Origin of the sequence: Azospirillum brasilense, assembly GCF_022023855.1 — a bacterium.
GTDB lineage: Bacteria > Pseudomonadota > Alphaproteobacteria > Azospirillales > Azospirillaceae > Azospirillum > Azospirillum brasilense_F.
The window spans coordinates 57,672-115,342 of the sequence record NZ_CP059451.1; the positions used below are offsets into that span (position 1 = coordinate 57,672).

41 protein-coding genes and 2 pseudogenes (1 of these 43 only partly in view) are annotated in these 57,671 nt (G+C 69.8%); 27 read left to right on the forward strand and 16 right to left on the reverse strand.

All coding sequences use genetic code 11. The annotated features are described in order from the left end of the window. Positions 1 to 6, forward strand: the 3' end of a protein-coding gene (locus tag H1Q64_RS22980) for a proline racemase family protein (protein ID WP_183179363.1). It extends 1,008 nt beyond the left edge of the window; the window shows 6 of its 1,014 coding nt (coding positions 1,009-1,014); the start codon falls outside the window, past its left edge; it ends in the stop codon at positions 4 to 6. A 142-nt stretch (positions 7 to 148) separates the two neighbouring features. Here H1Q64_RS22980 and H1Q64_RS22985 read toward each other — a convergent pair whose 3' ends face one another. Further along, the gene (locus H1Q64_RS22985; protein ID WP_237906891.1) at positions 149 to 850 is read right to left on the reverse strand and encodes a GntR family transcriptional regulator; all 702 of its coding nucleotides are present in this window, start codon (positions 848 to 850) and stop codon (positions 149 to 151) included. A gap of 161 nt (positions 851 to 1,011) precedes the next feature. Here H1Q64_RS22985 and H1Q64_RS22990 point away from each other — a divergent pair, with 161 nt between their 5' ends. The 8 genes from H1Q64_RS22990 to H1Q64_RS23025 all read left to right on the forward strand — a co-directional run bounded on the left by H1Q64_RS22990 (position 1,012) and on the right by H1Q64_RS23025 (position 8,245). Then, the gene (locus tag H1Q64_RS22990) at positions 1,012 to 1,884 is read left to right on the forward strand and encodes an isocitrate lyase/PEP mutase family protein (RefSeq protein WP_237906892.1); all 873 of its coding nucleotides are present in this window, start codon (positions 1,012 to 1,014) and stop codon (positions 1,882 to 1,884) included. A 14-nt stretch (positions 1,885 to 1,898) separates the two neighbouring features. Beyond that, positions 1,899 to 3,314: a 3-isopropylmalate dehydratase large subunit gene (leuC, locus tag H1Q64_RS22995; RefSeq protein ID WP_237906893.1), complete on the forward strand. Its 1,416-nt coding sequence runs from the start codon at positions 1,899 to 1,901 to the stop codon at positions 3,312 to 3,314. A 1-nt stretch (position 3,315) separates the two neighbouring features. Further along, complete coding sequence (gene leuD, locus H1Q64_RS23000) at positions 3,316 to 3,942, forward strand: 3-isopropylmalate dehydratase small subunit (protein ID WP_237906894.1); 627 nt, start codon at positions 3,316 to 3,318, stop codon at positions 3,940 to 3,942. A gap of 67 nt (positions 3,943 to 4,009) precedes the next feature. Beyond that, positions 4,010 to 4,969, forward strand: coding sequence for an ABC transporter substrate-binding protein (locus H1Q64_RS23005; protein ID WP_237906895.1), 960 nt, complete (start codon positions 4,010 to 4,012; stop codon positions 4,967 to 4,969). Positions 4,970 to 5,008: 39 nt separating this feature from the next. Then, entirely contained in the window at positions 5,009 to 5,869 is an 861-nt protein-coding gene (locus H1Q64_RS23010; RefSeq protein WP_237906896.1) for an ABC transporter ATP-binding protein, read from the forward strand. After that, positions 5,866 to 6,615, forward strand: a complete 750-nt coding sequence (locus tag H1Q64_RS23015; RefSeq protein ID WP_237906897.1) for an ABC transporter permease — start codon at positions 5,866 to 5,868, stop codon at positions 6,613 to 6,615. Before H1Q64_RS23010 ends, H1Q64_RS23015 begins: the two co-directional genes overlap by 4 nt. A 5-nt stretch (positions 6,616 to 6,620) precedes the next feature. Then, positions 6,621 to 7,358: an ABC transporter permease gene (locus H1Q64_RS23020; protein WP_237906898.1), complete on the forward strand. Its 738-nt coding sequence runs from the start codon at positions 6,621 to 6,623 to the stop codon at positions 7,356 to 7,358. A 23-nt stretch (positions 7,359 to 7,381) separates the two neighbouring features. Next, entirely contained in the window at positions 7,382 to 8,245 is an 864-nt protein-coding gene (locus tag H1Q64_RS23025) for an isocitrate lyase/PEP mutase family protein (RefSeq protein WP_237906899.1), read from the forward strand. 12 nt (positions 8,246 to 8,257) lie between these two features. Here the strand turns inward: H1Q64_RS23025 and H1Q64_RS23030 are convergent, their stop codons facing one another. Next, complete coding sequence (locus H1Q64_RS23030; RefSeq protein WP_237906900.1) at positions 8,258 to 14,017, reverse strand: trifunctional serine/threonine-protein kinase/ATP-binding protein/sensor histidine kinase; 5,760 nt, start codon at positions 14,015 to 14,017, stop codon at positions 8,258 to 8,260. 265 nt (positions 14,018 to 14,282) lie between these two features. Between H1Q64_RS23030 and H1Q64_RS23035 the strand changes: the two genes are divergently transcribed. Together H1Q64_RS23035 and H1Q64_RS23040 are read left to right on the forward strand one after the other, a co-directional pair. Beyond that, positions 14,283 to 16,565, forward strand: a complete 2,283-nt coding sequence (locus H1Q64_RS23035; protein WP_237906901.1) for an NAD(P)-binding protein — start codon at positions 14,283 to 14,285, stop codon at positions 16,563 to 16,565. Next, a complete protein-coding gene (locus H1Q64_RS23040; RefSeq protein WP_237906902.1) occupies positions 16,562 to 17,527 on the forward strand; it encodes an acetoacetate decarboxylase family protein in 966 nt (321 codons plus the stop codon). The genes H1Q64_RS23035 and H1Q64_RS23040 overlap by 4 nt, the downstream gene beginning before the upstream one ends. A gap of 59 nt (positions 17,528 to 17,586) precedes the next feature. Here H1Q64_RS23040 and H1Q64_RS23045 read toward each other — a convergent pair whose 3' ends face one another. The 4 genes from H1Q64_RS23045 to H1Q64_RS23060 all read right to left on the reverse strand — a co-directional run bounded on the left by H1Q64_RS23045 (position 17,587) and on the right by H1Q64_RS23060 (position 23,294). After that, on the reverse strand, positions 17,587 to 18,966 hold the full coding sequence (locus H1Q64_RS23045; RefSeq protein WP_237906903.1) for an OmpP1/FadL family transporter: 1,380 nt from the start codon (positions 18,964 to 18,966) through the stop codon (positions 17,587 to 17,589). 13 nt (positions 18,967 to 18,979) lie between these two features. Continuing rightward, positions 18,980 to 20,989, reverse strand: coding sequence for an NAD(P)-binding protein (locus H1Q64_RS23050; RefSeq protein ID WP_237906904.1), 2,010 nt, complete (start codon positions 20,987 to 20,989; stop codon positions 18,980 to 18,982). Between the two features lie 116 nt (positions 20,990 to 21,105). Next, complete coding sequence (gene eutC / locus H1Q64_RS23055) at positions 21,106 to 21,903, reverse strand: ethanolamine ammonia-lyase subunit EutC (RefSeq protein WP_237906905.1); 798 nt, start codon at positions 21,901 to 21,903, stop codon at positions 21,106 to 21,108. Continuing rightward, complete coding sequence (locus H1Q64_RS23060) at positions 21,900 to 23,294, reverse strand: ethanolamine ammonia-lyase subunit EutB (RefSeq protein WP_237906906.1); 1,395 nt, start codon at positions 23,292 to 23,294, stop codon at positions 21,900 to 21,902. Before H1Q64_RS23060 ends, eutC begins: the two co-directional genes overlap by 4 nt. Positions 23,295 to 23,780: 486 nt before the next feature. On the opposite strand from H1Q64_RS23060, the gene H1Q64_RS23065 reads away from it, so the two are divergent. From H1Q64_RS23065 to H1Q64_RS23125, 13 genes are all read left to right on the forward strand, one after another. Continuing rightward, the gene (locus tag H1Q64_RS23065) at positions 23,781 to 25,259 is read left to right on the forward strand and encodes a phage tail tube protein (RefSeq protein ID WP_237906907.1); all 1,479 of its coding nucleotides are present in this window, start codon (positions 23,781 to 23,783) and stop codon (positions 25,257 to 25,259) included. Between the two features lie 135 nt (positions 25,260 to 25,394). Next, the gene (locus H1Q64_RS23070; protein WP_014199165.1) at positions 25,395 to 25,847 is read left to right on the forward strand and encodes a hypothetical protein; all 453 of its coding nucleotides are present in this window, start codon (positions 25,395 to 25,397) and stop codon (positions 25,845 to 25,847) included. Positions 25,848 to 25,909: 62 nt separating this feature from the next. Further along, positions 25,910 to 26,242, forward strand: coding sequence for a hypothetical protein (locus H1Q64_RS23075; RefSeq protein ID WP_237906908.1), 333 nt, complete (start codon positions 25,910 to 25,912; stop codon positions 26,240 to 26,242). A gap of 86 nt (positions 26,243 to 26,328) precedes the next feature. Further along, positions 26,329 to 29,601 (forward strand): phage tail tape measure C-terminal domain-containing protein, encoded by a 3,273-nt coding sequence (locus H1Q64_RS23080; protein WP_237906909.1) that lies wholly within the window; start codon positions 26,329 to 26,331, stop codon positions 29,599 to 29,601. Between the two features lie 41 nt (positions 29,602 to 29,642). Continuing rightward, the gene (locus tag H1Q64_RS23085) at positions 29,643 to 31,325 is read left to right on the forward strand and encodes a hypothetical protein (protein WP_237907169.1); all 1,683 of its coding nucleotides are present in this window, start codon (positions 29,643 to 29,645) and stop codon (positions 31,323 to 31,325) included. A gap of 1 nt (position 31,326) precedes the next feature. Further along, positions 31,327 to 32,106: a hypothetical protein gene (locus tag H1Q64_RS23090; RefSeq protein WP_237906910.1), complete on the forward strand. Its 780-nt coding sequence runs from the start codon at positions 31,327 to 31,329 to the stop codon at positions 32,104 to 32,106. Beyond that, positions 32,106 to 36,926: a phage tail tip fiber protein gene (locus H1Q64_RS23095; RefSeq protein WP_237906911.1), complete on the forward strand. Its 4,821-nt coding sequence runs from the start codon at positions 32,106 to 32,108 to the stop codon at positions 36,924 to 36,926. Before H1Q64_RS23090 ends, H1Q64_RS23095 begins: the two co-directional genes overlap by 1 nt. Further along, the gene (locus tag H1Q64_RS23100; protein WP_237906912.1) at positions 36,923 to 37,366 is read left to right on the forward strand and encodes a hypothetical protein; all 444 of its coding nucleotides are present in this window, start codon (positions 36,923 to 36,925) and stop codon (positions 37,364 to 37,366) included. Before H1Q64_RS23095 ends, H1Q64_RS23100 begins: the two co-directional genes overlap by 4 nt. Next, positions 37,356 to 37,583, forward strand: a complete 228-nt coding sequence (locus H1Q64_RS23105; protein WP_237906913.1) for a tail fiber assembly protein — start codon at positions 37,356 to 37,358, stop codon at positions 37,581 to 37,583. The genes H1Q64_RS23100 and H1Q64_RS23105 overlap by 11 nt, the downstream gene beginning before the upstream one ends. Further along, positions 37,580 to 39,970, forward strand: coding sequence for a tail fiber protein (locus tag H1Q64_RS33885; protein ID WP_269145429.1), 2,391 nt, complete (start codon positions 37,580 to 37,582; stop codon positions 39,968 to 39,970). Before H1Q64_RS23105 ends, H1Q64_RS33885 begins: the two co-directional genes overlap by 4 nt. A gap of 73 nt (positions 39,971 to 40,043) precedes the next feature. Continuing rightward, positions 40,044 to 40,289 carry a hypothetical protein gene (locus H1Q64_RS23115; RefSeq protein WP_237906914.1) on the forward strand — a complete coding sequence of 82 codons (246 nt, stop codon included), beginning with the start codon at positions 40,044 to 40,046 and terminating at the stop codon, positions 40,287 to 40,289. A 2-nt stretch (positions 40,290 to 40,291) separates the two neighbouring features. After that, a complete protein-coding gene (locus tag H1Q64_RS34000; protein ID WP_330874604.1) occupies positions 40,292 to 41,134 on the forward strand; it encodes a lysozyme in 843 nt (280 codons plus the stop codon). Positions 41,135 to 41,498: 364 nt separating this feature from the next. Then, positions 41,499 to 45,569, forward strand: coding sequence for a tetratricopeptide repeat protein (locus H1Q64_RS23125; protein ID WP_237906915.1), 4,071 nt, complete (start codon positions 41,499 to 41,501; stop codon positions 45,567 to 45,569). 27 nt (positions 45,570 to 45,596) lie between these two features. On the opposite strand, the gene H1Q64_RS23130 is transcribed toward H1Q64_RS23125, so the two are convergent. From H1Q64_RS23130 to H1Q64_RS23175, 10 genes and pseudogenes are all read right to left on the reverse strand, one after another. Next, positions 45,597 to 46,367 (reverse strand): short-chain dehydrogenase/reductase, encoded by a 771-nt coding sequence (locus H1Q64_RS23130; protein WP_237906916.1) that lies wholly within the window; start codon positions 46,365 to 46,367, stop codon positions 45,597 to 45,599. 3 nt (positions 46,368 to 46,370) lie between these two features. Next, the gene (locus tag H1Q64_RS23135) at positions 46,371 to 47,261 is read right to left on the reverse strand and encodes a polysaccharide deacetylase family protein (protein ID WP_237906917.1); all 891 of its coding nucleotides are present in this window, start codon (positions 47,259 to 47,261) and stop codon (positions 46,371 to 46,373) included. Then, positions 47,258 to 48,025 (reverse strand): ABC transporter ATP-binding protein, encoded by a 768-nt coding sequence (locus H1Q64_RS23140; protein ID WP_200486404.1) that lies wholly within the window; start codon positions 48,023 to 48,025, stop codon positions 47,258 to 47,260. Before H1Q64_RS23140 ends, H1Q64_RS23135 begins: the two co-directional genes overlap by 4 nt. Positions 48,026 to 48,152: 127 nt before the next feature. Continuing rightward, a complete protein-coding gene (locus tag H1Q64_RS23145) occupies positions 48,153 to 49,034 on the reverse strand; it encodes an ABC transporter permease (protein WP_035681614.1) in 882 nt (293 codons plus the stop codon). A 79-nt stretch (positions 49,035 to 49,113) separates the two neighbouring features. Further along, positions 49,114 to 50,100 carry an ABC transporter substrate-binding protein gene (locus H1Q64_RS23150; RefSeq protein WP_051658660.1) on the reverse strand — a complete coding sequence of 329 codons (987 nt, stop codon included), beginning with the start codon at positions 50,098 to 50,100 and terminating at the stop codon, positions 49,114 to 49,116. 51 nt (positions 50,101 to 50,151) lie between these two features. Continuing rightward, positions 50,152 to 50,961: an enoyl-CoA hydratase gene (locus tag H1Q64_RS23155; protein ID WP_237906918.1), complete on the reverse strand. Its 810-nt coding sequence runs from the start codon at positions 50,959 to 50,961 to the stop codon at positions 50,152 to 50,154. Then, positions 50,961 to 52,154 carry a CaiB/BaiF CoA transferase family protein gene (locus H1Q64_RS23160; RefSeq protein WP_103041278.1) on the reverse strand — a complete coding sequence of 398 codons (1,194 nt, stop codon included), beginning with the start codon at positions 52,152 to 52,154 and terminating at the stop codon, positions 50,961 to 50,963. The genes H1Q64_RS23155 and H1Q64_RS23160 overlap by 1 nt, the downstream gene beginning before the upstream one ends. Further along, positions 52,151 to 53,521: an amidase gene (locus H1Q64_RS23165; protein ID WP_237906919.1), complete on the reverse strand. Its 1,371-nt coding sequence runs from the start codon at positions 53,519 to 53,521 to the stop codon at positions 52,151 to 52,153. Before H1Q64_RS23165 ends, H1Q64_RS23160 begins: the two co-directional genes overlap by 4 nt. A 95-nt stretch (positions 53,522 to 53,616) precedes the next feature. Then, entirely contained in the window at positions 53,617 to 54,519 is a 903-nt protein-coding gene (locus H1Q64_RS23170) for a LysR family transcriptional regulator (protein WP_237906920.1), read from the reverse strand. A gap of 121 nt (positions 54,520 to 54,640) precedes the next feature. Then, positions 54,641 to 54,937 (reverse strand): annotated as a pseudogene (locus tag H1Q64_RS23175) (FCD domain-containing protein); the annotation flags it as partial. Here H1Q64_RS23175 and H1Q64_RS23180 point away from each other — a divergent pair. From H1Q64_RS23180 to H1Q64_RS23190, 3 genes and pseudogenes are all read left to right on the forward strand, one after another. Beyond that, complete coding sequence (locus H1Q64_RS23180) at positions 54,878 to 55,549, forward strand: four-carbon acid sugar kinase family protein (protein WP_237906921.1); 672 nt, start codon at positions 54,878 to 54,880, stop codon at positions 55,547 to 55,549. The pseudogene H1Q64_RS23175 and the gene H1Q64_RS23180 overlap by 60 nt on opposite strands. Then, positions 55,546 to 56,587 (forward strand): annotated as a pseudogene (gene pdxA / locus H1Q64_RS23185) (4-hydroxythreonine-4-phosphate dehydrogenase PdxA). Before H1Q64_RS23180 ends, pdxA begins: the two are co-directional and overlap by 4 nt. Before the next feature lie 52 nt (positions 56,588 to 56,639). After that, positions 56,640 to 57,635: an iron-containing alcohol dehydrogenase gene (locus tag H1Q64_RS23190; RefSeq protein WP_237907171.1), complete on the forward strand. Its 996-nt coding sequence runs from the start codon at positions 56,640 to 56,642 to the stop codon at positions 57,633 to 57,635. Positions 57,636 to 57,671: the final 36 nt, after the last annotated feature.

The window sequence follows — 57,671 nt, forward strand, 5'->3', positions numbered from 1 at the left end:
GCCTGACCGGCCTGTACCAATAGCGTCCTGAAAACTTTGTCCCGGCGTCCTTCAGGGCGCCGGGACCATTGTGCTGCGCGGATGGGCGATCCGTTCGCCCGCATCGGCACGACGTCATTGTATACACCGACGTTGTATACAATGACGCTCACTCGGTTTTCGGCACCGTGAAGACGGCCCGCCCGGCGCGCACATGCGCGCGCATCACCGACGAGGCCCATTCCCCATCACGGGCGGTCAGGGCTTCGACGATCTCGCGATGGTGGTTCATGCTGCGGGCGAGGTCGCGCCGGCTGTAGCGGGCGAAGGTCCGCAGCACCAGCGGCATCTCCACCACCTGCCGGATCATCTGGCCCAGGCGCCGATCCCCGGCGATGTCGATCAGCAGGCCGTGAAAGCGGTCGTTCAGCGGCGTGATGCGCGAAAAATCCACCGCGTGGCCGTCCCCCACCACCGCCTCCATCGCATCGCACAGCGCCCCCAGGTCGACAAGATGGTGCGGCTCCGCGCGACTGGCGGCGAGGCCAGCCACTTGGCTTTCCAGCGTCGCGCGCAGCCCGAAAATCTCGTCGAGGTCCTGAATCGTCCAGGCGTTCACCTTGGCGCCGAGGTTGGGGACGAGCTGCAGCAGCCCGTCGGCGGACAGCCGGCGCAGCGCCTCGCGCACGGGGGTGCGGCTGACCCCGGTCAGTTCGGCCAGCTCCTGCTCGCGCAGATGGGCGCCCGGCGGCCAGCGGCTGGCCAGGATGCCTTCCCGGATGAAGCGGTAAGCGCGGTCGGCGGCGCGGTTCGAGCCGCCACCAAGGCCGTTGTCCCATTGGGGCGCCAGAGCCCCGGCGCTGTCCGCCATGCTGACCTCCCTTGCCCTTCTGCTCCGCAACCCAATTTTTTCGGGTTGCGTTGTATACAATGGCGCATTATGTTCGTAGGCACAACAAATCAAACGCCCGGTTCCGGTGCGCTTTAGCGGAAGCCAACAGCGGAAGCGGCGACAAGGGAGGGATACAACCGGTGACGACACCCGCACAACGCCTGAAAACGTTGCTGGAGGCTCCCGGCCTTCACCTGATGCCCTGCTGCTTCGACGCGCTGTCGGCGCGGCTGATCGAGCAGGCCGGTTTCCGCGTCAGCCTGATGAGCGGCTTCGCCGTCTCGGCCACCCGGCTGGGGATGCCCGACACCGGGCTGATCTCCTTCGCCGAGATGCTGGACCAGCTCCGCAACGTCTGTCAGGCGGCCCCCGGCCTGCTGGTGATCGGCGACGGCGACACCGGCTACGGCAACGCCATGAACGTGCAGCGCACCGTGCGCGACTACGCCCGCGCCGGGGCCGCCGCCGTCCTGATCGAGGATCAGGTGAGCCCCAAGCGCTGCGGCCACACCAAGGGCAAGCAGGTCGTCGGGCGGGCCGAGGCGCGCATGAAGATCCGCGCCGCCGTCGACGCTGCCCGCTCGGGGGCCGACGACATCCTGATCCTGGCGCGGACGGACGCGCGCGCCACGTACGGCTTCGACGCGGCGCTGGAGCGCTGCCGGGATTTCGTGGAGGAGGGCGCCGACATCATCTTCATGGAGGCTCCGCACAACGAGACGGAAATGGCCGCCTTCTGCGCTGGCATCGACCGGCCGGCCATGGCGAACATGGTGCGCGGCGGCCAGACGCCGATCCTGCCGCCGCGGGAACTGGAGGCGCTGGGTTTCAAGCTCGCCGCCTATCCGCTGACCCTGATGTCGGCGGCCATCGACGCCATGCGCGCCGCCCTGGCCGCGGTGGCGGACGGGCAGGAAAGCCGGGTGGCCCAGGCCGATTTCGAAGCGCTGAAGGACCTTGTCGGCTTCCCCGACTACTACGAGCGGGAACAGGCCTACCGGGCCGCCGAATGAGGGGAGGCAACGTCATGACCACGCCGCGTTCCATCATCGACAAGATCTGGGACCAGCACGTCGTCGCCGATCTGGGCGACGGGCGGGTGCTGCTCCACATCGACCGCCACATGCTGCACGAGGTGACCAGCCCGCAGGCCTACGCCGGGCTGGCCGCCGCCGGGCGCCGGCTGCGCCGCCCCGACCTGACCTTCGCGACGGCGGACCACATCGTCTCGACCGAAAACGGCCGCACCGACGACACGGTGCCCGGCGGGCCGGAGATGATCCGCGCCCTGCGCGCCAACGCCGAGGCCACCGGCGTCGCGCTGTTCGATCTGGGCGACGTCCGCCAGGGCATCGTGCATGTGATCGCGCCGGAGCTGGGGATCGCCCTGCCGGGCGCCACGCTCGTCTGCGGCGACAGCCACACCAGCACGGTCGGCGCGCTGGGCGCCATGGCCTGGGGCATCGGCACGTCGGAAGTCGAGCATGTCATGGCGACGCAGACGGCCATCCTGCGCCGCCCGCCGACCATGCGCATCACCTTCAGCGGCACCTGCCCGGCGGGCGTGTCGGCCAAGGACATGGTGCTGAAGCTGATCGCCACCATCGGCACCGCCGGGGCGACGGGCTACGGCGTCGAATACGCCGGTTCGGCCATCCGCGCGCTCTCCATGGAGGAGCGGATGACCGTCTGCAACATGTCGGTGGAGCTTGGCGCGCGCTTCGGCCTGATCGCGCCCGACGCGGTGACCTTCGCCTATCTCCAGGGGCGACCCTTCGCCCCGGCGGGCGACCTGTGGGAGCAGGCGGTTGAGGCGTGGCGCGCCCTGGCGAGCGATCCCGGCGCCCGCTTCGACGCCGAGATCGAACTGGACGTCTCCACTCTCACGCCGCAGGTGTCCTGGGGCACCAGCCCGCAGGACTGCATCGGTGTCGGCGAGACCGTTCCCGATCCGGAGCGCGAGGCCGATCCCAAGCGCCGGCAGGCGATGCGCCGGGCGCTCGACTACATCGGGCTGGAGCCGGGGACGCCGATCCGCGACCTGCCGGTGGACATGGTCTTCATCGGCTCCTGCACCAACAGCCGCATCGAGGATCTGCGGGCCGCCGCCGCCGTTTTGAAGGGCCGTCGTGTTGCCGCCGGCCTGCGCGCGCTGGTCGTGCCGGGCTCCGGCCAAGTGCGCCGGCAGGCCGAGGCGGAGGGGCTGGACCGCGTGTTCACCGCCGCCGGTTTCGAATGGCGGGAACCGGGCTGTTCCATGTGCGCCGGGATGAACGCCGACCGGGTGCCGCCGGGCAAGCGCTGCGTCGCCACCTCGAACCGCAACTTCGAAGGACGCCAGGGGCCGGGTGCGCGCACCCACCTCGCCAGCCCCGCCACCGCGGCCGCGGCGGCCGTGGCCGGGCGCATCGTCGATGTCCGCAGTCTGGAAGGGGGTGTCTGACATGCCGGAACCCATCAACCGCATCACCGGGATCGCCGCACCACTGCCGCAACCCAACGTGGACACCGACGCGATCATCCCCAAGGCGCATCTGCTGACGATCCACCGCAGCGGGTTGGGCGCCGGACTCTTCTCCGAATGGCGGTTTGACGAAGACGGCAAGGAACGGCCGGACTTCGTCCTCAACCAGGCGCCCTGGCGGGAGGCCAAGATCCTGCTGGCCGGCGAGAATTTCGGCTGCGGCTCGTCGCGCGAACACGCGGTGTGGAGCCTGATGGACTTCGGCATCCGCTGCGTGATCGCGCCGAGCTTCGCCAGCATCTTCCATGAGAACTGCCAGAAGAACGGTCTGGCCGCGGTGACTCTGGACGAGGCGGCGCTCGCCCATCTCGTCACCGTCGCCCAGGCGACGCCGTCCGCCGCCATGACGGTGGACATCGAGGCCTGCCGCGTCACCGCGCCGGACGGGCGGGAGTTCGCCTTCACGATGGAGGCGGCGCGGCGGCAGGCGCTTCTGGAGGGGCTGGACGAGATCGGGGCCAGCCTGCGCCACGACGCCGCCATGGCGGCGTTCGAGGCGCGCGACCGGGCGCAGCGCCCATGGATTCACGCCCTGCCCACCGCCTGACGGGTCCGGGTCAACGCGCATGGCCGGAAAGGCCAGCGGCACATTGGGAGGAACAGCGATGTCGTTCATGACCACGATGAAGCGCAAGGCGGTCCTGGGTGCGGCGGCCATGGGAGTGGCGCTCGCCACCCTGGTCCCGGCCGTACCGGCGCAGGCCGAGGAGATCACCGTCACCCACTGGGGCGTTCTGATGTACGGCGCGCCCTACGCCGTCGCCATGGAGAAGGGCTACTACAAGGAGCAGGGGCTGGACATCACCGGCGTCCTGACCTCCAAGGGCGGCGGCACGACCATGCGCAACGTCATGGCCGCGCCGATGCCCTACGGCGAGGTCGCCCTGTCGGCGGCGGTGGCGGCCATCAACCAGGGACTGGACGTGAAGATCATCCACACCGGCGTCCGCACCGCGGGCGAGATCCTGTGGGTGACCAAGCCGGACTCCCCGGTCAAGACCGCCAAGGACCTGGACGGCAAGAAGGTCGCCTTCACCAGCCCGAAGTCGGTTACCGACATGCTGCTGACCATGGTGAAGGACAAGCACGGCATCACGGTGGACGGCGTGTCGGCGGGCGGCATCGGCGGCGGCCTGACCATGCTGGAACAGGGCGCGGTGGCCGCCGCCCCGGTGATGGACCCGATCTGGGCGCGCGTGCAGAACAAGTACCGCATGGTCTTCGCGGTCGAGACCGAGTTGCCGACCATGGTGCAGACCGTGGGCGTCACCACGTCGGAGTTCGCCGCGAAGAACGGCGACAAGCTGAAGAAGCTGATCGAGGCGCGGCGCAAGGGGGTGGACTTCGTCTACGCCAACCCCGAAGAGACAGCCAAGATCATGACCAAATACTACGACATCGACGAGGCGATCGCGCTGCAGGCGCTCAAGAATCTGGCGAGCATCAAATATTGGAGCGCAGGCGACTTCGAGTATGACGGGATGAACAACCTGATCAAGGGGCTGCAGATCATCGGCGAGGTCAAGGGCGAGGTCGACTGGTCGAAGCACGCCGACGCCTCGTTCCTGAAATAATCAGTCTGACGCATCACGATGACCGGGAGGAAGCCCCCGATGAAAGCCAACGTCGCCGCCAAGCGCGACCTGCACGAGGAGGCGGGGGCTTTCCCCGCCCCCGCCGTCCACGCCGAACTGAAGGGGGTCAGCCGCATCTACGGCGTCCCCGGCCACGGCGGGGTGCACGCGCTGGGCCCCGTCGACCTGACCTTGCGGCAGGGGGAGTTCTTCTCCGTCGTCGGGCCGTCGGGTTGCGGCAAGTCCACGCTGCTCGATGTGCTGTCCGGCCTGTCCGTGCCGACCGAGGGGTCGGTGAGCTTCGAAGGCAAGCCGGTGGCCGGCAAGGTCCCGGACGGCGTCGGGGTGGTGTTCCAGGAGGACGCCACCTTCCCCTGGCTGACCGTGTGGGACAACATCGCCTTCGGCCTGCGTCGGGCGGGCGTCGATCCGGCGGAGATCGAACGGCGGGTCACCTACGCCGTCGGCTTCGTGGGGCTGAAGGACTTCGCCAAGGCCTATCCGGTGCAGCTGTCCGGCGGCATGCGCCAGCGCGTTTGCATCGCCCGCACACTGGTGATGCGTCCACGCCTGATCCTGCTGGACGAACCGTTCGGCGCGCTCGATGCCCAGACCCGCCTGATCATGGGCGACGAACTGCTGAAGCTGTGGCGCGAAACCGGTGCCACGGTGATGCTGATCACCCACGCGCTGGACGAGGCGGCCATGCTGTCGGACCGCATCGGCGTCATGTCGTCACGGCCCGGACGGATCATCGAGGAGATCGAGACGGGCTGGTCGCGCGAGCGCGATTCCCGCATCGCCAGCGAGGACGGTTTCGGCCAGATCACCGCCCGTCTGTGGCGCTTGCTGCGCGAGGAGAGCCTGAAGGCGGCGGGCCTCGCCGGGGGTGGGTCGTGAGCTGGGCGGGCTGGCTCCGGCTGATCGTGGTGACCGGCGCTGTCCTGCTGCTGGAGGTGCTGTGCCGGGCCGGCGTCATCGCCAAGACGGTCCTGCCCGCGCCCAGCGTCATGGCCGGCGATCTCTACCGCCTTCTCGCCTCGGGTTCGGCCAGCGCCGACATCGGCGAGACGCTGGGCAACGTCGCGATGGCGGTGATCGCCTCGATCCTGCTCGGCTTCGTCGGCGGCGTGGCGATCCACGCGATGCCGCGGGTGCGCCGGGCGCTCGACCCCTTCCTGGCGACCTACTACGCGGTGCCCTTCTTCGTCTTCTACCCGGTGCTGATCGTCATCTTCGGGCTGGGGGCGGCGCCCATCGTGGTGATCGGCACGCTGTTCGGCGTGGTGGCGATGCTGATCAACACGCTGAACGGGCTGGACCGCATTCCCCGCGTCCTGCTGAAGACGGCGCGCGTCCACGGCATGGACCCGGTGCGCACGGCGCTGATGGTCAAGCTGCCCAGCGCGGCACCCTTCCTGTTCACCGGGGCGAAGCTCGCCATCGCCTACTGCTTCATCGGCGTCATTGCGGCGGAGTTCATCATGTCCTCCTCGGGCATCGGCTACAGCATCGCCTATGCCTTCAACAACTTCGACAACGCGCGGATGTACGCGCTGATGCTGTTCATCATCGTCCTGGTGACGGTGCTCAACGCGGTGCTCTTCACCTGGGAGCGCCGGATCATGCAGCGGCGGAGGCGCTGACGGCCATGCACGGAAAGACCGATACGCTCCTCGTCATCGTCGCGCTGGTGGCCCTGTGGCAGGTCCTGCACTGGATCGTCGGCAGCGTCGCCCTGACCTCGCCCGCCGACACGCTGGCCCGCGCGGTGGAACTGCTGGGCTCCGCCACCTTCTGGCCGCACGTCGCGGAGACCGGCGTGGCGCTGCTCTATTCGCTGCTGCTGGCGGTGTTCGGCGGGCTGACCATCGGCATCGCGCTCGGCATCAACCGGCTGGCCGGGGAGGTGGCGGAGCCGATCCTGGTGTCGCTCTACTCGCTGCCCAAGATCACGCTCTATCCGGTGATCCTGCTCGCCTTCGGGCTGGGCCTGTCGGCCAAGGTGGCCTTCGGGACGATCCACGGCATCATCCCGGTGATCATCTTCACGATGAACGCGGTCCGCACCATCCCGCCGGTGATGCTGCGCAGCGCGCGGGTGATGCGCCTGTCGCCGCCGCAGCTCGTCTCCACCATCATCCTTCCCGCCGCCTTGCCGGAGCTGGTGTCCGGTCTCCGGGTGGGCTTCTCGCTGACCCTGCTGGGCGTGCTGATCGGCGAGATGTTCGCCTCGCAGCGCGGCCTCGGCTACCTCGTCATGAACGCCATCGGCGGGCACGACGTGCGCACCATGATGGCCGTGGTGCTGATCCTCGCCACCACCGCCGTGCTCATCAGCGCCGGCCTGCTGCACATCGACCGGCGCATGCACCGGCGGACCGCCTGAAGACTTCCGGAGATTCCAACGACATGACCATTTCTCTCAAGCAGCGCCTGTCGCAGCCGGGCCTGATCTCGGCCCCCGGCGTGTTCGACATGATCTCGGCCAAGCTGGCGGACGGCATGGGGTTCGACGCGCTGTACATGACCGGCTACGGCACCGTCGCCAGCCATCTCGGCCTGCCGGACGCCGGGCTCGCCACCTTCACCGACATGGTCGGCCGGGTGCGGGCGATCGCGCGCGGCACCGCGACGCCGCTGATCGCCGACGGCGACACCGGCTACGGCGGCCTGCTGAACGTCGATTTCACCATCCGCGGCTACGAGGAGGCCGGGGCCGCCGCCATCCAGCTCGAAGACCAGGAGTTCCCGAAGAAGTGCGGCCACACGCCGGGCCGCCGGGTCATTCCCATGGCCGACATGGTGCGCAAGATCCGCGTCGCCTGCGAGGCGCGCTCGTCGAGCGACTTCCTGATCATCGCCCGCACCGACGCCCGCACGACGCTCGGCCTCGACGAGGCGCTGCGCCGCGCCGACGCCTACGCCGAGGCCGGTGCCGACATCATCTTCGTGGAAAGCCCGGAGAGCGAGGCGGAGATGGAGCGGATCTGCCGGACCATCGGCAAGCCGCTGATCGCCAACATGGTGGAGGGCGGGCGCACGCCGGTGATGACCGGGGCACAGTTGGAGGCGTTGGGGTACCGCATCGCCATCTTCCCGGCCACCGGCTTCCTGGCGATGGCCGCGGCGCTGCGCAGCGCCTACGGCGAAATCCTCGCCAAGGGGTCGAGCGCCGAGTATCGGGGAGAGCTTTATCCCTTCCCCGACTTCACCCGCCTGATGGGCTTTGAGCGCGTCTGGGAATTCGAGAAGCGCCATCCCGAGACGGAGTAACCGTCCGCCGTCTCAGCCCTGCGGCGTTTTCCCGGGGGCACGGCAGGGGAACTCGACGGTGAATCGCGTTCCCTCGCCGGGCCGGCTGTCCAGGTGGATGGTGCCGCCGAGCTGGCCGGTGATCAGGTTGAAGACGATGTGCAGGCCGAGCCCGGTCGAGCCGGTGCCCCGCCGCGTCGTGAAGAAGGGCTCGAACACCTTGCCGTGGTTCTCCGCGGGGATGCCGCAGCCGTCGTCCTGATAGACCAGCCGCACCCCGTCGTTCTCCAGCGTCTGCGCCGTGATGGCAATCCGGCCCTTCTCGCCCTCCCGGTAGGCGTGATTGACCGAGTTGGTGATGAGATTCGTCACGATCTGAGCGATCACGCCGGGATAGCTGTCCAGCTCGATGCCCTTGGGGCACTCCAGATTCACCTCGTGGCCCGGGCGGTGCCAGGTCGGGCGCAGGCTGACCAGAACCTCCTCCAGATAGCCGCCCAGGTCGAAGCGGCGGCGGTCGCTGCGCGTCTGGTCCGAGGCGACCTGCTTGAAGCTCTGCACCAGATCGGCGGCGCGGGTGGCGTTGCTGATCATCAGCGTGGCGGCGTCGCGCGCGGCCTGCATGAAGTCCTGGAAGTCGGCCCGGCGCATCTTGCCGGTGTCGGACAGCGTTTCGAGCGCGCTGATCTTCTCGCCGAGATAGGAGGCGCTGGTCATCACGATGCCGATGGGCGTGTTGATCTCATGCGCCACCCCGGCGACGAGCTGCCCGAGAGAGGCCATCTTCTCCGCCTGGACGAGCTGCTGCTGGGCGGCCTTGAGCTGGGCGTGGGCGGCGTGAAGCTGCTCGTGGGCGTCGCGCAGCTCGCTTTCGCGGCTGCGGTCCACCGTCACGTCGACGTAGACCTGGACCATGCCGCCGTCCGGCATGGGATTGCTGCGGACCTGGATGACCCGGCCGTCGGCGAACTCGATCTCGCTGGGGCTGCTCATCCGGGGCGAGGGCACCAGCGCCGTCAGAAGCTGGCCGGAGGCGTTCACCGCGGCGCTCAGCTCGCGGTACGGAAGGCCGACCCGGCGCAGCGTGTCCGGCAGCTGGAAGAGGGCCATGGCGCGCTCGTTCCAGACGCGCAGCCGTTCCTCGGCGTCGAAGGCCGCCAAGCCGTCGTACATGCTGGCCAGGGTGGCGCGCAGCAGCTGCGACTGCTCGGCAACCTCGCGGGTCCGCTCGGCGACCTGGGCTTCCAGCGTGCGGTTCAGCCGCTCCAGCCCGTCGTAGAGGCGGGCGTTCTCGATGGAGATGGCGATCTGCACGGACAGGAGGTCGAGCAGCTCCAGCCGTTCCGGGCTGAAGATGTCGGCGGCGAGGTTGTTCTCCAGATAGAGGATACCGACCATCTGGTTGCGGTTGCGCAAGGGCAGGCACAGCACGGAGCGCGGCTGCGCCATCCGCGTGTAGGGGTCGTACTGGAAATCGCCGTCGTTCACGGCGTCGGCCAGAACGACCGGCTCGCCGGTCTGGATGACCGCGTCGACGATGCCGCGCACCAGGACCGGCGCCGCGTCGTCGAGGGGGTGGGATTGCAACACCTCCGCGGCGTCGCCCTCGCTCGTGGCGTCGGCCTCGATCCGCCACGCGCCGTCGGTCGGCAGGAGCAGGCAGCCCCGCGTCGCGCCGGCGTTGGTGATGACCAGCTTCATCAGCGTCCACAGCAGGTCGCCCAGGCGGATGTCCTGCGCCAGCGCCCGCGAGGTGCGGATCACCGTCTCCACATCCACCATGTGCGAGCTGGACCCGGAGGAGGAGCGGCGCCGCGACGAGGCGGTGACCGGGCGTTGCGGCGGGAAACCATCGTCGGCCGGGCTTTGGTCCACCGCCGTCTCGCCGAACAGCTCGGCCAGCCGGGCGTCCAGCGCCCTGACCTTCGCCAGCGCGTCCCAGCGCCGGTAGGCGTGGCGGGCCTGGAACAGCATCGCCTTCGCCGTGAAGCGGTCGCCACGCTCCAACGCGGCCTCGCCGGCGCGTTCGCAGGCGAAAGCCTCGTCGTGGGTGAAGCCCTGCTCGCGGGCGCTCTCGGCGGCGGTCTGGTAGTAACGGTGCGCCTTGTCCAGCCGCCCCGTGGCGCGCAGCCGTTCGGCCACCACGAGCGCCAGCAGGTGGCGGAAGTTGGTCGGCGCGTGGCGGACCGCGCCGCGGAGCCGGCGCTCCAGCCCGAGAGCCGCGGCCCGCGCCCGCAGCCGTTCGGCGGGACGGAGGCGCTCCCAGGCGGCGAAGTCGATCAGGGCGGCGACCACCCGCATGCGCAGGTTCATCACCATGCCCATGGAGGCATCGGCGAAGGGACGGCGCTTCGCCATGCAGCGGCGCGCCTCGTCGATCCGGCCGAACAGCAGGTTCAGATAGGCCAGATGGCTGTGCATCGTGTCCAGGGCAAGGCGGTTGCCGCTGGCGGCCAGGGCCGGGACGTCGCTCGCCTCCGCGACGTGGGGGCCGGCGAAGGCGGTGGGGTCTTCGGACTCGCCCAGCAGGTTGGCGATGAGCTGCTGGTGGGGCCGCAGGACACCGGCCGCGGTCTGCTGGTTCAAGCGCGCGATGGCGGCGGCGTGGCCTGCCGCGGTCTGCTGGAGCTGCCGCAGGGGATGGCCGAGAAACAGCCCTTGCGCGACCGCGTTGTTCAGGCAATAGGCGGCGTACTCGATGTCGCCGGTCTCCAGGCCGATCCGGTGGGCGTCGAGAAGTCCGGCCAATGATTTGGCCACCGGCTGGTGCCACACCTCGATGAACAGATGGACGACGAACAGCGTCTGGGCGCGGCCCTGGTTGGCGTTCAGCCGGTCGAGCACGCGCAGCGCCACCCGCCCGTACATGGCGCCCGCCGGAACGTCGCCGAGCATCGCGCAGTGCAGCAGCCCGTAGGTGGCGTAGGTGATGCCGGAAGCCGGCAGGATGCCCTCGGTCGCCGACAGCCGGACCATGCGCAGCAAAAGCACCGTGTAGAGGTTGGTGTCGTACAGATAGGCGCTGGCCAGCACGCGCGACACGATGCGTCCGATCGTCAGCAGACGCGGGTCGGTGAGGGGCGGGCGGTTGACGAGATCCTCCTCTCCCTTGCCGCGCAGCGCCAGCTTGGTCGTGGCGAGTTCCTTGAGCACATGCCGGGTGTCCGCCCGCTCGGGGATCGGGCTGCCGAGTTGGCCCAGGGCGGTGCGGCAGGCGCCGAGCGCCGCCGGCAGGTTCTGCCGCGACACATGCATCTGGATCTGCGTCTCGTAGGCCAGGGCACGGTCGAGGACGGTGCGGGCGTTGGCCTCGATGGCCTCGGCCAGCGGGGTCGCCGCGGAGACGTCGCCGTTCACCGCCGCGATCTCCGCCGCTTCGGCGTGCAGGCTGAGCGCCAGGTCGTACAGGCGCGACCATCCATCCACGGGGAGCAGCCCGACCCCGGTGATGAGATAGTCGAAGGCCGGCCCCAGCGCCGCCGAGGCGCGCGCCGCCTGTCCGGCCATAAGGTTGTAACGGGCCAGCCGCTCCCTCTGCTCCGGCGACAGCAGGGGCAGGGCGCGGTTCAGCTGGTTGGTGATCGCAAACAGCCGATCGGTCGTCCGATCGCCCGCCAAGCCCTGGCTGCGTTCCAGCACGAGGCCGACGGCGAGATGGCACGCCAGGGCGTCGGCGTCCGGCAGCATGCTGTAGGCCGCCTGCTGCACCCGGTCGTGGACGAAACGGTAGGTGGCGCGCGGCGACACGCTGTCCATGTCGGCGTAGCGGTAGGCGTCGCCCACCGGGACCACCAGCCCGCTGCGCAGGGCCGGCCACAGCGCCGCCGCCGTCGCGGCGTAGGTGCGCCGGCTCGCGTCGGCCAAGATGGCGAGATCGAAGGCGCTGCCGATGCAGGCAGCGGTCTGGAGGACGGTCAGCGTCTCGGCGGGCAGCTCGCGGATGCGGCGGACCACGAAGGTGACGACGTCGTCGACCATCCGTTCCATCCGCTGGGACTCGATGGCCTCCAGGTTCCAGTTCCACACCCCGCCGAGGCTGTCATAGGCGATCAGCCCGCTCTGTTCCAGCGACTCCAGGAATTGCCCGAGGAAGAAGGGATTGCCCAGCGTGTTGGCGATCAGCCGTTCGGCCAGAGGGCGCACGTCGTCGGGGGCCGCGTGCAGCGTGTCGGACAGCAGGGCCACCACCGCGTCGGCGTCGAGCCCGCCGAGAGAGACGTCCCGAACGGGAACGCCGCGCTCGCCGAAGGTCTGGATCGTGTGGCGCAGCGGGTGGGTCGCATCGACCTCGGTGTCGCGGCAGGTGCCGACCAGCAGGAAGTGGCCGAGGTCGGGATCGCCCGCCAGCCCCTCCAAGAGCTTCAGCGTGGCGAGGTCGGCCCATTGCAGGTCGTCCAGGAACAGCACCAGCGGGTGCCCCACCCCGGCGAAGACGCGGACAAAATTGCGGAAGACGTAGATGAAGCGCTCGTGCGCCTCCACCGGACCCAGCTCCGGCAGGGGCGGCTGGGGGCCGATCAGCCGCTCGACGTGGGGAATGACGTCGGTGATGACCCGTCCGTTGGGACCGAGCGCGGCGAGAAGGCGCGCGCGCCAGCGCGCCAGCGACTCCGGTCCGGCGGCGAAGGTCTGCCGCACCAGGGTTTTGAAGGCCTCGATCACCGGCGCGTAGGGGATGTCGCGCTTCAGCGGCTCGAACTTGCCGGTGATGAAGAAGCCGTGGCGGGCGATCACCGGCTTGTGCAGTTCCCGGACCAACGCCGATTTGCCCACGCCCGAATAGCCGGAGATCAGCAGCGCTTCGAACCCACCCGCGGCGGCGCGCCCGAAGGCGTCGAGAAGGACGCGGAACTGGGCGGTGCGGCCATAGAGCTTCTGCGGGATGCGCAGCACCGGACGGACGTCCCGGCTGGCCAGCGCGAAGGGCTCGATGCGGCCGTGGCTGCGCCATTCGGTCAGGCAGTGTTCGAGGTCGGCGCGCAGGCCGAAGGCGCTCTGGTAGCGCTCCTCCGGGTTCTTCGCCATCAGCCGGGCCACAATGGCGGCCAGCGGCTCGGGCACCAGCGGGTTGAGCTTGTGCACGGGCACGGGCGTCCGCGCGATGTGGCAATGCACCAGCTCCAGCGGGTCGCCCGACGGGAAGGGGGGCTGGCCGGTCAGGAAGTCATGGAAGGTGGCGCCCAGCGCGTAGAAGTCGGCGCGGTAGTCCACCGACCGGTTCATCCGCCCGGTCTGCTCCGGCGCCATGTAGGCGAGCGTGCCCTCCATGGTGCCGACGTCCGGGTCGCCCGCCTCTTCCCGCGATAATTCCGACGCGATGCCGAAGTCGATCAGGTTGAACTGGCCGGTCGCCGGGTTCCAGATCAGGTTGCCGGGGCTGATGTCCTTGTGGACGACCCCGGCGTCGTGCACGGCGGCCAGCGCGTCGACGGCCTGGAGCGCCATCCGCAGGAAGACCGCGACGTCCTCCGTCCGCACGTCCGGAAGGCTGTCCAGCGCGGCGCCGCCGATGTCGCGGAACACCATCAACAGCCCGTTGCCGTGGGGGATGCAGTCCAGCGCCTCCACGATCCCGGCGTGGCGCAACCGGCGGGTGATGGCGAATTCACGCAGGAACGCCGCCTTGTCCTCGCCGCCGATGTCTATCCCGGACAGCAGCTTGCAGACGACGGGCAGGCCGTCGTCGCGCCGGACGGCGCGCAGCACGGTGGAGCGCGACCCCACATGCAGCGTCTCGACAACGCGGAAGCCCGGTAACGCGGGCAAGGTTGCGGTGGGGATGGCCCCGATCACGACGCAGCATCCTTATGTCGCGTGGTTGCGGTATCCGTTATAGAAGGTCGCGCCACGGTGGAGCAAGCGCAGGGCGTGCCGGCCGGGGTTTTGTACGATTTTTGCTTGGCGATCGCACGGGTCATAGACCCGTAGCATCGGCGAAACGGCGTAATAGTTCAATTGCGGTAAGACAATTTATGCTAATCTCCCCCGCAATTTCCGACGAGTGCCGCGAAATTCCGTGGCGCCGTCGCGGGGATGCCGGATCTGCCGGGGGGAGAGCATGGCGAAGACGAGAGTTGCAATTCTGGGTGGTGGCGTCGGCGCCCTCACCACGGCGCATTTCCTGTCCGACACGGACGAGAAGCGGGCGCGCTACGACGTCACCATCTACCAGATGGGCTGGCGGCTGGGCGGTAAGGGCGCCACCGGGCGCGACCAGTGGAACCGCATCCAGGAGCACGGCCTGCATGTCTGGTTCGGCTTCTACAACAACGCCTTCAAGATGATCCAGGACGTCTTCGACGTCTGGAAGCGCTCGCCGGACAACACCTTCCAGTCCTGGCGCGATGTGTTGAAGCCGCAGCGCTTCACCCCCATCGGCATGGTGCTGGACGGCGGCAAGCCGGCCTATTGGCCGCTGACCTGGCCGGTGCTGGGCGGTGAGCCGGGCTCGGCCAACGTCATGCCGACCCTGCCGCAGGCCATCGCGTCGCTGGTCGGCGTGGTGCGCGACGTGTTCGAGAACTGGGACGAGCTGAGCGGCCTGATCGTCGACGGCAAGCTGGTCCACATCGACGGCCGCACCGTCGCGCCGATCCCCATCCTGCCGCCCGACCGGCAGGTTCTTCCGGCGCCGCTCGCCACCCGCTTCGCCGACGCGATCCGCGGCTGGAAGGACCGCGAGGTCCGCCATCTGGCGCAGGCCGAGGCGCTGGTGAAGGGCGCCGCCGTGACCACCGCCAAGGACGCCGCGGTGGCCGCCCACCGGTTGATCCGGGCGCTGGCGGACGGGCCGCAGTCCAACCCGTCGGCGGCTCCGCCGGTGGAGCATTTCCACGACCTGATGACGCTGTTGCGGCTGATCGAAGCCGCGGCGGCCACCCTGCCCAGCAACCATGTGGCCCGCGACCTGCTGGCCTTCGTGCTTCCCTTCACCGTCGGCATCATCGCCGATTTCGGGATCGAGAAGCGCACCGCCGATTCGCTGGACGAGCTGGAATTCACCGACTGGCTGATCCGTCACGGCGGCGACGCCGAGGCGCTGAAGCAGAGCTGCTCGCTGCGCACCTGCTACGACACCTTCATGCAGTACAAGGACGGCGACTACCGGCAGCCCAACTGGGGCGCCGGCGTCGCGGCGCAGTCCTGCGTGCGCATGTTCGCCACCTGCCGCGAATCAGTGATGTGGAACATGGAAGCGGGCATGGGCGAGGTTATCATCGCGCCCATCTACCAGACCCTGCTGCAGAACGGCGTGAAGGTGAAGTTCTTCCGCCGCGTCGAGGACATCGGCCTGTCCGACGACCGCGCGCTGGTCGAATCCGTGCGCCTCGCCCGGCAGGTCGATCTGGCCGACGGCGGGGACGACTACCAGCCGCTGATCACCGTGCCGCTGGAGGACAAGAAGTTCCTGCTGGCCTGGCCGCTGGAGCCGCTGTGGGACCAGATCAAGGACGCCGACAAGGTCCAGGCAGCGCTCGCCACCAACAACTCCTCGCTGGAATCGCACTGGTGCGCGTGGGAACCGGTCGGGACCGAGACGCTGCAGCGCGGCCGAGACTTCGACGTCGCCGTCCTCGGCATCTCCATGGGCGGCTTCAAGGCGATGAACGACCAGCCGACCCTGGCGGCGGAGCTGCAGGCGGCCTCGCCGGCCTTCAACGCGATGACCAGCAACATCGGCATCATCCCGACGCTGTCCATGCAGCTGTGGTGCGGTCCCGATCTCCAGGGGCTGGGCTGGGAGCCGGGGCAGCCGGCTGCCGTCGCCGGGCCGGAGCCCTGGTCGATCTGGGCGGAGATGGGGCAGACGCTGCCCTACGAGTTCCGCCCCGGCGAGACCGGCGCGCCGAAGTCGGTGCATTACATCTGCGGCGTCTGGCAGACCGGCCTGGTCGCCCGTCCGACCACCGACCTCGCGGTGCCGAAGGAGGCGCTGGACAACGTCACGAACAGCGCGGCGGAGTGGCTGGACGCCTACATGGGCAATTTCTGGCCGAAGGCGACGGTCTCCGGCCAGGGCGGTGTCGGCTTCAACTGGAACGTCCTTTACGATCCGTGGAACGGCACCGGGCGGGAGCGGCTGTCCCACCAGATCATCCGCGCCAACGTCGATCCCACCGAAACGCTGCCGGGCAGCGCCGCCGGCTCCACCAAGTTCCGGCTGCGCACCGACGACAGCGGGTTCTACAACCTGTTCCTGGCCGGCTGCTGGGTCCGCACCGGCTTCAACACCTCCTGCATCGAAGCGACGGTAATGTCCGGCATGCAGGCGGCGCGGGCGATCTCCGGAACGCCGCTGTTCATCTCCGGTGAGAACTTCCTGAACGGGGCGCCGTCGTGACCGCCCCCCGCTACGTCTCCTTCGCCGGGCACGGCGAGGTGTCGATCGCGGCACCCGGCGTATTCACCGACAGCCTCGCCACCGCCTTCGTCGTGCGCAGCAACCCGGTGAACACGCAGGCGCTGGTGGATAAGCTGCTGAACGCGGCCCCCGCCGGGGCGGTGCGCTACACGGTGGCCGGTCCGGTGGCGCTGTGCACCTTCCTGTCGGTCGGGCGCTGCACCAGCCCGACTGAGCCGTTCGGCTGGATTCCCTACCGGGAAGCCTCGCTGTGGCTGCCGCTGATCGAGCATCGGCCCGGCCAGTGGCCGCGGCTGGTGTTGTGGATGCCCTACGTCTTCCCGGACGCGACAATTCCACTGGTCTGCGGGCGCGAGGGCTGGGGCTTCGCCAAGTCGCTGGGCCGTGTCACGCTGCCGCAGGAGGGGGCCGAGGCGCCGCGCTTCGTCTGCGAGACGACGCTGTTCCGCACCCTGTCCTCCGACTGCGAGGGGGTGTTCGCCCCCCTGTTGACGGTGGAGGGCGGGCCGTGGACCCCCGGATCGGCGTGGCAGAGCCTTGAGGATCTCGCCGCCGACCTCGGCGACGCGCTGAAAACCCTGCTGCGCCCCGGCGGGCTGGTCGAGGGGGTGGAGGTCGCCGTCAATGCGGTGGAATCGCTGCTGGCCGGCACGGTGCCGGTCATCAATCTGAAGCAGTTCCGCGGCGCCCCGGACAGCGAGCTGGCCTGTTATCAGGCGCTGATCGACTGCCCGATGCACGTCGACCGCTTCCGCGGCGCCTGGCCGATGCGGGGCGATTGGACGCTGCGGGTGGCCGACTACGCCAGCCATCAGGTCATCTCGGACTTCGGCTTCGCGGCCGGGCCGGATGGCAGCGCCACCGTCCATGTGGATTTCGCCATGCAAATCCACATGGACTTCCGTGCCAACCCCGGCCGGGTGGTCTGGCAGGCGGAGTGAGGAAACGGGCGCCGGCCCTGGGAAAGGGCCGGCGCCCGTTCTTCAGATATGAGAGGCCTTCAGAACGAGGCGCTGAGGCTCAGCGCCACGATGTCGGTGCCGTTGCAGAATTTCCCCGGATTGACCGCTGAGCCGTTGGGCGGCGTGCCGTTGCTCACGCACTCCTGGAAGCCGTGGGAAAAGGCGCCGTCCAGCCGCAACGTCTCGGAGAAGGCGTAGCCGACGCCGAAGCTGGCGTGCTTGGTGATGACCACCGGGATAACCGAGACGATGTCCTGCGCCGGGGCCGACTTGTCGGCCCAGCGGAAGCCGGCGCGCAGGGTCAGCGCGTCGGTCACCCGATAGGCGCCGCCGATGGCGAAGATGTTGATGTCGCGGTAGCGCTGCGGCAGCGTCTCCCACACCGTGCCCAGGCCTGGCACGTCGACGCGGATGTTGTACTGGCGCAGCGCCTGTGCCCAGAAGGCGCGCCGGTAGTCGAAGGCCAGGGTCAGGTCGGGCCGCAGCCGGTGGCTGACGCCGATGCCGAACTCGGCGGGGAGCTGGAAACTCCCCAGCGTGTATTTCGCGGGCTGGGTCAGCCGTGAGCCGTCGGGCGCCAGCACGATCACCGAGCCGTCGCCGGTCAGGTTGTTGAGCGCCGTGCGGAATTGATAGAAGCTGCCAATGGTGGTGTCGGCCTGCGGTTTCCAGGTCAGGCCGAGCCGGCCGCTCACCCCGTCGCCCCCCACGCCGGCGCGGGCGATCGACGGGTCGAAGATGTCGAAATAGACGCCGCCACCCATCCCGACCATGGTGCTGGCCGCGCCCAGCATCGGCCCCTGTCCGGTCAGCCGCCCGGTGGCGGCCAGCGCGCCGAGCTGATCGGCCCCTTGAAGAACGCGGAAGCCGAGCCCCGCCCGCACATAGTCGATGGCGCCCGCCACCGTGACCTTCGGCGTCACGTCCCAGGCGGCGGCCAGCGGGACGCGCATGAACATCGCCTCGCTGCTGGTGCGCAGCCCGCTGTCGACGCCGGACGGCAGGCGGGCCATGAAGCTGCCCTCGCCGTAATCGGTGCCGAATCCGCCCTGGGCGTAGGCGCCCAGCCCGAGGGCCAGAGCCTCATGCCGCCAGACGAATCCGCCCTGGGGGATGTAGTAGCCCTGGAAGGGGAAGGTGTCCTTGCCATGCGCCACCTCGCCGGTCCGCGTCTGCGTGGCGCGCAGGCCGGTCGGGGCGGCGACCACCAGCCCGCCCTCCAGGTAGGAGGAGGTGCGCTGGGTCAGGGTCGCCGGGTTGAAGATCATGGCGGCGCCGCCGATGTCGGACGCCGCCCCGGTGCCGCCCATGCCCATGGATACGGCCCCGAACCCTTCGAAGGTGTAGACGTCGGTGGCATGGGACGGAAACGCGGCGGCCAGAGTGGCCGCCGCGGCAAACGCTGCGATTACGCGCATTGAATCAGGGTTCTCAATCGGACGGGGTGAGGTCGATGGTCTGACGGGCAATGGCCTCGGCGGCCTGCTTTCCGGACAGGACGGCGATCTCGGCGCTGCCCGCGCTGAACCAGGTCCGCGTCCAGTCACCCGCCAGGAAGGCGTTGACGAAGCCGCTGTCGCCCGGCTTAAGCCGGGTCTCCACCGTCGCCGGGAAGCACTGCACGTAGAGTTCCGACGGGTCGAGGTTGTAGCGGTAGTAGGAGGAATAGACTTGGCTCTGGTCGAACACACCGTCCTTGACCGTGTTGGGCCACAGCACCCCGATGTTGGAGTTCAGCCACTCCGTGGCATCCCGGCGGACGTCCGCGGCCATCCGCTGCGGTAGGCCGCAGGCGTAGGGCGGGGCGCCGGCCGGCCAGCGGGCGGTGCCGCAGAAATACTCCACGGCCTTGACGGTGCCGGGCGGCCAGGATTCGGCGGGGATGAGATGGCTCATCTCGCCCCAGCTGTCGAGTTCCTCGACATAGCTGGTCATGGCGGTCGGGCCGGCCTTCCAGCCCATCTCCTCGATGCTTGGCGTCATCCAGAGCTGGACCGCCTGGGTCGGCACCGCCGGGGTGACCTCGACCATCTGCTTGAAGCGCAGATTGGCGTCCATCAACCCGGCCGCCGGGTCGGCCAGCGCGGCGGGCGGCATGGCCAGCACGACGAGGTCGAAATCCTTGCCGACCTCCAGCACCGACTCCCCGGCGGTGCAGTGGCAGAACACCGATTCCAGATTGATGCCGGCGTCGCGGATCTTGTCGCCGTCAACGATCTGGCTCCAGTCCGGTTCGGACGGCCAGCAATAGAGCCATTTCCCGTCGTCGCCGTAGCCGACCTTGACGAACGGGTCATAGGCGCCGTTGACGAGATCGACCTGCCGGTTCAGGCGCACCCGCTCCACCCAGGCGCCGTTTTCCGAGGTTTCCAGCTTGGTCAGGCGGTGGAACAGCTTGATGTCCACCCCGCGCTGCTTCAGCACGAACCAGGCGGGCGTGAAGACGGCGTCGCCCATGCCGGCGTTCATCTTCCACAGCGGCGCGCCCTTGTAGGCGAAGCCCATCAGCAGAAGGATCTCTGCCGCGGCGCCGGCGGCGAAGCGCGCGTTCTCCGGCCCGTCGGTCGCTTCGCCGTTCTTGTAGGAGAAGCACATGTCGTAGAGCAGGCGCACCGGCGCCGACCACGCGAAGGTGTCGGAGATGCCGTTCTTCTGCAGCCATTCGCGGAAGTCCTCGCCGTTGATGCGGTCGAAGCCGTCCTTGCCGTAGGGCAGCACGTCGGCGAAGCAGCCGATGGCGAAGGCGAGGCCGAAATCGGCGAAGCAGGCGAACTCCCAGCCTTCATCCGACAGCTTCAGCAGCGGTTCCAAAACCGTCTGGAAACCCTTCTGGACAAGCTTGAGCAGATCGACGACCAGCCCGTGGTCGAGGGCGCCGTCGCCCGCTTCCTCGATGTGGGCGCGCGCCCTCTCAAGAGCGTCCAGCCCGAGCTTCGCGGTGAGGTGGCCGGGCAGATGGTCGTGCTTGGCGACCAGATTTTGCAGCGCGCCGATCAGGAAGGCCGCGAAGCCGTTCGGGCCGAGCGAGCGCGGATCGCCGGGCGTGCCGGAACGTTCGGGAAAGTTCAGGTTCCAGGAGTGCCAGCGGGTCTTGCCGAAGCGCGGGATGTCCTGCATCAGCGTCACCTGATACAGCGGGCGGAAGGCGTCCTGCCAGGTCTGGAAGGCGTAGTCGGCGGGCTCGTCCCACTCCGCGTAGGCGCCGCGCACCATCCGGAAGGCGTTGTCGTAGAAGCCCAGGAAGATGTGCAGCCCGTGCTCCTCGATGCGCTGGCCCTGCTTGGCGTTGCGGCCGCTGGCCCCCTTGCCGCCCAGCCGCCAGCCGTGGCTGACCAGCGTCACGTCGAACTTTTCGCGCAACGCCTCGGTCGCCGTGAGAGTCAGCGCGGCGGACACGCCCCCAAGCCCGCCGCCGAGCACCAGCACACGTGTCTTTCCCATCGCAGCCACCCCGAGCCCCCGGTTGTTTTGCCGGGGGATTGTGCTTGGCATCGCCGGATGTCGCAATGGGATTAAGACGAATGCGAACATTCCGTCGCCGCACCGATGCGGATCGGTTACGGAACGCCGTCGCTTGGCAGGGCCGGCGAGGTGGCGGGTGCCGCGCTGTCGAGCAGAATACCCGACCGCCGCTGGGCGAACATCGCGGTGAGCAGGGCGGCCGCCTGGGCGGCGGCGGTGGTGGGGGCGAGGCCGCCGACTCGGACGTTGGAGATGCAGTTCCGCTCGCTGTCCACCCGGCCCGGCCGCGGTTCCCAGGTCAGGTAGAGGCCCAGTGAATCGGCGGCGCTCAGCCCCGGCCGCTCGCCGATCAGGACGACGCTCGCCCGCGCCTGGAGCAGCGCGCCGACCGGGTCGCCCAGCGCCACCCGCGCCTGTTCGGCCACCACCACCGGCCCGACCCGCAGCCCGGCCGCCTGGAGTTTCGGGATCAGGGCCGCCAGCACCGCGACGGCGTTGGCCTGCACGGCGGTGCCGCTCAGCCCGTCGCCGACCACCAGCACCACGTCGGGGGCGCGCAGCGGCTCGGACAGGCGGCGCTGCGACTCCTCGGACAATTGCCGCCCGAGGTCCGGGCGCTTGAGGTAGGCGGCGCGGTCGGGTGCGGCGCTGGTCACCGGGATCGCCGGCCAGCCGCGCTCCGCCAGCGCCGTCAGCAGCGCCGCGGCGTCGAGCGGCGTGTGCACGGCGTCGCGCGCCTGGGCGTGGGCGGCCTGGAAGGCGAGGTGGGCGGCGGTGGGCAGGCCGCTCCCGGCGTGGCCCAGCGCGATCCGCGCGTCGGTGTGGCGGCGCAGATGCGCCCAGCGATCCGGTTGGGCCGGGGAGGGTAGGGGCGCCGGCTTGGACTCCGTCATGGCTGCTCCTCCGGCAGGGGCAAGGCGGGCAGAAGGGAGGACGCGGCGGGGTCGAAGCGCAGACGCCCGGCGGAATCGGCGATGCCGGCGGCCTGCTGCCACGCCTCGAACTCAGGTGCCGGGCGGCGGCCGAGCACCTGACGCACATAGAGCGCGTCGTGGAAGGAGGTGCTCTGGTAGTTCAGCATGATGTCGTCGGCCCCCGGCACCCCCATGATGAAGGTGCAGCCGGCCACGCCGAGCAGGGTCAGCAGGGCGTCCATGTCGTCCTGGTCGGCCTCCGCGTGGTTGGTGTAGCAGACGTCGCAGCCCATCGGCAGGCCAAGCAGCTTGGCGCAGAAATGGTCCTCCAGCCCGGCCCGCGTGATTTGCTTGCCGTCGTAGAGGTATTCCGGCCCGATGAAGCCGACCACCGTGTTGACCAGAAGCGGCCGGTAGCGGCGGGCGACGGCGTAGCAGCGCGCCTCCACCGTCTGCTGGTCCACCCCCTCGTGCGCGCCGGACGACAGCTCGCTGCCCTGGCCGGTCTCGAAATACATCAGGTTGTCGCCGACCGTGCCGCGGTCCAGCGCCCGTCCGGCCTCCCACGCCTCGTCCAGCAGGGCCAGCGAGACGCCGAAGGCGCGGTTGGCGGCCTCCGTCCCGGCGATGGACTGGAAGACCAGATCGATCGGCGCCCCGCGCTCCATGGCCCGTAGCGCCGTGGTCACATGGGCCAGCACGCAGGATTGGATCGGCGCGCCGGTGCGCAGGCGAAGCTCCTCCAGCATCTCCAGGAGGGTGGTCATCGCCTCCACGCTGTCGGTCGCCGGGTTGATGCCGATCACCGCGTCGCCGCTGCCGTACATCAGCCCGTCGAGGACGCTGGCCGCGATGCCGCGCGGGTCGTCCACCGGGTGGTTGGGCTGCAGACGCGTGGAGAGGCGTCCCGGCAGACCGATGGTGTTGCGGAAGCGCGTGACGACGCGGGTCTTGGCGGCAACCGCGATCAGGTCCTGCAGCCGCATGATCTTCGACACCGCCGCGACCATCTCCGGCGTCAGGCCGGGGGCGAGCGCCGTCAGGGCCGCCGCGTCGGCCCCTTCCGAGAGCAGCCAGTCGCGGAAGCCGCCAACGGTCAGATGGGCGACCGGGGCGAAGGCCGCGCCGTCATGGCCGTCGACGATCAGCCGGGTCACCTCGTCGGCCTCGTAGGGAACGATCGCCTCCGTCAGGAAATGGCGCAGCGGCAGGTCGGCCAGGGCCATCTGCGCGGCCACCCGCTCCGCCGCGCTGGCGGCGATCAGCCCGGCCAGCGCGTCGCCCGAGCGCGGCGGCGAGGCGCGGGCGAGCAGCGTCTTCAGATCGGGAAACCCGTACCGCGTCCCGGCCAGAGTGTGGGCGAATGCCATGGCGTCCCCTCTCCCCCTTCTCGGCTCGTCCGTTCGACCCGCCGCCTTAGAGTTTGGCGATGCCGACGCGCCCCGTCCAGCGCCCGCCCGAGCATCGACGCATCGATGATCCCGACCGCCGGAACTGGCCGCGCCGTTGGCGGTGAACATGGCGTTCGGGCGATGTCGTCGACGCCTCTGCCGGGTGGGGCAAGAAAGTGCTTTACAAAGCGAGGAATATAATCCACTCTGTAGGAGACAATGCGTTACCCGCGCCCGCCCGGCTCCGCCGTGGCGGGCGTCGTTGTTTTGATCGTGTGTCTCCTCGCCGACGTGGAACCCGTGTTCCTGCCGGCGGAAGAACCCAAGGACCTGGGCGTTCCCTTTGCCCCATCGGGCGAACCGGAACGGCACGATCCCAACGGAGGGGCCGTCCCACGACCGGTCCCATCCGTCGCCAAGCCGCCTTCGGGCGGCTTTTTTCATGGCCGAAAGGAGCCGTTCAACATGACCAGTTCGAACCGGGTGCGCCTCGCCGGTGTCCTCGAAGCGGTGCCCGGCACCACCCCCGTCACCCCGCGCCTGCGCCAGCAGCGGGTGACCTCGATCGGCCTGACCTACAAGACCGATTATGAGGAATCCGGGGAACTGCGCGACGACCGCATGAACGCCGATCCGCTGAGCGTCGGCCAGAGCAACGGCGGTCAGATCGGCATCGAATGGCATTATCCGGTGCCGGGCAGCCTCCTCGACTCCGAGATCGCCAGCGCCTTCTGCGCCGACTGGCTGAACACGCCGTTCCGTGACAACGACGGCCTGCCGGCGTCGGCGGTGAACTCGGTGAGCGCCGATGCGCAGGTCGTCGCCGTGACCGACGGCCCGGCCTTCGCGGCCGGTCATCTGGTGCGCTTCACCGGTTTCGAGGCCGCCAACAACGGGGTGCGCAAGGTGACCGCCGGCTCCGCCACCGCTCCGGCCTTCGCGGGTGGCGGCCTGCTGGACGAGGCCGCTCCGGGCGCCGCCGCGCGGCTGAAGGTGGTCGGGTTCGAAGGAGCCTCCGGAGATCTCGCCACGACGCTGACCGGGCTCGGGTCCACCGCTCTCGACTTCACCACGCTGGGCCTGTCGGTCGGGCAGTGGATCAAGATCGGCGGGACGACCGACGCCTACCGTTACGGCACGGCGGCGTGCAACGCCTGGGCCCGCATCGTCGGCATCGCGCCGCATGAGCTGGCCCTGGACAACCGGCCGGCCGGCTGGGCGGTCGATGCCGGCGCCGACAAGACGATCCGCGTCTGGCACGGGGACGTCATCAAGAACGGGTCGCTGGTGCGTTCGGTGACGCTGGAGCGCGGCTTCATGGAGCAGAACCCGCCGAGCTTCATCGCCCAGACCGGCATGCGGGTGAACAGCCTGGAATTCGGCGGCGAAGCGAAGAAGCCGGCGACCGGAACAGTGGCCTTCATGGGCATGAAGGGCGGCTCGTCCGGCGTCGCGCTCGACGTTGCGCCGGCCGATGCTCCGGACATGGTCGACTACCCGGCGATGGCCTTCTCCGCGAGCTGCGGCCGGATCGGCGTCGGCGGAGCGGCGCTGGGCAATCCCGACTGGGCCCGCGCCATCAAGTTCACGATCACCAACAACCTGAGCACCCGCGACGCGCTGTCCGACGGCGACGGAACCGCCCCGGCGGCGGTGGCGATCCGCGACGGCGCCTGCGACGTGAAGGTGGAGCTGGACACCTATTTCGGGTCCCGTGCCCTGCTGTCGCGGATCGAATCCGGCGAGAAGATCGGCGTCAACTGCCGCCTGCAGAAATGCGGCCGGGCGATGATCTGGGAGTCGCCGCGCCTCACCGCCCGTGAGGGCGATCCGGGCGTCGGCGGCAAGAGCCAGGACGTCACGCTGCCGGCGCAGCTGACCGCCTCGCGCGATCCGCTGACCAACGCGCAGCTGATCCTGAACCGGATCGAATTCTTCCAGTAACCGGCATCCGGCGACCAACGGGAACGAGGCTGCCCCACCGGGCGGCAGACGGTTCGCGCGAACCGGGGCGGGCGTTTGGTCGGCGCCCGCCCGCTTCCGCGCATCCCGACCAACGACCAAGCACGAGAGACGCTCATGACCTTCGAACATGTTTCGCACGGCCTGCCGGCCGCCGCCCCGCAGACCGACGACCTCGGCGACCTGCTGGTGGACGAGCGCGTTGCGCGCGACGGCGTGTGGATCACCCCGGACCCTGACCGCAGCCTGCGCATCAGGACGAAGGGCCTGCCGGACGCCTACTACGACGCCCAGGCCCGACAGCAGCGTCAGGCGGCCAAGGGCTTCAACGGCGACACCAACCGGTTGCCGGTGTCGCACAAGCGCCGGATCAACGCCCGCTGCCTGATCGACCACAGCCTGGTCGACGTGGAGGGTTGCGTCATCGGCGGCCGCGAACTGCCCTTCGCCGAATTCTGCGACCTGATCCTGGAGCCCCGCGGCGCCAGGCTGCTCGACCTCGCCTTCGGCGCGGCCACCACGGCGCAGGACGGCAAGGCCGAGGAGCTGGAGGCCGCCCGGGGAAACTGACCGCGGCGCTGCGGGACTGGCTCGACCGGCGGGCCGAGACCGACGACCTGCTGGACGAGCTGATGGATGAGGATCCGGACGCCGTGGCGATCGTCGCGGCGCGCCGGGCCGGGCTCGGGGAGGCGGTGGAGGTCGAGCCCTGGTGCCGATGGGTCTGGCGCGCGTGGCACGACCTTGCCGACGACCGGCATTGGCGGCCGGGCGGACTTGGACCCGCCACGCCCTGCCGGATCCCCTGGTCGGTGGTGACGGCCTACGCCGACCGCAACGCCGTCGACGCCGACATCCTGCGGACGCTGCTCCACCACATGGACGAGCTGTACCTCGCCTGGTGGGCCGAGACGTCCAGGCAGAGCGCCGCCCAGACTGGCGGCGAGGGCGGGGAGGGAGCGTGAGCAACGCCCCCTCCGTCCTGCCCGCCACGCCGCCCCACCGGCGGATTCGTCCGCCCTGATCATCACCTCTCGCCGCTGAGGCAGCCATGGCAGCAGAACAGCTGGTCGTCGGCTACGACGACTGGATATCCACCACCGTCCGCGCGACCAAATCCGGTGAGCAGCTTGCCCGCCAGTACGGGGATGTCGAACGGCTCACGACCAAGGTGACGGCGATCACCAGCCGCTTCGCGGATGAACTCACCAATCTGGAAGCCAGCGAACACACGCTGGCCGACAAGGAACGGCTTCGCGCGGCCATCCTGGCCCAGCAGGACATCGCCGTCCGGAAGGCAACCGCCGCGCACGAACGGTGGGTGGCCGGCATGCGGGCGGCGGAAGCCGCCGCCGACGCCCAGGTGGCCAGCACCGCCACCGCGACGGCCTCCGCCGGGTCCTGGGCCGGTGCGATGGCGAAGATTCATGAGAGCACCGCCCAGGCCGCCGCGAATCTCAACGGTCCGGCCTTCGAGGCGCTGTCCGGCCGGATCGGAGACCTGACCAAGGCGCAGGGCTCCACGGGGTCTCTCCAGACAGCCGCGGCGCGGCAATCGGCCCCGGTGCAAGTCAGTTCCGCCGGTGAAAATCGCGACGCCTCGGTTGCCGTCGCCGCCAATAATTCGTCGACCGATCCGAAGAAAGCCGAGGAAGCAGTTAATAAGGCTGGGATCGCTCTGGCCGAAAAGCTGGAGAAGGCGTTCGACAGCATGGGTGACGCCCTGGTGAAGGCGTTCGTCACCGGCAAGACGGCGGCGCTGGACTGGGGCAAGACCACGAAGGCGATCATCGGTGAACTCGCCATCGATCTAGTCAAGATGGCGGCCATTCAGCCACTGAAGAACGCGTTCTTCGGAACCAGTGGTCCGACGCTGTGGAGTGCCTTTGCGACATCGGGCAACACCCCAGCCCAGGGTGGCAGCAATCCAACCGGGCAGGTTTCCTCCATGGCGACCAATTGGGCCGGGGGGAAAGCGTTGTCATGGGTGGGAGACAAGTTGGGGCTGTCTGGCGCCTACAACAGCGTGATGAACACCACACTGTGGGGCGGCACGGTGGCATCGGCGGCCTTGCCCGGCAGCATCACCGGCAGTGGGTCTATCGCCTTGGGTTCGGTGAGCGGCGGCGGAGCGCATGCCGCCGGTGTGGCTGCTTTGCCAGGCGGGATGACCAATGCGGTGGCTGGTGCCGGGAATACAACCGTGGGCCTGGGAGGCGTGCCGTCCGGTGCAAGCACAGGCGGAGCGACCATTGGAGGCGTCCTCGGCTCAGCTGGGGTTGGCTTCGCCGCTGGTTCGTTGTTTGGCGGCTGGGCAGGCACTCAAAGCAACAGCAAGGTGGTGGGGGCCGGGGCTGGAGCTTTGTCTGGTGCGGCGGCCGGTGCGGCCTACGGCTCTGTCGTCCCTGGCATCGGAACGTTGGCCGGTGCCGTGGTCGGTGCCATCGCCGGTGCATTGGGCGGCGGCATCGGTGCGCAAAAAGCCTCCGTTGGCCCCAACGCCGCCGCGACCTTGCGGGTCGAGAACGGTAAGCTGGTCCGCATCGGCGCCGATGCGGACAACGGTGGGAGCACCGACCGTGTGGTGGCGGTGACCGATGCCGTGGCCACCGCGGTCAACACCATGACCCAGCTCGGTGTGCAGGTCCGCGAGGGGCAGCAATATTTCTTCGTGGACGGTGGCCCCAAGGTCGTGAACAACGGCAAAAGGGCCCAGACACCCGAAGCGTTCATCCGAGAGGTGATGGGCACGCTGACCGCCGATGGGCTGGTCGGCAAGGCCCTGGCGTCCGATGCCGCGCAGAACAGCGGCGATCTGAACAAGATCGTCCAGGGGCTGTCGCTGGCCAAGGCGATCGAGCAGACGAATTCGGCTCTGTCCAACCTGGACACGTCGCTGCACGCGGTCCAGAAATCGGCCTTCGCGGCGACCGCCGAGAGCCTTCAGCCGATGGTCGACCAGTTCAGGCTGGCGCAGGAGTTCGGCCTGGAAGCGGATTACGCGTCCATGGCGACCGGCCAGTTGACCGCGATTCTGGACAACATCCGAGACCCGGTGCAATGGCAGACGGTGCAGGTGGCGGTGGCGGAGCTGGACGGGCAGATGGCCGCCTTCCGCGAACAGGTGGGGAAGGTGAATCCCGCCTTGGTCGGCCTGATCAACGATGTCGAGGCCGCCGCGAAGGAGAAGATCTACGGCGATTACCGGAAGACGTTCGACGCCGGGCTGAACAGCGCCCGCGGAGCCGACTACCTGAACCAGCTGACCGACGTGCGGACCTGGTGGAACAACAATTGGGCCAACAGCCTGATGTCGGGCCGCAACCCGAACGACATGTACGAGGCCCAGGCTAAGGCGATCTTTGCCGGCCTCGACGTCAACCAGCTGGGAAAGGCGGTCGAGTATTTCGCTCAGCTCGACCCGGTGATGTCGGGGCTGGCTGCCGCGGCGCGCGACATCGCCCGCCAGGACTCCCTGGCCGGCCTGGATCAGCGCTACCGGGCCGCCCAGGTGGCGTTGGGCCAGCTGTCCCAGGCGGAGTTCGACCGTTACCAGACCGAGCTGGAGCAGGCGCGGGAGCTGTCGGCGGTCACCGATCCGGTCGTCCGCGCCCGCCTGCAGGAGGTGCAGACTCTCGAGAAGCAGGCCCAGGCTTATGAAAAGGCGCGGCAGTCCGGAGAATCGCTCACCGACTGGCTGACCAACAAGCTGGGCACCAGCTCCGCCGGGGTCTCGGCGTCCACCGCCTACACCAACGCGCTGGGCGCGTACCAGACGGATCTTGCGAAGGCGGCCGCCAACGACAACGACGCGCTGGGACGGATGGCCAGCACCGCCGACCGTCTGCTGACCGCCTACACCGATTATTTCGGCAGCCAGGGCGCCACGGCCTTCTGGCAGAAGATCATGGGGGAGGTCGCCAACCTTCCGGCCGTCAAATCCTACGACAGCTCCATCGTCGACGCGATCAACCGGCTTCCCCATGGCGCCGGCGGACCGGCCACCGGTCTCACCATGGTCAACGACGCCGGGCCGGAGTTGATCCGGCTGCCGACCGGCTCGATGGTGATGACCAGCCGGGCCAGCGTCGATTTCCTGCGGCGTGGCGGCGGCACCACAACCACGATGCCCGCTCCCGACACCGCGGTGGTGGAGACGCTGCGGCAATTGCTCCGCGCGGTCGTCTTCAACGGCGCCGACCTGACCACGGTCCTCGAAGGGCTGAAGGACAGCGGCTTGCGCCAGGAGAAGGCGCTGGCCGCGCTGCGCGGTCAGTTCAAGCGGGCCGGAGACGCCGGCACGCTGCCGGGGCGCGCGGCCTGATGCGCGTCTTCCTCGTCCGGATTGAGGAGCAGCCCTTGACCGTGACGGAACCGGCGCCGCTCGATCTGAGCGGCGTCGTCCGTCCGCCGCCCCGCGTCGAAGCGGGGCGGTCCCTGGCCAAGGTCCGCGCCTTCACCCGCCGGCCGGTCTGGCGCCCCCCGGTGCCGTCCGCCGTTCCGCCGCCGTTGCGGGCCTCCGCCCGCACCACCCTCGCCACCGTCCAGGGGTACGTCATGTTCGGCGCCTCTCCCTTCGGCGCGGCCCCCTTCGGCGCCCGCCGCGACCGCCTGTCCCTCGCTATCGGAGACGTCATGCTGCGTTACGGGACCACAAATTACATCGACCGCGACCACAGGGAGTTCGAGGACGGGTTGCGGACCCCCTCCTTCAGCCGCACGATCCTGACCGGCGGCACGGTCGGCGGCTGGGCCAACGCCAGCCTCGGCGACCTCGAACTGGACAATCTGGAGGGCGAGCGCAGCGACCTGCTGCGGCGCGTCGCCGTCGACGGGCGTCCGGTCGAGGTGCTGCAGCCGCGGCCCGACGGAACGACCGAGGTGGTCTTCGAATGCACGGCCCGGGACATCGTGCCCGGCGATGACGACACGGTGCGCATCCGGCTGCGGGATTGGGATTACCTGCTCGACAAGCCGGCCCAGACCGCCACCTACCCGGACGACGCCCCGCCGGAAATCGCCAACCGCCGCCGGCCCTTCGGCTATGGCCCGTGCAACAACGTGACGCCGACCCGGATCGCAACGACGTTTCCGGCCTATCAGTTCAACGACGGCCCGTCGCGCGCCCTGCGGGCGGTCTATGTCGCCGGCGTCCCGCAACTGCCCGCGGACCTTGCGGCCATCGATCTGGCGGCCTCGACCTTCACGCTGGCGGCGGAGCCGGCGGGCGACGTGACCTGCGATTTCGACGGTCTGGTTGTGGACGGAGTGTATCTCAACACCACCGCCCTGGTGATCGACGATCTGGCCTTCCGGCGCGGCGGGCTGCCGGCGACGCGGAAATCCGTCCGCCATTTCGAGCGTTTCGCGGCCGACATGCCCGGCGAGGTGCAGCTTTACGTCTCCCACGGCGAGGAACCGACCGTCCTGTCGCTGATTCAGCGCCTTCTGGCGCCTTGCGGCTGGGGGGCGTTCTCGTGGCGCGGCCAACTCCAGGTCGGTGTCTGGAAGGTGGCGACGGGATCCCCGCGCTGCCTGCTCTCCAAGGCCGAAGGGACGCTGATCAGCCTGCAGCCGGCCGAGCTTCCCACGGAGGTCTATCCGCCGCCGTGGCGGTTGCGCGGCGGGTACGACCGCAACTGGACGCCTCAGACGGCCAGCCAGCTCAAGGGCGACGACACCCCCGGCGCGGCCGACCCCGTCGGCGGACCGGAGCGGCGCCGCTGGTTGGCGCGTGGACAGGAGATCGCGGAAGCGAAGGACGAGGTCACCCGCGACCGCCTCCATCTGGGCGCGCAGGATCCGGCCATCGTGGAGACCTGCCTCGCCGACAAGATCGGCTGCGAAACCGTCCTTCAGGCGTCCCTGGCCCACTGGCTCGGCAACCGTGCCCATTACCGGGTCGTGCCCGACACGCCCCCCTTCTTCTTCGACATCGGGGACGAGGTGGCGATCCAGTGGGACGGCCATGGCCTGGAGGGCGGTCAGATCGGCGTGGTGGCGGAAGTCGCCGAGGGCGAATGGACCGAACTGGTTATTGAGGTGTGACATGGACAACCTGACGGCACGGGTCGGCTGGATCAACCACGCCGACACCGCCACCCTGACCGCCCTCCACCCCGGACCGGACACGCTGGGTGTGGAGCGGCTGCAAATCAAGCACGTGGCCCGCTATCACGAGCAGGCCGGTCCCGAACTGGCGGTTCGCGCCGATCTGCACGCCGGCAAGCCGGTGGACGCGGTGGTGCTGCCTCTGGTCAACGCCGGGCCGGCGGCCACCCTGCGGGTGCGCGCGGCCGCGACGGCGGCCGAACTGGCGACGGCCCCGCTCTACACTTATGCCGGGCCGGGGCATGTCGACGACGCGCACAACTACGCCATCCATCTGCTGCCGGCGACGGTCACCGCGCGGGTGTGGGAGGTGGCCGTCACCGATCCGGACCGGGAGGTTTCGCGCGCCGGCCGGCTGGTCCTGGCGCCGCTGCACCGCTTCGCCTTCAATTTCAAGGCGAACTGGGGCGTGCGCTGGGAAGACCTGTCGGAGGAGCGTGACGGCGCCGGCGGCCAGATGTACTCCCGCGCCGGGCCACGGCGCCGCGTTCTGAGCGCGGAATTCGGCGAGATGACCCGCCGGGAGCGCGACGAGGTCGCGCTTGAGATCGAGCGGCTGGCGGGCAAGACCGGCGACATCCTGATGGTGGCGCGGCCCAACGCCCCGAACCTTGCGCACTACACGGTGTGGGGAAAGCCGGTGGACACCGGCGGCGTCAACGAAAGCCGCCTCGGCATCTTCACCAAAACCTTCCAGATCAAAGAACGGCGGTTCTGATGGCCTTCGTCTATCCTGACCGCGCCTCGGAGGTCACCACCTCGACCGGTGACCAGGGCGACATCATTCTTCAGGGGCCGGAACCGTCCTTCTGGTCCTTCATCAGCCGAATGGCCGTCGGCGACGAGACCACGGTGTGCCGGGAGGACGGCCTCACTTCGGAGCTGGTCCGGGTGCGGCTGGTGGCGCCGGACCGGCTGCGCTATCTGGCGGTCTACGGTTCATCCAACGGGGGCGCCCGTGTCGTCTGGCCGGCGGGGCAGCAGCGGGTCTACGCCACGCAGCTCGGCCGCTACGCCCTGCTGCCGCCCGACGCCGGACATGCCGGGCAGCCCGTGGTGGTGCAGCCGGACGGGACGTACGGCGCCGGATCACTCGACATTCCGGTTCCGACCGGCCTGGCTCTGGGCACGCTGCTCGATGTCGCCTCGGCTGGCGGGCGTCCGGACGGCGTGGCGTTGATCCGGCTGGTGGTGACCTGGGAAAGCGTCTCCGGCCTGGATTACGAGCTGGAGATTCGCGACGGCCTGACCACCGGCTGGCCGGGCACAGCGTCGAATCCCGCCCTCATCCCGGCAGGGGGCGGGCGCTGCGTTGTCAACTTGGTCGGCGGCTACACCTACGGCGTGCGGCTGCGCGCCCGCACTGTCGGCGGTGTGTCCAGCTGGACGCTGGAAAAGACCATCGCCGCGACGGGCGACGACGTGCCGCCGGGGCCGCCCACGGACATGGTGGTGACCGAGGTCTACGGTGGCGCGGTGTTCACGTTCACGCCCCCCGCAGACGCCGACACTCTGGAGGTCCGTTTCTACGCGGCGCCCGCCGACGATAAGACCGCCGCCGTGCTGGTCGGGGCGGGGCAGCGCCGGGTGACGCTGACCGGCCTGCCGGCGGGGGCCACCCGTTGGGTCTGGGCCGTGTCCGTGGACACCAGCGGCAATGAGGGCGAGTGGATTGCCCTTGGCCCGGTGACCGCGCTGCGCATTGAGCCGGGGGACCTCGCCGCGGAGTTGGGCGAGCGCATTGAGCGGCTGTCCGATCTGGACCCGGCGAGCCTGGATCTCGTGGAGGAGGCTGCCCTGGAGGCGGTGCTGGCGGCGCACGAGGTCCGCCTGGGGGCGCAGCGGCGGCTCGCCCAGGCGATGACCGGCGTGGACGCCACGATTGACGGGGTGCGCGACCGGCTGGCGGGCGTGGAGACGGGTCTTCAGCAGGAGGTCACCATCCTCACCGACGAGACGGCGGCGCTGACCCGGAGCCTGACCGCCCTCGGGGCCGTCGTGGAGGACAACACCGCCGCCATCCAGGCCGAGCAGACGGCGCGTGCCGACGCGGATGAGGCCCTAGCCGAAAGCGTGACCCTGGTCGCCGCCCAGGCGGGCAACGCCCTGGCCGCTGTGCAGGCCGAGGCGACGACGCGGGCCGACGCTGACAGCGCGCTTGGGCAGCGCATCGACGCGGTGGTTGCCGACACCGCGGACAACGCCGCTGCGATTCTGGCGGAGCAGACGGCCCGCACCAACGCCGACGGCGCCCTGGCGAACACGCTGACATCGGTGTCCGCCCAGGCGACCCGAACCCGGACGTTCCGGCAAGCCACGGCCCCCGCCGCCCCTCAGGCTGGCGACCTGTGGTACGACACCGCCAGCAACAACGCCCCCAAGCGTTGGTCCGGGACGGGCTGGGAGTCCACCGAGGACCCGCGCATCGCGGCGACCGCCGCCGCGGTGGTCGCTGAACAGACGGCCCGTGCGGACGGCGATTCCGCCCTGGCGAGCAGCATCAGCATCGTGTCGGCGCAAGCGTCACGGTCCCGAACGTTCCGGCAGAGCGCCGCGCCCGCCGCGCCGCAGGCCGGCGATGTCTGGTACGATACGGCCAACGGCAACGCGGCCAAGCGCTACAACGGCACCGCGTGGGAGTTGGTGGACGACGCGCGGCTGGCCGCCAACGCCGCGGCCATCACCAGCGAGGCGACCGCGCGGGCGGGCGCGGATGCGTCCTTGGCCTCGCAGATCACCACGGTGTCCGCCCAGGCGACCCGAACCCGGACGTTCCGGCAGGCCACGGCGCCCGGCGGCCCGCAGACCGGGGACATCTGGTACGACACGTCTTCGAACAACGCGCCGAAACGCTACACTGGGACCGTGTGGGAAAACGTTGAGGACCCGCGCACGGCGAGCAACACCGCCGCCATCCAGGCCGAGCAGACGGCGCGTGCCGATGGTGACGCGGCGCTGACGACGCAGGTTAACACGGCGATCAGCAAGGCCGACCGGGTGCGCACCTTCCGGCAGGCCTCCGCCCCCGCCTCGCCCCAGACCGGCGACGTCTGGTACGACACAGCGAACAACAGCGTTCCAAAGCGCTGGTCGGGAACCGCATGGGAGAGCGCGGAAGATCCCCGCATCGGGCAGAACGTCGCCGCCATCCAGACGGAGGCGACGACCCGTGCCAACGAGGATGAGGCGCTGTCCCAGCACATCACGAAGCTGTTCGCCCGGTTCTCCGGCGGGACCAACCTCGTGCAGCGCCTCAACCGCTGGACAAGCGCCTTCCCCCTTACGGAGGACGCCACATTTGCGAGCCGGTACCGGGTGCGGGTCTCAGGCAACGCCCAGAGCACCGTCTCCCCGGTCCTCACCGAGCTGAAACCGGACACCGACTATGTCCTGTCCTTCAAGGCCCGACTGGTGGCAGGCGCCTCAAGCGAGCTGCACGCCGACCTGAACCCGGACACCCTCCCCGAGACAGCATTCGCCGTCACGTCCTCGGAGTGGACGACCTTCAGCACCGTGTGGAAGTCGTCCCTGGCGGCGATCAAGAACTGCCGGCTGCGCTTCTTCCAGTACAACCTCGCGGGCGCCCAGGTGGACGTGACCGACGTCCAGCTTGAGGAGGGCAACACCCCCTCCGCTTGGTCGCTGGCTCCGGGCGAGATGGTGGCGATGGTGCAGCAGGAGGCGGACGCGCGGGCGTCTGCCCTTGGGAGCATGTCCACCCGCATCGACACCGTGCAAACCCTCGCCGATGGCAACTACGCCGCGATCCAAGAGCAAGCCTTGAGCATCGACGGTCTGTCGGCGCAGTACACCGTCAAGGTGGACGTCAATGGGTACGTCTCAGGTTTCGGCCTTGCCACGACCGCCAAGGACGGCGTGCCCACCAGCACCTTCACTGTCCTGGCCGAAAAGTTCGAAATCACGGCGCCGGGTGGCTCGAAGATCAGCCCATTCGTTGTTCAGAACGGCACGGTCTATCTGCGCTCTGTGGTTATCGGAACGGGCTGGATCGGTGACACCCACATCGGCCCAAACGGCATCGACGCCAAGCACCTGAAGGCCAGCAGCGTGCTAACCGACTCCATCAGGATCGGCAGCGCCAGCGGGTCCACGCTGTCCACCGTTGCCAGCAACGCCGCCACCGGCGCCCAGGACCCGGCAGGGCGGATCAACGCCGGCAGCACGAGCATCAACCCCGGCAAGATCCTGGTGAATGGCAGCAACACACTGACCACGGTCGGCGGCTGGTTTTACGAGGACACCACCGAGATCAACGGCGGGGCCATCGCCGCCGGGACGGTCACCGCCCGCGAAGTGAAGGCCGGGGCGCTCACCGTGGACAAGTTCGCCGTGTTTTCGACGGGCAATCTGTTGACGAACAGCGACCTCAGTGCCCAGTGGGAATGCTGGGACCGCAACACCTACAACAGTGATGCCGGACAGTCTATCATCCGCGTTTATAATCAGGATGGCTGGCATCCACAGGGCGGGCACTCCCTTGCGGTGTTCCAGAACAACGGCTATCCCTCAGGCTTCTACGACCTGAACTACTCGCATCCTGCGTCCAATTGGCTGGGTATCCCGACGGTCCCCGGTCAATTCTATGAATTCACGGTCTATGTTAGCGCCCACCGCTGCCTCGTGCAGATTTATATATCATGGCTCGATGCAGGCGGTAATGAGATTGCCTACGCCTTGCCCGATGCCCCCGGCAACGATGGCAGCGTCTCCAACACCCCCGGTGACGGATTGCAGCTAGGCACTTGGAAGCGCCTCCGGGTCAAAGGAGCGGCTCCCGCAAATGCCCGCATGATGCGCCCAAAAATTCGTAAGTATGCCACGCTGGTTGCGCCAGGGCATGTGGATAGCTGGTTGTTCTTCGCCCTGCCGTTTCTGGGAGAATGCGCCCCAAACGCTACGGTGGCGCAGCCCTGGCAGCCGGGGGGCGTGACCCGGATCACCGGAGGCCAGCTTGCCACGGACAGCATCATCATCCGCAATTCTGCGCAGCTGGGCGACACCACGGTCACCTCGCTGAAGATTGGGGTCAATCAGGTGACGGTCCCGGCGGCCGAGTACGTGCCCAGCATCACCGAGCTGTGGACCGGGGGATGGACCGAGTGTGTCGCGACGTCCCTCGAATGCTATGGGCGTCCCGTCATTGTCAACTGCTCGGCCATGCAGGCCATCTCTGGGGCTACCGCCTATAGCGAGGCCAGCCACCCGCTGTTTGTCTTCTTGATCCAGCGAGGTTCAATTGTCCCCGGTGGCGGCGGGTGGAACTGGGTTGACCTGCTCCCCGAACTGGGCGGAACGGCAGCGTCGGGAGACGTCACCGGCGGCCTGTGGAATGCCGGCATGAGTCAGCCCTGGAATTACACCATTGTCGACCGCGAGCCGCTGGACGGTCCAGCCCGGAACGACGGGACAACCGTGTGGCGCGCGTATCGTTTCCTCGCGAAAAAGCACAAGGACGTTGACGGTCGCGTGGCCTCAATCGCGTACCGCTCAATCTCTGTCATGGAGGCACGTCGGTGAACACCAACGCACTGAACGTTGAGAGTTCCGTCGCAACCGATAGTCAGGTCTACACCCAGTGGGACAGGACGACCGGGCGCATCATCAGCGTCGGACTGGGCCAGTTCCATGAGGGTTTGCCACCCCTTTATGCCGACGCACGCAAAATGTGGGGCGTCCAGCTTGATCCGCTGACCCAGTGGATTGACCCCCTGACCGAGGAGGTGCGGCCCCGGCCTGTCATGCAGCTGTCGGTGGACAAGACGATGATCGTATCCGACGGCGCCGACATCGCAACCATCACTGGCATACCCTCGGGCACTGTCCTGAGGGTCTCGTGCGCGGGGTTTGTGGTGGACGACGGGATGCTGGAGTTCTCCTCGCCCCACCCCGGCACCCATACCCTGCGTTTCGATGCATTCCCCTACCAAGACACCGAGGTGCTGATCCATGCGGCTTAACCTTGTGATAGCCGACTGGAGCGGGATCACCGCCGAGGCCGGTCGGCGGCTGTCGGACACCGACCGGTACATGCAGCCCGATTTCCCGCTGACCGAAACCTGCCGGCAGGCCCTGACCGCCTACCGGCAGGCGCTGCGCGACCTCAACTACACCTTCACCAACCCGGCGGAGGTCGTGTTTCCCCCGCAACCCACGATCGAAAAGGTGAAAGCATGAGCTGGTACAAAGTCGGCCGCGTGGCGGTCACCAACGGGTCCACGACCGTGCTCGGCTCCAACACGCGCTGGTCCGGCAAGCTGAAGGCCGGTGACGTCTTTACCCTGGACGGTGGGCGCCTTTACGAGATCGTGTCGTTCGAAGACGACCGGCTGACCCTGGCCACCCCCTTCGCCGGGACTTCCGGCGGGGCTTTGCCGTACGGGATCATTCAGAACTTCACGGCGTCGATCACCGCCGATCTGGCGGCCCGCACCAGCAACATGATCCAGCTCTACGAGGCGGCGGTCGCCGCTCCGCAGGAGGCGCTTTCATCGTCCCAGGCGGCCCGCCACAGCGAAGAGGCCGCGGCGGAGCATGCCGAGGCGGCGGCGGCCTCGGCGGCTCAGGCCACTGTGAACGTTCAGCAGGCGGTTCAGGTCGAAACCACCCGCGCCCAGGCGGCGGAGCAGGCGCTGGCCGCCCAGAAGGCGGACAAGGCGGCGCTTGGCTCGGCGGCGGCCAGGAACGCCCCGGCCGGCGGCAACGCGGCATCGGGCGAGGTGGTGCTGGGCAGCGACAGCCGCCTCTCCGACGCCCGGACCCCGACGGCGCACAGCGTGACCGCGCACAGCGACTGGCCGGCGGCAGTGAGCGTGACGGAGTTGGGTTGCCTCGACGGCGTGACCGGGCCGATCCAGGCCCAGATCAACGGCAAAGCCGCAGTCGGCACGACGGCGGGCTCGGCCGCGGGCACGGCCTCCGCCGGCACGGCGGCCACGGCGGCCCGGTCGGATCACGTCCATCCAATGCAGACCAGCGTGTCGGGCAACGCCGGCACGGCGACCAAGCTGGCCAGCGCGGTGACCATCAACAACGTCCCCTTCGACGGCAGTGCCGGCATCACGATCAACGCGGTGGACAGCACGGCGCGGATCGCGACCAGTGAGAAGGGCGCCGCCAACGGCGTGACGCCCCTCGGCGGCGACGGGAAGGTGCCGGCGTCCTATTTGCCGTCCTATGTGGACGACGTGCTGGAATTCTCAGCCACCGGCAACTTCCCGGCTTCCGGCGAGACCGGCAAGATCTATGTCGCCACCGGCACCAACAAGACGTATCGCTGGTCCGGATCGGGCTACGTCGAGATATCGGCCTCGCCCGGCTCCACCGACGCGGTGCCGGAAGGATCGGCCAACCTCTACTTCACGACGGCCCGCGCCGCCGCTGCGGCTCCGGTGAAGACCGTGGCGGGCAAGAGCGGCGATGTCACCCTGAGCAAAGCCGACGTCGGCCTGGGCAGCGTGGACAACACCGCCGACAGCACCAAGGCGGTGGCGTCGGCTGGCAAACTGACCGCCGCGCGCACGATCAGCCTGAGCGGGGGTGTCACCGGCTCGGTGACCACCGACTTGTCCGGGGCCGTCAGCATCAACGCGACGGTCACCCAGGATACCAGCAACCGGTTCGTGACCGACGCCGAGAAGGCGACTTGGAACGGCAAGGCGACGGTGGGCAGCGTAACCCCCTCGGCCCCCGGCACGGTGGCCGTTGGCACCTCGGGGCAGGCCGCCCGCGCGGACCACGTCCACCCCGCCCAGACGTCCGTCTCTGGCAATGCCGGCACCGCCACCAAGCTCGCCACCGCCCGGACCATCTCCCTGAGTGGGGGCGTCACGGGGTCGGTGACCTTCGATGGCTCCGCCAACGTTGCCATCGCCGCAACGGTCGATCCATCCAAGCACACCCATGAGCTGCCCTTCGACGTGCTTATGGAGGGAGGGCTCGGCATTGAAGTCGATCGCTATTGGTTGGGATACTCCACCGAAGCCTTTACCCCCGAGGACCTCAGGACGCTGGTCGGCGCCATAAACCCCTATGATGCCGGATGCCGGATAAATCAACTGGGGCTCACGGGCCTGATCCCGGTCCTCGTCGATATGCAGGTAGGGATCGGCAAGCTCGACAACCTCCAGACCTCCGACACCACCAGCCTCGTCAATGCGGTCAACGAGCTGAAGGCGATGCTGTCCGGAGGGGGTGGGGGCGGAGGGATCCCTCCGGGCACCATGATGATGTATGCGGGTCCCTTCGTCCCGGAAGGCTGGCTGGAGTGCGATGGGTCGGAGGTGTCGCGGGACGACTATCCCGACCTGCTCGGAGCCATCTACGAGGAATGGGGGGCCGGCGATGGGTCCACCACATTCAAGCTGCCGGACATGCGGGGCCTCTTCGCAATCGGCGCTGGGCAGCGCCCCCAGGACGGCTACGGGATCGATTGGCGGCAGTATGGCCACGTCAGCACGGGGGACTATACGACCCAGACCACCTGGACGAACACCATGATCCCATTCCCCGTCGAGGACAGCAGTGTGACCGCCATCGGCATGAAGTACATCATCAAGACCTGACCGCCGCGACCCCCCGTCCGTCTGATGCCCGGCCGCCCTTGAGGCGGCTTTTTTCATGCCCGCAGGACCCGCCATGACCGCTCGCACCGCCTTCGACCTTCCCGCTGGCACCGTGGCGGCCACCATTCCCCTTTGGGCCGCCGACCTGACGCTCGGCCTCCAGCTCGCCACCGCCGCGCTGGGGCTGATGCTGGTGCTGGTCCGCCTCGCCCTGGCGCTCGGCGACGTCGCCAAGCGCCCGCCGGTGTGGTGGACGCGCCTGCGGGCGCGGCTCCGCCCGCGCCGGAACGATACCCGCCCCGAACCATTACAGGAGTGACCATGACCGCCACCCTTCGGGCGGCCCCCCCGCCCACCGCCCTCGATCTGGCCCGCCACTTCGAGGGACTGTCCCGAACCGCATACCGCTGCCCGGCCGGCGTGTGGACCATCGGTTACGGCCACACCCAGGCCGTGACCGCGGGCGACGCCATAACCACCGATCAGGCGGAGCGTCTGCTCGCCAGCGACTTGGCCGAGGCGGCCGCGGTCGTGGACGGCGCCGTGACCGTGCCCCTGACCGACGGACAGCGGGCCGCGCTGATCGATTTCGTCTTCAACGTCGGGTCGGGCCGGGCCAGGAAGGGCAAGGATTCCGGAAAGGACGGCTTCGTCCGTCTGCGCAGCGGAAAGCCCTCCACCCTGCTGCGCAAGCTGAACGCCGGTGACAGTGCCGGGGCCGCCGCCGAGTTCGGCGCATGGGTGTATGGCGGCGGCCGGGTGCTGCCCGGCCTGGTGCGGCGTCGGCGCGCCGAGGAACTGCTGTTCCGTGGGGCGGACTGGCGCCGCGCACTCGACGACGGTCCGATGGCGCAGACGGTCGAGCCGACCACGCCCTCCGTCCCAACCGCCGCCGTCCGCGCCGCCGCCGGGACGCTGGCGATCGGCGGCTCGCTCGGCGTGGTGGCGGAGGTGCTGGCGCCGGTGCTGCAGGTGACTCAGCAGGTGCAGGACCTCGCCGAGCAGGCGCAGGGGGTGGCGGCCCAGGCGCAGGGCGTGACCACCCAGATCCACGGCCTCGCCCGGCTGCTCGGGTGGGCGCCGTCGCCGGCGGTCGCGGTCCTGGCCACCGGTCTGGTGGTCACGCTGGCGCTGCTGTGGCGGGCGCGCCGGACCCGGGGCTGACCGCAAGGACGGCTCTCGGATGCCCTCATGGCAAGGCATGGGGCGAGTCCCGTCTTCGTGCCTTCGTCGCCGATCACGCAACCGTTGAGCGGCGTACCACGCCGCTCAATGGGTTTTTTTAAAGCTGGCGGCACAATTCAGTGGAGAAAGCGGGTCGATCCCAGGATAGCATCTGTCCTCTGCTCGGAGCCTCTGCATGATGCCAACCTCCCTTGACGATCCGTCCGCCCTGGTTCGGGGCCGTTGCCCCCGCCGGGCCTTCGTCGCCGTTCGCGGCCGCGACGCCGTCCCCTCCGGCAGCCGGACCGCCGCGTTCGCGCCGCAAGCCCTGCCGCATTTCCACGGTCCCTGATCCAGCGATACCATGCCTCCCTCCCCCCCCGCCGGCGTGATCGTCAACCCCATCGCCGATGTAATCCGGTTCCAAAGCGCCGGCCACCCCGATGCGGCGGAGGCGCTGCTGCGCAATATGCTGTCCATCGACGGTTCCAACGAGGAGGCGTGGCTCCGGCTCGGTGGCATCGCGCTCGGGGACGGACGGAACCGTCTCGCCGCACGTTGCTTTGCCCGCGTCATGCTGTTCGCGCCGGACCGCGCACAGGCCATGCACAATCTCGCCGAAGCCCTGCGCATGACCGGGCGGAAGGCGCAGGCGACCATTGCCTTCACGCGGGCGCTGCGGCTGCGCCCGGCCTATCCCAAGGCGTTGGCCGCCTTCGGGCTGATGATGAAGGACACGGGGAACGGGCGCGCGGCACGGCATCTGGCCGCACGCGCCCTGATCCTCGACCCGGCCTTCGCCGCCGGATGGCGCAATCTGGCCACGATGCTCCAGCCGATGAACCAGCCGGACACGGTGGCTCGCCTGCTCCGCCGGGCGGTGCTGTCCACTCCGGACAGCCCCAGCCTCCGGGCCGCTTACGGCGTCGCCCTGTGCGAGGTGAAGGAAACCCGCCGCGCCCTGGACGCGCTGCGCCAAGCCGTCGCGCTGGCCCCGGGCCTTGCCCAGACGATGAACCATCTGGCCTTCGGCCTGATGCACGACGGCAATCTGGAAGGGGCCTTGCGGACCACGGGGCGCGGCCGCCGCATCAACCCCATGGCGGCGGAAGCGGACGCCCAGGATTCCCTGACCTGGATGATGAAGGGAGAATTCGCGCGCGGCGCCGCCGCCATCCGGCGCGCCCTGATCCTCGACCCGGGCAGCTCCGGCATCCTGGTCAACCTCGCCCTGCTCCTGCACGCCAGGAACGAGGGCAAGGAGAGCATCCGCTGGAACAAGCGTGCCCTGCGCCTGGACCCGGACAGCACCGTGGCCCGTTTCAACCTGTCGATGACCTTGTTGCAGCGCGGCGATTTCGCCCGCGGCTGGGCGCTGTACGAGGCGCGCTGGTCGATGTGGGGCGCCGGCTACCCGCGCCATGCTCCGGCCTGGGACGGTGGCCCTCTGAACGGGCGGAGCATCCTGCTGACCGCCGAGCAGGGGCATGGCGACACCCTGCATTTCGCCCGCTACGCCACCCTGCTGGCGGAGCGCGGCGGGCGTGTGTTCCTGCACGTGCAGCCTTTGCTGAAGCGGTTGCTCGCCAACACCCCCGGCGTCACGGCGGTTCACGGAATGGATGAGGAGCCGCCGGCCTGCGATCTGTGCGCGCCGCTGCTCAGCCTTCCCCGGCTGGTCGGGACCCGGCTGGACAGCATTCCCGACGCCATGCCCTATCTGCGCGCCAGCGAGGGCGACCGTCCGTCCTGGCGGGAACGTCTGGCCGGGGAGCGGCGGCTGAAGGTCGGCCTCGTCTGGGCGGGCGAGCCGCGCAAGGGGGATCTCAAGGCCAACTCCGTCGACCGTCGGCGCAGCCTGACGCTGGACGCTCTCGCGCCCCTGGCCGCCATTCCGAACATCGCCTTCTACAGCCTGCAGATCGGGGAGGCGGGCGCCCAGGCCAAGGCGCCGCCCCCGGGGATGGAGGTCATCGACTGGACCGGCCACATCCGCGACTTCGCCGACACCGCGGCCTTCATCGACGAGCTGGACCTCGTGGTGACGGTCGACACCTCGGTCTGCCATCTGGCGGGCGGGCTGGGCAAACCGGTCTGGGTGCTGTCGCGATTCGACGCCTGCTGGCGCTGGCTGGGCCACCGGGAGGACAGCCCCTGGTACCCGACCATGCGTCTCTTCTACCAGGAGGAACCGGGAGCCTGGGACGCCCCGATCGCGCGGCTGGCCACCGCGCTGGCCAAGCTGGTCTCCGGCGGCGATGGTCCCGGACCGGCCGCCCGGCGGACGACGGACCGGGCGCCCGATCCGGCGGGGGCGTTTCGGGGCGATCCCCTCGGGGCGGGTTTGCAGGCGGCGGTCGCCGCCCACCGCTCCGGACGCCTGACGGAAGCCGCAGCCGGCTACCGCCGGGCGTTGACCGCCGACCCGGCGAGGGGGGACGCGCTGCATCTCCTCGGGTTGACGAATCTGGTCGGTGGGGACCAGGCCGCGGCGGAGCGCTGGATCGACCGTGGCGTGTCCGTCGAGCCGGGTCGCGCCACGTTCCGCAACTCGTTGGGCGAGTGCCGCCGCTCCGCCGACCGTCTGGAGGCCGCCGTCCTGTGCTTCCGGCAGGCCGTGGCGCTCGACCCCGCCTATGCCGAGCCGTGGGTCAACCTCGCCAAGCTGTCGGTGGCCGCCGGCCGGCCGGGCGATGGTGACCGACAGGCCCGGCGCGCGGTGCACCTGTCGCCCCTGTTGCCGGATGCTTGGCGCACGCTTGGCCATGCGGCGCTGGAGCGGGGTGAAGCCGGCCTGGCCGAGCGGGCTGGACGCCGGGGGCTGGCGCTTCTCCCCACCGACGGGGAGGCGCTGGGCCACGCCGCGCGATTGGCCGGGCAGCGCGGCGACCGGGAACTGGCCGAACGGCTGCTCGGGCGCGTCCTCCGTCTCGACCCGGAAGCGGCTCACGCGTGGCGCGAGCGGGCCGATCTGACGCTGAAGAGCGGCGCGCACGCCAAAGCCCTGCCAATGCTGCAACGGGCGCTCGCGCTTGCACCCGATTTTCCGGAGGCGCTCAACAACCTCGGCGGTGCACTGCTCGGCCTGCGGCGCCAGGAGGAGGCGGGACGCCACTACCGCCGGGCCATCCAGCTCCGTCCGGGCTATCCCGACCCCTGGAACAACGCCGGCAGCGCCTTGCAGGAGCGGGGTGACACGGCCCTGGCACTGGACCATTACCGGCGTGCGGTGGCGCTATCCCCGGCGCATCCTGTGGCCTATGCCAACATGGGCGAAACCATCCGCTCCTCGGCGGCCGGGATGCCGGATTTCCGGGTGGCGGAGGCGCTGTGCCGTCGCGCCCTGACCTTGGTGCCGGGCCATGGCGCCGCCCTGAACGCACTCTCGGTGCTGTGCCTGGACCTGCGGCGCCTGGAGGAGGCGGAGGCCGGGTTCCGCACGCTCATCGAGCGGAACCCGGAGAGCGCCCAGGCCGGTTTCAACCTGTCCTTGGTCTTGCTGACCAGCGGCCGGTTGCGGGAAGGGTGGGAGCATTACGAGGAGCGCTGGCGGATCGGCGAGATCCCCGTTCCCAAGGCGCCGGGCCGGCTGTGGATGGGCGAGCCTCTGGAGGGCCGGAGCATCCTGCTGCACGCCGAACAGGGCCATGGCGACACGCTGCAATTCGTGCGCTACGCCCCGCTGGTGGCGGAGCGGGGCGGCCGGGTCCATCTGGCCGTCCACAGTGGTCTGCGGCGCCTGATGGAGCGCATTCCCGGACTGGAGGGCGTGTACGACCTGTACGGCAGGCTGCCGGCGACGGACTTCCATTGCCCGCTGCTCAGCCTGCCGCGGGCCTTTGGAACGGAACTCGGCAGCATCCCCGCGGCGGTCCCCTACCTGTCCGTCGATCCGGCGGAGGTGGAGCGGTGGCGGGGGCGCCTGCCCGCGGACGGGCGGCTCAAGGTCGGCCTCGTCTGGTCCGGCGACCCGCGCCCGCACAGCCCCAAGGCCAACGCGGTCGACCGGCGGCGCAGCCTGACGCTGGCCGCTCTGGCCCCGCTGGCCGCCGCCGGGGATGCGCTGTTCGTCAGCCTGCAGAAGGGAAGTCCCGCGGCCCAGGTCAAGGAGCCGCCCCTCGGCATGGCGCTGATCGACCCGATGGACGCGGTGACGGATTTCGCGGACACGGCGGCGCTGATGCGCTGCCTGGACCTGATCGTCACCGTGGACACGTCGGTGGCGCATCTGGCGGGCGGGCTGGGCCTGCCGGTCTGGGTGCTGTCACGCCACTCCGGCTGCTGGCGTTGGCTCACCCAGCGGACGGACAGCCCCTGGTACCCGACGCTCCGGCTGTTCCACCAGCCCAGCCCCGGCGATTGGGAGCCCGCCGTCGCCCAACTGGCGGAAGCGCTGGCGGAGCGGGTGCGCTCCCACGCGGCCCATCCGGCGTGACCGGGGAGGGCCGTCGCGCGATCCGGTTCAGCGGAACCGTCCGCCGCCGTCCATGTCCACCACCGAGCCCGACAGGTAGGCGACGCGCGGCGAGCTGAGGAGCGTGACGAGGGAGGCGATCTCCGACGGCTCGGCGAGGCGTCCGAAGGGAAGATCGCCCAGGGCTTCGGCCCAGCGTTCCTCGTCGTCGAAGCGCGTCTTGGCGCGCTTGCGGTAGACCGCCGCGACCCGGTCGGTGCGCGTCGCCGAAGGATTCACCCCGAAGACGCGGACGTTCCAGTCGGTGCTGCGGGCGCCCACCGCCTGGGTGAAGGCGATCAGGGCGGCGTTGCCCGCCGATCCGCAGGCGTAGTCCCAGCGCGGCGTCATGCCCATCATGCCGATGACGTTGACGATGGTCCCGCCGCCGCGCTGGCGCATCGCCTCGACGAAGAGCTTCGTCATGTGGATGTAGCCGAAGACTTTCAGCTGCCACGCCGCTTCCCATTCGGCCATGCCGAGGTCGAGGACGCTGCCGCCGGGGATCGCCCCGGCGTTGTTGACCAGCACGTCGATGCCGGGAAGCGCCGCGGCGAGGCGTTCGCGGGCCGCCCCGTCGGCAAGGTCGGCGGCCATCGTCTCGACCGCCACGCCGTGACGCGCGCGGATGCCCGCCGCCGCCGTCTCCAGCGCTGCCGCGTCGCGGGCGACCAGGACGGGCAGGGCGCCCTCGGCGGCGAAGGCCTCGGCGCAGGCGAGCCCGATCCCCTTGGAGCCCCCGGTGACGAGGACCCGTTTGCCGGACAGGTTCAAATCCATCGCTCAGCCCCCCGCTTGTTCCGCTGCCGGCTCGGCCGCCGCGTACCAGTCGGCGATCTGCGGGCCGGTGGCGAAGGCGACGTGCGGCGAGGCCTGCAACAGGTCCAGCATGGCTTCCAGCTCGTGCAGCCGGTGCGGCACCGCGATCAGATGCGGGTGCAGGCCGATGGCCAGAACGCGCGGGTTCTCCGCGCATTCCCGCTCGAACAGCCGCAGCGTGTGGCCGAGCCGGCTCAGCATCTCGCCCGTCGCGTGCTTCTCGATGGCGTAGACGATGGAGTCGTTGATTTCCAGGTTGTAGGGCATGGCGAGCAGCGGGCCGTGCGCGGTGCGCATCCAGCTCGGCAGGTCGTCCACCACCCAGTCGAACACATGGTCGACGCCCTGGCGGCGCAGCAGGTCGGGCGTCTGCACCGTCTCGCGCAGGCCGGGGCTCAGCCAGCCGCGCGGGCGCTTGCCGGTGAAGCGCTGGATGCGGTCCAGCGCCGCCTCGATCAGCGCCTCCTCGCCGTCGCCGGCGTGGTTGATCGCCTTCTGGTGCATGCCGTGGCCGATGAACTCCCAGCCGGCGGCGAGCATGGCCTCGGCGGCCTGCGGGTAGGCGTCGATGACGCCGGCGTTGAGGCTGGTCGAGGCCGGCACGCCGCGGTCGCGAAACAGCTTCAAAATGCGCGGCAGGCCGCTGCGCATGCCGTAATCGGCCCAGCTGAAGTTCGGCACGTCCGGCACCGTCTCCCGCCCGTGGGGCGGGGTGATGATGGTGCGCGGCATCGCCTCGTCGAAGCGCCAGTTCTCCACGTTGACGACCAGATGGGCGATGATCCGCCGCCCCTGGAAGTCCGGCAGCGACGGCCGCGCGTCGGACAGGCGGTAGCTGATCCGGGGGTTGGTCATGCGTGTTCCTTCTGCGCTTCGCGCATCTCGGCCATGATGGCGGCCTTGTGCCGGATGAAGGCCGGGTCGGTCAACTGGTCCACCGAGCGGGGCCGCGGCAGGTCCACCGTGATCTCGCGGGTGATCCGCCCCGGCCGGGCCGACATGATGCAGATCCGGTCGGCGAGCAGGATCGCCTCGTCGATGTCGTGCGTGACGAACAGCACCGTGGTGCCGAGCGACTGCCAGACGTCGAGCAGCAACTGCTGCATGCTCATGCGCGTCTGGGCGTCGAGCGCGCCGAACGGCTCGTCCATCAGAAGCGCCTTCGGGTCCATGACCAGGGCGCGGGCGATGCCGACGCGCTGGCGCATGCCGCCGGAGAGCTGCGAGGGCAGGGAGTCGGCGAAGCGTTCCAGCCCGACGATGCGGAGCAGTTCGCGGATCTTCGGCTCGTACTCGGCGCGCGGCCGCTTCTGGACGCTCGGCCCGAAGGCGATGTTCTGCTCCACCGTCAACCAGGGCAGCAGGGCCGCCTCCTGGAAGACGACAGCGCGCTCCGGGCCGGGGCTGTCGACCGTGCCGCCGTTGAAGGTCAGCGCGCCGGAGGTCATGTCCTCGAAGCCGGCGATGAGGTTGAGCAGGGTGGACTTGCCGCAGCCCGAGGGGCCGAGCAGGGCCACGAACTCGCCCTCGCCGATGTCGAGATTGACGCGGTCGAGCGCGACGACCGGCTCCTTGCCGGGGTAGGTCTTCACGACCTCGCGGAAACGAATGGTGCCCATGTGTGTCTCCGTCCTTTAAAGCGGATCGTGATCCGCTTTGGACCGCGACGGCGGTCCCGGCCGCCTGTGCGGCCGAAGCCCGCCGGCGAATGAGGCGATATAAGTGCGAGGCGAACCGGTGTTCGCCTCAGCGCGAGGCGGATTGCAGCCGGCGCCAGCGCAGGGCCCAGTGCTCGACGGTGACGATCAGGCGGTCGCTCAGCAGGCCCATGGCCCCGATCGACAGCATGTCGGCGATGACCACGTCCATGCGGCCGACGTAATAGGCGTCCCACAGCACGTAGCCGAGCCCCGACTTGACCGCGACCATCTCGGAGACGATCACCGCCGTCCAGGCGATGCCCAGACCGATGCGCAGCCCCGTGAAGATGGCGGGCAGCGCCGCCGGCAGGACCACGCGCCGCAGCACGTCGAACCGGCTGGCCCCCATCATCTCGGCCGCCCTGATCCAGTTGCGGTCGACGTCGCGGGCGCCGTGCGTCGCGTTCACCACGATCGGGTAGAAGCCGCCGAGAGCGATCAGGAAGATTGCGCCCATGTCCTGGATGCCGAACACGGCGATGGAGAAGGGCAGCCACGCGGTGATGGGGATGGGGCGCAGAAGCTGGATCGTCGGGTCCACGGTGCCGGACACGGCCCGGCTCCAGCCGATCATGACCCCCGCCGGGATGCCGATGGCCATGGCGAGCACGAAGCCCTGGGCGACCCGCATCGACGAGAACAGCACGTTGCTCAGCCACGTGCCGCTGTAGGGGTTGAGGCCCATGCCCTGCGGGCCGAAGGCCCAGACGACCCAGGCGTCCCACACCCGGTCGGGCGTCGGCAGCACCCCGCCGGCCAGCGAGCCGCCCGATCCGGCGAGCTGCCACGCCGCGATCACCAGCACGGGCAGCAGCGCTGCGCGCATCGCCGCCCCGGTGCGGCCCGCCGGGAACAGGCCCCGGCTCTTTACCTTCGGAGCCGCCGGCACGGGGGCCGCGTCCAGAGCTCTTGCGGGCGCGTCATTCATCACTCCAGTCCTCCGCCATTCTTGTCGGCCGCCACGCTGTCGGAAGGCCGCCCGCCGAACCGGGCGGCGGCTTGCCGTGTCACTGAGCCTTCTCGACGAAGGAGGCGTCCCAGTACTTCTCGATGTCGCCCGACACGTCCTTCGGGATGACGCCCAGCTCGTTGAAGGCCTTGGCCTGACGCTTGATCTGGTCGACCGTGGTGACGGAGCCAAGCTCGATCACCTTGGAGGCCTCGGCGGCGAGCTTGGTGTCGAGGCCGGTCAGCGACGCGTAGGCCTTGGTGAACTCGTCCGGCGAGGCGGCGAGCTTCTTCTGCGCCTGCAGATAGGCCCAGACGAACCGCTCCATGGCGGGGCGCTTCTCGGCCATCGACTTGCGGTTGGCGGCCAGCATGCCGAGCTCGGCGCCGACCGACTTGGACTGGCTGTATTCGAGGTTCTTGGCGAAGAAGCCGTAGCCTTCCATCACGGGGATGGATTCGAACGGCTCCCAGGTGACGATGGCGTCGACCTCGCCGCGCTGCAGGGCCTGGTCGAAGTTGGCGCCGCCGCCCTGGATGTTCACGGCCTGGAAGCTGTTGTAGGGGATGTTCTTCTCGGTCAGGGTCGCGGCGAACTGGAACCACACCGCCGAGCCGGGGGCGATGGCGACCTTCTTGCCTTTCAGGTCGTCCCAGCTGTCGAGCTTCACGCCCTTGCGGCCGATCACGTATTTCGGGGAGCTGCCGACGCCCATGACGCCGACCATGTCGGTGGCGCCTTGGGCCAGCGAGATCGCGAGGTCGGCCGGTCCGACCGTCGCCATGTCGAGGGAGCCGGCGAGCAGCGCGGTGCGCGCGTCGGCGTAGCGGGCGAACTCGACCGTCTTCAACTCGACACCGAGCTTCTTGAGGTCGTCGGTGATCATCACCACCGGGGCGAGATGGCCCACCTTCTGATAACCCACCGTCAGCTCGACCGGCTTCGGCAGGGGAGCGGGTTCCGCCGCGCGCGCGGCGGGTGACAATGCCAGACATCCGGCGATGACCGCGCCGATGGTGTTGAGACCCAGATGCTTCCAGTTCATGACTTGTCTCCCTGTTTATGGTTCGCCGCCCCGTGGGGCCGATCCTCCGCTCTACTCTCCCTTGAAACCGGGTTCTCTTTTTTGCGCGAAGGCGGCACGCCCCTCCGCGTAGTCGGCGCTGGCGAAGCAGCGGGCGACCAGCGCGTCCACCGCTTCGGCGTCGGCCGGACCGTCGGTCCGCAGCGCTTCCAGCATGGCCCGTTTCGCCGCGCGCAGCGTCAGCGGCGCGTTTCCGGCGATCAGGCCAAGGTAGTTCTCCACGGCGCCGTCGAAGGCGGACGCGGCGGCCACGCGCTGGACGATGCCGAGGCTCGCCGCCTCGTCCGCCGTCACGATGCGCGCGCTGAACAGCAGGTCGGCGGCGGCGGCTGCGCCCATCCGCTGCACGACGAGGCGCACCAGGGGGAAGCCGTAGCCGAGCCCGAGCCGGGCGCCCGGCATGCGGAAGCGCGCGCCGTCGTCGCTGAGCCGCAGGTCGCAGCACAGGGCCAGTTCCAGCCCGCCGCCGAAGCAGATGCCGCGGATGGCGGCGACCGTCGGCACCGGGGCTCCGAGAAGCGCCTCGGTCGCGGCGGAGACCGCCTCCTCGTAGGCGGCGGCCTGGGCGGCGTCGGCGCGGACGGTCCCGAACTCGGAAATGTCGGCCCCGGCGGAGAAGGCGCGCTCCCCGGCGCCACGAACCAGCAGGACGCGGACCGCGGGATCGGCCACGGCACGGCCGATGCGCTCGGGCAGGGAGCGCCACATCTCCAGCGTCATCGCGTTCAGCCGCCGGGGCTGGTCGAGCGTCAGGCGGGCGATTCCGCCGGACACGTCGAGCCCCACCACACCTCCAACAGCGCCCGGTTCCTGATCGCTCATCAGACGATTCCCTGCGCCTTGAGAGCGGCGACGTCCGCCGGGGACAGGCCGATGGCGCCCAGCACCTCCGCCGTGTGCTCGCCCGCGTCGGGGGCGGGCCGCTCGATGCGGGCGGGCGTGCGCGACAGGCCGACCGGCTGGCCGACGAGGCGCATGGCGCCGCGCGCGGGATGCTCGCAGGGCACGGCGATGCCGAGATGCCCGACCTGCGGGTCGGCGAAGACCTCGTCCATGCGGTAGATCGGCCCCGCCGGAACCCCTTCCTCCTCCAGCCGCGCCAGCCAGTCCGCGGTCTTGCGGGTGCGGAACACCTCCTCCAGCAGCGGTTTGAGCGTCGGGCGGTTGCGGAAGCGCTGCTCCTGCGTGGCGAACTCGGGGGCGTCGGCGAGGTCCTCGCGCTCGATGGCCCGGCAGAAGGACCGCCACTGCCCGTCGCCGCCGACGCCGATGTTCAGGTGGCCATCAGCCGTCGCCATCACGCCCATGGGGGTCGAATAAGGGTGGTCGTTGCCCGCCGGCTGCGGAACCTCGCCCTCCACCAGATAGCGCGCCGCCTGGAAATCCATCAGGGCGATCTGGGATTCGAGAAGGGAGGTCTGGACCCACTGCCCCTCGCCGGAGCGGTCGCGTTCCGACAGAGCGACCAGGATGCCGATGGCCGCATACAGGCCGGAGGCGCTGTCGGCGACCGCGATGCCCGCCCGGACCGGTCCCTGTCCGGGAAGCCCGGTCACGCTCATCAGGCCGCCCATGCCCTGGGCGATCTGGTCGAAGCCGGCGCGCTCGCGGTAGGGGCCGGTCTGGCCGTAGCCGGAGATGGAGGCCAGGATGATCCGCGGATTCACCGCCCGCAGCGCGTCGTAGCCGATGCCGAGGCGGTCCTTGACGTCGGGCCGGTAGTTCTCCACCACCACATCGGCCGTGCGCACCAGCTCCAGGAACAGGTCGCGGCCCTGCGGGGTGCGGAGGTTGAGCGACAGCGACCGCTTGTTGCGGTGCAGGTTCAGCATGTCATAGCCGTGGCGGGGGCCGCTCATCCCCTCGTTGCGGTCGACGCCCGGCGGCGCCTCGACCTTGATGACGTCCGCCCCGAAGTCGGCGAGCACGCGGCAGCAGGTCGGGCCGGCGCGCACGCGCGTGAGATCCAGGACTCGGATGTGCTCAAGAGCTTTTGCGGGTTCGGATCGGGTCATGAGCCACGCTGTGCAAGAGGGCTGGGAAAATCGGTGATGTCGCTGGGCCGCCGCCGGTGCCAGCCGGTCCGCGCCTGCAGCGCCGCGGCGAGGGCCAGCAGCGCGCCGTCCGTCCCCGGACGGCCGACGATCTGGAGCGCCACCGGCATCCCGCGTTCGTCGAAGCCGGCCGGGACGGCGACCGCCGGCAGTCCGAGGGCGTTCACGAAACGGGTGTAGGCGCTGAGCCGGTAGAGCGTCGCCGCGTGGAAGTCCGGGGAGGCGGGATCGGCCACGGCGACCGGCGGCGTGCGGATCGGCATGACCGGCAGCAGGAGGGCGCCGGCCTCGCCGAACAGGCTGTCGAGGATAGGCGCCGTGGCGCCGGACAGCGCCGCCTTCGCCGCCACGAGGCGGTCCGGCGTGATGTCCCGGCCCTTGGCGAGCCGCCGGGCGAGGGTCGGGTCCCGCGCGGCGAGGGCGAGCCCCCCATGCTGGGCCGCTGCCTCGGCCTGGAGAATGAGAAAGAGGGGGTCGGACAGTGCGTCGATGGCGGGCAGGCCCTGCCGCTGCTCCAACGAGACGCCGCAGGCGGCGATGGCTTCCACGGCCTCGCGGCAGGCCGCCTGGATCGGCGCTTCGGACGCCTCGACCGCGTCGGACAGGAGGGCGACGCGGGCCGGCGGTTCGGATGGGAACGCCATATCCGTCGCCAGGACGGGCGCCAGGAGTTGGATGTCGCGCGCGCTGCGGGCGAGAAGTCCGATGGTGTCGAGGCTGGGGGCCAGCGTCATCGCCCCGGCGACCGGCACCGCGCCGTAGGTCGGCTTCCAGGCGGTGACTCCGCAGGCCTGCGCCGGAATGCGCAACGACCCGGCGGTGTCCGATCCCAGCGCGGCGAACACCGCGCCGGCCGCCACCGCGACCGCCGACCCGGAGGAGGAGCCGCCGGGGACGATGTCGCGGTTCCAGGGGTTGAGCGCCTTTCCCACGCCGGACGGCTCGTAGGCCAGAGCCGTCATGGTGGTGAAGCCGATCCGCCGCGCTCCAGCCCCGTCGAGCCGTTCCAGCACCGCCGCCGCCCGCTCCGGCACCGGGGCGTCGCCATCCGCCGCGCCGGGAAGACCGCAGCCGGGGGAGCGCCCGACGCTGTCGAACATGTCCTTGGCGGCGTAGGGCAGGCCGGCCAGCGGGCCGGTGGCGTCCGCTTCGGCGGTGCCAAGCGCGACGAAGCAGCCGAAGCGGGCCTGAACCTCCGGCGCCCAGGCCGTGCAGGCTGCGACGGCGTTCAGGCGGGCCGCCGGTGGGAGCCCGCTCCAATCCGCGAAACCGGCATCGGCCCCGCAGGGGTCGTCAGGAACATCGGGGTTCTGGATGGTCCAGGACATTCGGCCCACTCCCTCATCGCCGGACCTGATGATGAGGGTCTGCACAGTTGCCTAGAAGAACAATTGCGACACACCTGATTTCGAATTTCTCGAAATCATGGCTTTGACACGGCCTGCTCCCGCAGGAAATCCAGGAGCCGCTGGCTCGGCGCATCCAGAGCGTCCGGTGAGCGAACGCAAATCTCGAAGCTGCGTTCCGCCCAGTCCTCGTCGAGGGCGACCAGTTCCACGCCCAGCGCGGTCGAGAGGGGCTGGACGGCGCGCTTCGGCAGAACGCCGACGCCCAGCCCGAGGCTGATCATCTGGCACATCACCTCGAAACTGCGGACCTGGACGCGCACCTTGATGAAGCGGCCCTCCGCCCGTGCCCGCTCGGCGAGCAGGCCGTGCACGGCGGTCCCGCCCTCCAGCGCCACATGCTCCTCGTCCAGAAGCTCGGCGAAGCGCAGGCTGGGCCGCTCGGCCAGCCGGTGCCCGCGCGGCAGCGCCACCCACAGCCGGTCCTTGGCGTAGGGGTAGCGGACCAGCCCCTCCGTTCCCCGGCCGCCGACGATGACCCCGATGTCGGCCTTCTTGCGGTAGAGCGCGTCCAGCGTGTCGGCGCTGGGGCGTTCCTCCAACTCCAGCTTGATGCCGGGATTCTCGGCGGCGAAGCGCGAGAGGTCGGCGGCGAGGCATTCCACCAGCGCCGAGGAGGAGGCGTAGACCCGGACATGGCCGCGCACGCCGGACCGGTATTCGGCGAGCATCGCCTCCAACTGCGCCCCCAGATAGACCATGTCGTGGGCGTAGCGCAGCACGAGCAGGCCGGCCGGGGTCGGCTCGATGCCATGCGGGCGCCGCTTCAGCAGCGGCATCCCGGCGTCGTGCTCCAGCAGCCGGATGCGCCGGCTGGCCGCGGACACCGCGAGATTCAAAGCCTCGCTGGCGCGGCTCAGGCTTTTCAGCTCACAGGCTTTCACGAACAGCCGAAGCGTCGCCAAGTCATGGTGAAGCACGGTCCACACACCCCATCCGCAATTCACCGGCCATCCGCAATCCGCCGGTCCCGACAGAGTGCCATTACGGGCGCGGGCGGGCGAGCACGATGACAGGGTGACAGGATTCAGGGCGCCCGGATCACAGCGACAGGTCGAGCACCCGTCCCTCGAACACGCGGTCGCGCGACCCTTCCAGATGCCGGCGCATGCGGGCGCGCGCGGTGTCGGCGTCGCGGTTGCGGATCGCCTCGAAGATTCCCCGATGCTCCTCCAGAACATGGGCCAGCCCGCCGCTCGGCCCCAGCAGCGACGAGCCGTGGAACTTCATGCCGACGGCGATGTGGTCCTTCAGCGCCTGCATCGACGACGCGTAATAATGGTTGTTCGCGGCGTCCGCGATGGCGGCGTGGAAGGCGAAATCCGCATCGTCCCGGTGCCGGTGGGCGCCTCGGTGGCCCTGGACACCGGCACGCGGGACATCGGCGACGCGGCGGCGACGCGGCGGCGGGTGACGGCGCTGGCGACCCGCCTTCCGGGCGGCGAGGCGTTGCGCTTCGCCAAGCTGGACAGCCTGCTGCGCGGCCATGGCGCGGCGGAGGTCGCCGCCTGGATGGCCGTAGACTGCCCGGATCATTGCATCGTCGCGCCGGCCTTTCCCTTCCAGGGACGGGTGACGCGCGACGGCCGCCAGCACGCCCGAAGCATGGATGGCTGGACGGCCGTCGCCAGCGATCTCGCGGCCGCCCTGGAAGCGGAGGGCGAGCGGGTGCGGCTGTGCCGCCCCGGCGACCCGGTGCCGCCCGGCGTCAGCCTGTGGGACGCCGAGACCGACGCCGACCTCGCCGGCGCCCTGCTGCCCGGCGTGCCCTGCTCGACTCTGCGCGGCGGCGCTTGGAGCGGGGTGCGCGTCGTCTCCAAATCGGGCGCCTTCGGCGACCCCGCGCTTTTGCGCCGGCTGATCCGCGGGGACGCCCCGGACGCGGATCGGGCGGCACCGGAACCAACGCGCCACGGCACGCCCTGGCCGCATCGAGGAGAACGAGCATGACCCCCCATCTGGCCATCACCATGGGTGATCCGGCCGGCGTCGGACCCGAGATCATCGTGAAGGCCTGCGCCCGCCTGAAGGAGCGGCTGGATTCCGGAAGCCTGCGGCTTCTGGTGATCGGCAGCAACCCGGCGCTGATGGCGGCGCGCGAGGCTCTGGGCAGCGACCTCGCCTTTCCCGAGGTGACGGCGGACGAGGAGTGGCCGGCGCTCGCCTGCCTGCCTGCAGGCCGGGCCGGAGGGCGAACCGATCCGCCCCGGCGAGCTGTCGGTGGACGGCGGCCGCTTCGCCTATCTGGTGGTGGAGCGCGCGGTGCGGCTGGCCGAGGCCGGGCGCATCCACGGGTTGGTCACGGCGCCGCTGAACAAGGAGGCGATGAACAAGGCCGGCTACCACTTCGCCGGCCACACCGACCTGCTGGCCGAACTGACCGGCGCCCGCGGCTCGGTGATGATGCTGGCCCACGGCAACATGCGGGTCAGTCACGTCACCACCCACATCGCGCTGGAGGACGTGCCGAAGCGCCTGACGCCGGAGCGGCTGCGCTACGTCATCGACCGCACCGACGAGACGCTGGCCGGGCTGGGGCTGGGGCTGGAGCGCCGCCGCAGCATCGCCATCGCCGCCCTGAACCCCCACGCCGGGGAAGGCGGGCTGTTCGGCCGGCAGGACATCGAGATCACCACCCCGGTCATCGAGCGCTGCGTGGCCGAGGGCTTGGACGTGGTGGGGCCGGTGCCGGGCGACACGGTGTTCGTCAAGCTGCGCGGCGGCCAGTTCGACGCGGTGGTCGCCATGTACCACGACCAGGGGCACATCCCGGTCAAGCTGCTGGGCTTCCACGTCGATCCGGCGACCGGCCGGTGGGACGCGCTGAGCGGGGTCAACATCATGCTGGGGCTGCCGATCATCCGCACCTCCGTCGACCACGGCACCGCCTTCGACATCGCCGGCAAGGGCATCGCCAACGAGCTGAGCCTGATCGAAGCCATCGATTACGCCGAGAAACTGGCCGCCGCCCGCCGGCGGACCGGCTGAGGAAGGAGCACCCGCCATGACGGAGTCCATCCACGCCACCCCGCCCGAAGCCATGCCGTCCGCCTTCGCGTCCATCGAGCTGGTCCGGCCCCCGCGCGTCCTGTTCGGCGGCGGTCTGATCGCCTCGGTCGGCGCCTGGGCGCGGGAGAACGGCATCGCCCGTACGCTGGTGGTGGCCGACGCCTTCAACGCCGCCCGCGTCGGGCTGCTCGACCTGCCGGGCGCGGTGACGGTCTTCGACCGCGTGCGGCCGGAGCCGGACACCGCCAACCTCGACGACCTGCTGGCCGTGGCCGACGCGGCGGAGCCGCAGCTCGTCGTCGGCTTCGGCGGCGGCAGCGCCATGGATCTGGCCAAGCTGGCGGCGGTGCTGCCGGGCAGCGGCCAGACCCTCGCCGACGTCGCCGGCGCGGAGCGGGTGAGGGCCAAGCGCGCCGCCCTGGCCCAGGTGCCGACCACCGCCGGCACCGGCAGCGAGGCCGGCACCCGCGCCCTGGTCACCGGCCCGGCCACCGCCAGCAAGATCGCCGTGCAGAGCCTGCACATCTCTCCGACACGCTGGCTGCCCTTCAAGATCCTGACCCGCCCGCAGGGCCTGCCGATGATCGGCGGCCAGTTCCTGATGGCGCTGCGCGACAAGCTGAAGACCGACCGCGCGCTGATGGTCGGCTTCGGCCGGTCGGCGGCCAAGTCCTCGACCTTCCTGCTCGCCAACCTGACGGCGGGTGCCAAGGCCTTCCTCAAGCTCTACCCGGAGACCGCGCCGCGCGGCAGCAGCGAGGAGGAGGCGGTCAAGGCGGTGCTGGTCGCGGTCAGCCGCCGCATCAAGCTCTACCAGCCGCCCTATCCGGGCTACAAGATGGGCCAGATCAACCCGGACGAGTTCACCATCGAGATGGCGCTGAACGGCATGGAGGCGAAGGACCTGTCGCGCTTCTACACCAACGACCTGATCGCGGACATCAACGCCTTCGACGCCGAGGCGGTGAAGGCCCAGGCGATGAGCTACAATGGTTGGCCAGCCGGAGATGGGGCGGCCGGAGGTTGAGCGGCCCGCTTCGCCGGGCCGGGCTCTGGTGAGCGG

Coding starts and splice junctions, on each gene's coding strand:
- H1Q64_RS22985 (WP_237906891.1), bottom strand. CDS start 850: ATGGCGGACAGCGCCGGGGCTCTGGCGCCCCAATGGGACAACGGCCTT.
- leuC (WP_237906893.1), top strand. CDS start 1,899: ATGACCACGCCGCGTTCCATCATCGACAAGATCTGGGACCAGCACGTC.
- leuD (WP_237906894.1), top strand. CDS start 3,316: ATGCCGGAACCCATCAACCGCATCACCGGGATCGCCGCACCACTGCCG.
- H1Q64_RS23005 (WP_237906895.1), top strand. CDS start 4,010: ATGACCACGATGAAGCGCAAGGCGGTCCTGGGTGCGGCGGCCATGGGA.
- H1Q64_RS23010 (WP_237906896.1), top strand. CDS start 5,009: ATGAAAGCCAACGTCGCCGCCAAGCGCGACCTGCACGAGGAGGCGGGG.
- H1Q64_RS23020 (WP_237906898.1), top strand. CDS start 6,621: ATGCACGGAAAGACCGATACGCTCCTCGTCATCGTCGCGCTGGTGGCC.
- H1Q64_RS23025 (WP_237906899.1), top strand. CDS start 7,382: ATGACCATTTCTCTCAAGCAGCGCCTGTCGCAGCCGGGCCTGATCTCG.
- H1Q64_RS23035 (WP_237906901.1), top strand. CDS start 14,283: ATGGCGAAGACGAGAGTTGCAATTCTGGGTGGTGGCGTCGGCGCCCTC.
- H1Q64_RS23045 (WP_237906903.1), bottom strand. CDS start 18,966: ATGCGCGTAATCGCAGCGTTTGCCGCGGCGGCCACTCTGGCCGCCGCG.
- H1Q64_RS23050 (WP_237906904.1), bottom strand. CDS start 20,989: ATGGGAAAGACACGTGTGCTGGTGCTCGGCGGCGGGCTTGGGGGCGTG.
- eutC (WP_237906905.1), bottom strand. CDS start 21,903: ATGACGGAGTCCAAGCCGGCGCCCCTACCCTCCCCGGCCCAACCGGAT.
- H1Q64_RS23060 (WP_237906906.1), bottom strand. CDS start 23,294: ATGGCATTCGCCCACACTCTGGCCGGGACGCGGTACGGGTTTCCCGAT.
- H1Q64_RS23065 (WP_237906907.1), top strand. CDS start 23,781: ATGACCAGTTCGAACCGGGTGCGCCTCGCCGGTGTCCTCGAAGCGGTG.
- H1Q64_RS23070 (WP_014199165.1), top strand. CDS start 25,395: ATGACCTTCGAACATGTTTCGCACGGCCTGCCGGCCGCCGCCCCGCAG.
- H1Q64_RS23075 (WP_237906908.1), top strand. CDS start 25,910: ATGGATGAGGATCCGGACGCCGTGGCGATCGTCGCGGCGCGCCGGGCC.
- H1Q64_RS23080 (WP_237906909.1), top strand. CDS start 26,329: ATGGCAGCAGAACAGCTGGTCGTCGGCTACGACGACTGGATATCCACC.
- H1Q64_RS23090 (WP_237906910.1), top strand. CDS start 31,327: ATGGACAACCTGACGGCACGGGTCGGCTGGATCAACCACGCCGACACC.
- H1Q64_RS23095 (WP_237906911.1), top strand. CDS start 32,106: ATGGCCTTCGTCTATCCTGACCGCGCCTCGGAGGTCACCACCTCGACC.
- H1Q64_RS23105 (WP_237906913.1), top strand. CDS start 37,356: ATGCGGCTTAACCTTGTGATAGCCGACTGGAGCGGGATCACCGCCGAG.
- H1Q64_RS33885 (WP_269145429.1), top strand. CDS start 37,580: ATGAGCTGGTACAAAGTCGGCCGCGTGGCGGTCACCAACGGGTCCACG.
- H1Q64_RS23115 (WP_237906914.1), top strand. CDS start 40,044: ATGACCGCTCGCACCGCCTTCGACCTTCCCGCTGGCACCGTGGCGGCC.
- H1Q64_RS34000 (WP_330874604.1), top strand. CDS start 40,292: ATGACCGCCACCCTTCGGGCGGCCCCCCCGCCCACCGCCCTCGATCTG.
- H1Q64_RS23125 (WP_237906915.1), top strand. CDS start 41,499: ATGCCTCCCTCCCCCCCCGCCGGCGTGATCGTCAACCCCATCGCCGAT.
- H1Q64_RS23130 (WP_237906916.1), bottom strand. CDS start 46,367: ATGGATTTGAACCTGTCCGGCAAACGGGTCCTCGTCACCGGGGGCTCC.
- H1Q64_RS23135 (WP_237906917.1), bottom strand. CDS start 47,261: ATGACCAACCCCCGGATCAGCTACCGCCTGTCCGACGCGCGGCCGTCG.
- H1Q64_RS23140 (WP_200486404.1), bottom strand. CDS start 48,025: ATGGGCACCATTCGTTTCCGCGAGGTCGTGAAGACCTACCCCGGCAAG.
- H1Q64_RS23145 (WP_035681614.1), bottom strand. CDS start 49,034: ATGAATGACGCGCCCGCAAGAGCTCTGGACGCGGCCCCCGTGCCGGCG.
- H1Q64_RS23150 (WP_051658660.1), bottom strand. CDS start 50,100: ATGAACTGGAAGCATCTGGGTCTCAACACCATCGGCGCGGTCATCGCC.
- H1Q64_RS23155 (WP_237906918.1), bottom strand. CDS start 50,961: ATGAGCGATCAGGAACCGGGCGCTGTTGGAGGTGTGGTGGGGCTCGAC.
- H1Q64_RS23160 (WP_103041278.1), bottom strand. CDS start 52,154: ATGACCCGATCCGAACCCGCAAAAGCTCTTGAGCACATCCGAGTCCTG.
- H1Q64_RS23165 (WP_237906919.1), bottom strand. CDS start 53,521: ATGTCCTGGACCATCCAGAACCCCGATGTTCCTGACGACCCCTGCGGG.
- H1Q64_RS23180 (WP_237906921.1), top strand. CDS start 54,878: ATGGTTGTTCGCGGCGTCCGCGATGGCGGCGTGGAAGGCGAAATCCGC.
- H1Q64_RS23190 (WP_237907171.1), top strand. CDS start 56,640: ATGCCGTCCGCCTTCGCGTCCATCGAGCTGGTCCGGCCCCCGCGCGTC.